Annotated in this window: 48 protein-coding genes, 1 pseudogene and 1 riboswitch (2 of these 50 cut by a window edge); of the genes and pseudogenes, 14 read left to right on the top strand and 35 right to left on the bottom strand. The window is 61.0% G+C overall.

The window, feature by feature from the left end:
* The 12 genes from P406_RS09810 to P406_RS09755 all read right to left on the bottom strand — a co-directional run.
* A protein-coding gene (locus P406_RS09810; RefSeq protein WP_046236075.1) for a methyl-accepting chemotaxis protein crosses the window boundary here: on the bottom strand, positions 1 to 1,300 show its 5' portion. The gene continues 635 nt to the left of window position 1, outside the view; the window shows 1,300 of its 1,935 coding nt (coding positions 1-1,300); its start codon is at positions 1,298 to 1,300; its stop codon lies beyond the left edge, outside the window.
* A gap of 169 nt (positions 1,301 to 1,469) precedes the next feature.
* Positions 1,470 to 2,762 carry an adenylosuccinate synthase gene (locus P406_RS09805; RefSeq protein ID WP_003366319.1) on the bottom strand — a complete coding sequence of 431 codons (1,293 nt, stop codon included), beginning with the start codon at positions 2,760 to 2,762 and terminating at the stop codon, positions 1,470 to 1,472.
* A 54-nt stretch (positions 2,763 to 2,816) separates the two neighbouring features.
* The gene (locus P406_RS09800) at positions 2,817 to 4,004 is read right to left on the bottom strand and encodes an ATP phosphoribosyltransferase regulatory subunit (RefSeq protein ID WP_003402926.1); all 1,188 of its coding nucleotides are present in this window, start codon (positions 4,002 to 4,004) and stop codon (positions 2,817 to 2,819) included.
* A 270-nt stretch (positions 4,005 to 4,274) separates the two neighbouring features.
* Positions 4,275 to 5,144 carry a protease modulator HflC gene (gene hflC / locus P406_RS09795; RefSeq protein WP_003393535.1) on the bottom strand — a complete coding sequence of 290 codons (870 nt, stop codon included), beginning with the start codon at positions 5,142 to 5,144 and terminating at the stop codon, positions 4,275 to 4,277.
* Positions 5,144 to 6,349 (bottom strand): FtsH protease activity modulator HflK, encoded by a 1,206-nt coding sequence (gene hflK / locus P406_RS09790; RefSeq protein ID WP_004409489.1) that lies wholly within the window; start codon positions 6,347 to 6,349, stop codon positions 5,144 to 5,146. Before hflK ends, hflC begins: the two co-directional genes overlap by 1 nt.
* Before the next feature lie 96 nt (positions 6,350 to 6,445).
* On the bottom strand, positions 6,446 to 7,747 hold the full coding sequence (hflX, locus tag P406_RS09785) for a ribosome rescue GTPase HflX (protein WP_046236074.1): 1,302 nt from the start codon (positions 7,745 to 7,747) through the stop codon (positions 6,446 to 6,448).
* A 12-nt stretch (positions 7,748 to 7,759) separates the two neighbouring features.
* Complete coding sequence (hfq, locus tag P406_RS09780; RefSeq protein ID WP_002551819.1) at positions 7,760 to 8,020, bottom strand: RNA chaperone Hfq; 261 nt, start codon at positions 8,018 to 8,020, stop codon at positions 7,760 to 7,762.
* Between the two features lie 93 nt (positions 8,021 to 8,113).
* Positions 8,114 to 9,085, bottom strand: a complete 972-nt coding sequence (miaA, locus tag P406_RS09775) for a tRNA (adenosine(37)-N6)-dimethylallyltransferase MiaA (RefSeq protein ID WP_003414475.1) — start codon at positions 9,083 to 9,085, stop codon at positions 8,114 to 8,116.
* A complete protein-coding gene (mutL, locus tag P406_RS09770) occupies positions 9,086 to 11,032 on the bottom strand; it encodes a DNA mismatch repair endonuclease MutL (RefSeq protein ID WP_046236073.1) in 1,947 nt (648 codons plus the stop codon).
* Positions 11,032 to 12,459 carry an N-acetylmuramoyl-L-alanine amidase gene (locus P406_RS09765; RefSeq protein ID WP_198702760.1) on the bottom strand — a complete coding sequence of 476 codons (1,428 nt, stop codon included), beginning with the start codon at positions 12,457 to 12,459 and terminating at the stop codon, positions 11,032 to 11,034. Before P406_RS09765 ends, mutL begins: the two co-directional genes overlap by 1 nt.
* 2 nt (positions 12,460 to 12,461) lie before the next feature.
* Positions 12,462 to 12,932 (bottom strand): tRNA (adenosine(37)-N6)-threonylcarbamoyltransferase complex ATPase subunit type 1 TsaE, encoded by a 471-nt coding sequence (gene tsaE / locus P406_RS09760; RefSeq protein ID WP_003317192.1) that lies wholly within the window; start codon positions 12,930 to 12,932, stop codon positions 12,462 to 12,464.
* Complete coding sequence (locus P406_RS09755) at positions 12,920 to 14,410, bottom strand: bifunctional ADP-dependent NAD(P)H-hydrate dehydratase/NAD(P)H-hydrate epimerase (protein WP_046236072.1); 1,491 nt, start codon at positions 14,408 to 14,410, stop codon at positions 12,920 to 12,922. Before P406_RS09755 ends, tsaE begins: the two co-directional genes overlap by 13 nt.
* Before the next feature lie 63 nt (positions 14,411 to 14,473).
* Between P406_RS09755 and queG the strand changes: the two genes are divergently transcribed.
* Positions 14,474 to 15,562, top strand: a complete 1,089-nt coding sequence (gene queG / locus P406_RS09750; protein WP_046236101.1) for a tRNA epoxyqueuosine(34) reductase QueG — start codon at positions 14,474 to 14,476, stop codon at positions 15,560 to 15,562.
* A gap of 199 nt (positions 15,563 to 15,761) precedes the next feature.
* On the opposite strand, the gene P406_RS09745 is transcribed toward queG, so the two are convergent.
* Positions 15,762 to 16,373 (bottom strand): trimeric intracellular cation channel family protein, encoded by a 612-nt coding sequence (locus P406_RS09745; RefSeq protein WP_003343002.1) that lies wholly within the window; start codon positions 16,371 to 16,373, stop codon positions 15,762 to 15,764.
* A gap of 96 nt (positions 16,374 to 16,469) precedes the next feature.
* Positions 16,470 to 17,006 (bottom strand): oligoribonuclease, encoded by a 537-nt coding sequence (gene orn / locus P406_RS09740; protein ID WP_003342999.1) that lies wholly within the window; start codon positions 17,004 to 17,006, stop codon positions 16,470 to 16,472.
* A gap of 108 nt (positions 17,007 to 17,114) precedes the next feature.
* Between orn and rsgA the strand changes: the two genes are divergently transcribed.
* The gene (gene rsgA / locus P406_RS09735; protein ID WP_003317188.1) at positions 17,115 to 18,146 is read left to right on the top strand and encodes a small ribosomal subunit biogenesis GTPase RsgA; all 1,032 of its coding nucleotides are present in this window, start codon (positions 17,115 to 17,117) and stop codon (positions 18,144 to 18,146) included.
* 61 nt (positions 18,147 to 18,207) lie between these two features.
* Here the strand turns inward: rsgA and motB are convergent, their stop codons facing one another.
* Both motB and motA read right to left on the bottom strand, forming a co-directional pair.
* Positions 18,208 to 19,257: a flagellar motor protein MotB gene (motB, locus tag P406_RS09730; RefSeq protein ID WP_046236071.1), complete on the bottom strand. Its 1,050-nt coding sequence runs from the start codon at positions 19,255 to 19,257 to the stop codon at positions 18,208 to 18,210.
* A gap of 3 nt (positions 19,258 to 19,260) precedes the next feature.
* Positions 19,261 to 20,112 (bottom strand): flagellar motor stator protein MotA, encoded by an 852-nt coding sequence (gene motA, locus P406_RS09725; RefSeq protein ID WP_032697730.1) that lies wholly within the window; start codon positions 20,110 to 20,112, stop codon positions 19,261 to 19,263.
* Positions 20,113 to 20,319: 207 nt separating this feature from the next.
* On the opposite strand from motA, the gene P406_RS09720 reads away from it, so the two are divergent.
* From P406_RS09720 to P406_RS09710, 4 genes and pseudogenes are all read left to right on the top strand, one after another.
* Positions 20,320 to 21,855, top strand: a complete 1,536-nt coding sequence (locus P406_RS09720) for an HDOD domain-containing protein (protein ID WP_003414465.1) — start codon at positions 20,320 to 20,322, stop codon at positions 21,853 to 21,855.
* A gap of 45 nt (positions 21,856 to 21,900) precedes the next feature.
* Positions 21,901 to 22,716, top strand: a pseudogene (locus tag P406_RS29775) (rhodanese-like domain-containing protein); the annotation flags it as partial.
* Positions 22,717 to 22,884: 168 nt separating this feature from the next.
* The gene (asd, locus tag P406_RS29770; protein WP_024640312.1) at positions 22,885 to 23,748 is read left to right on the top strand and encodes an archaetidylserine decarboxylase; all 864 of its coding nucleotides are present in this window, start codon (positions 22,885 to 22,887) and stop codon (positions 23,746 to 23,748) included.
* 255 nt (positions 23,749 to 24,003) lie between these two features.
* Positions 24,004 to 25,788 carry a cyclic-di-GMP receptor FimW-related protein gene (locus tag P406_RS09710; protein ID WP_046236070.1) on the top strand — a complete coding sequence of 595 codons (1,785 nt, stop codon included), beginning with the start codon at positions 24,004 to 24,006 and terminating at the stop codon, positions 25,786 to 25,788.
* 66 nt (positions 25,789 to 25,854) lie between these two features.
* Here the strand turns inward: P406_RS09710 and serB are convergent, their stop codons facing one another.
* Positions 25,855 to 27,069, bottom strand: a complete 1,215-nt coding sequence (gene serB, locus P406_RS09705; RefSeq protein ID WP_024649469.1) for a phosphoserine phosphatase SerB — start codon at positions 27,067 to 27,069, stop codon at positions 25,855 to 25,857.
* 130 nt (positions 27,070 to 27,199) lie between these two features.
* Here serB and P406_RS09700 point away from each other — a divergent pair, with 130 nt between their 5' ends.
* Entirely contained in the window at positions 27,200 to 28,741 is a 1,542-nt protein-coding gene (locus tag P406_RS09700) for a HAMP domain-containing protein (protein WP_004409466.1), read from the top strand.
* 316 nt (positions 28,742 to 29,057) lie between these two features.
* Here P406_RS09700 and P406_RS09695 read toward each other — a convergent pair whose 3' ends face one another.
* The 9 genes from P406_RS09695 to P406_RS09655 all read right to left on the bottom strand — a co-directional run bounded on the left by P406_RS09695 (position 29,058) and on the right by P406_RS09655 (position 38,394).
* On the bottom strand, positions 29,058 to 29,753 hold the full coding sequence (locus P406_RS09695; protein ID WP_003414458.1) for a PqiC family protein: 696 nt from the start codon (positions 29,751 to 29,753) through the stop codon (positions 29,058 to 29,060).
* Positions 29,754 to 29,936: 183 nt separating this feature from the next.
* Entirely contained in the window at positions 29,937 to 32,192 is a 2,256-nt protein-coding gene (gene parC / locus P406_RS09690; protein WP_046236069.1) for a DNA topoisomerase IV subunit A, read from the bottom strand.
* Between the two features lie 10 nt (positions 32,193 to 32,202).
* Positions 32,203 to 32,682 carry a retropepsin-like aspartic protease family protein gene (locus P406_RS09685; protein ID WP_153222477.1) on the bottom strand — a complete coding sequence of 160 codons (480 nt, stop codon included), beginning with the start codon at positions 32,680 to 32,682 and terminating at the stop codon, positions 32,203 to 32,205.
* A 38-nt stretch (positions 32,683 to 32,720) separates the two neighbouring features.
* Entirely contained in the window at positions 32,721 to 33,698 is a 978-nt protein-coding gene (locus P406_RS09680) for an esterase-like activity of phytase family protein (RefSeq protein WP_046236068.1), read from the bottom strand.
* The gene (gene parE, locus P406_RS09675) at positions 33,695 to 35,599 is read right to left on the bottom strand and encodes a DNA topoisomerase IV subunit B (protein ID WP_046236067.1); all 1,905 of its coding nucleotides are present in this window, start codon (positions 35,597 to 35,599) and stop codon (positions 33,695 to 33,697) included. Before parE ends, P406_RS09680 begins: the two co-directional genes overlap by 4 nt.
* A gap of 76 nt (positions 35,600 to 35,675) precedes the next feature.
* Positions 35,676 to 36,293 (bottom strand): YqiA/YcfP family alpha/beta fold hydrolase, encoded by a 618-nt coding sequence (locus tag P406_RS09670; protein ID WP_046236066.1) that lies wholly within the window; start codon positions 36,291 to 36,293, stop codon positions 35,676 to 35,678.
* Between the two features lie 88 nt (positions 36,294 to 36,381).
* Positions 36,382 to 37,188: a 3',5'-cyclic-AMP phosphodiesterase gene (gene cpdA / locus P406_RS09665; protein ID WP_082100756.1), complete on the bottom strand. Its 807-nt coding sequence runs from the start codon at positions 37,186 to 37,188 to the stop codon at positions 36,382 to 36,384.
* A 145-nt stretch (positions 37,189 to 37,333) separates the two neighbouring features.
* Positions 37,334 to 37,786: a DUF1249 domain-containing protein gene (locus tag P406_RS09660; RefSeq protein ID WP_003431956.1), complete on the bottom strand. Its 453-nt coding sequence runs from the start codon at positions 37,784 to 37,786 to the stop codon at positions 37,334 to 37,336.
* Positions 37,777 to 38,394 (bottom strand): NUDIX domain-containing protein, encoded by a 618-nt coding sequence (locus P406_RS09655; RefSeq protein WP_003342963.1) that lies wholly within the window; start codon positions 38,392 to 38,394, stop codon positions 37,777 to 37,779. The genes P406_RS09660 and P406_RS09655 overlap by 10 nt, the downstream gene beginning before the upstream one ends.
* A gap of 207 nt (positions 38,395 to 38,601) precedes the next feature.
* On the opposite strand from P406_RS09655, the gene P406_RS09650 reads away from it, so the two are divergent.
* Complete coding sequence (locus tag P406_RS09650) at positions 38,602 to 39,348, top strand: RsiV family protein (RefSeq protein ID WP_003402864.1); 747 nt, start codon at positions 38,602 to 38,604, stop codon at positions 39,346 to 39,348.
* On the opposite strand, the gene cytX is transcribed toward P406_RS09650, so the two are convergent.
* Both cytX and thiC read right to left on the bottom strand, forming a co-directional pair.
* Positions 39,317 to 40,606, bottom strand: coding sequence for a putative hydroxymethylpyrimidine transporter CytX (gene cytX, locus P406_RS09645; protein WP_046236064.1), 1,290 nt, complete (start codon positions 40,604 to 40,606; stop codon positions 39,317 to 39,319). The two genes, P406_RS09650 and cytX, sit on opposite strands and share 32 nt — an antisense overlap.
* A gap of 476 nt (positions 40,607 to 41,082) precedes the next feature.
* The gene (thiC, locus tag P406_RS09640; RefSeq protein WP_003414443.1) at positions 41,083 to 42,972 is read right to left on the bottom strand and encodes a phosphomethylpyrimidine synthase ThiC; all 1,890 of its coding nucleotides are present in this window, start codon (positions 42,970 to 42,972) and stop codon (positions 41,083 to 41,085) included.
* Between the two features lie 154 nt (positions 42,973 to 43,126).
* A riboswitch (TPP riboswitch) is annotated at positions 43,127 to 43,231 on the bottom strand.
* A 167-nt stretch (positions 43,232 to 43,398) separates the two neighbouring features.
* On the opposite strand from thiC, the gene P406_RS09635 reads away from it, so the two are divergent.
* The gene (locus P406_RS09635) at positions 43,399 to 44,838 is read left to right on the top strand and encodes a TolC family outer membrane protein (protein ID WP_046236063.1); all 1,440 of its coding nucleotides are present in this window, start codon (positions 43,399 to 43,401) and stop codon (positions 44,836 to 44,838) included.
* Positions 44,839 to 44,968: 130 nt separating this feature from the next.
* Here P406_RS09635 and waaA read toward each other — a convergent pair whose 3' ends face one another.
* A complete protein-coding gene (gene waaA, locus P406_RS09630; protein ID WP_046236062.1) occupies positions 44,969 to 46,285 on the bottom strand; it encodes a lipid IV(A) 3-deoxy-D-manno-octulosonic acid transferase in 1,317 nt (438 codons plus the stop codon).
* Between the two features lie 69 nt (positions 46,286 to 46,354).
* Here waaA and P406_RS09625 point away from each other — a divergent pair, with 69 nt between their 5' ends.
* The 4 genes from P406_RS09625 to P406_RS09610 are packed head-to-tail and all read left to right on the top strand — an operon-like array spanning position 46,355 to position 49,722.
* Complete coding sequence (locus P406_RS09625) at positions 46,355 to 46,687, top strand: SMR family transporter (RefSeq protein ID WP_003346798.1); 333 nt, start codon at positions 46,355 to 46,357, stop codon at positions 46,685 to 46,687.
* A gap of 48 nt (positions 46,688 to 46,735) precedes the next feature.
* Positions 46,736 to 47,911, top strand: a complete 1,176-nt coding sequence (locus P406_RS09620) for an NAD(P)/FAD-dependent oxidoreductase (protein WP_003414437.1) — start codon at positions 46,736 to 46,738, stop codon at positions 47,909 to 47,911.
* On the top strand, positions 47,908 to 48,723 hold the full coding sequence (locus P406_RS09615) for an aldo/keto reductase (protein ID WP_046236061.1): 816 nt from the start codon (positions 47,908 to 47,910) through the stop codon (positions 48,721 to 48,723). The genes P406_RS09620 and P406_RS09615 overlap by 4 nt, the downstream gene beginning before the upstream one ends.
* Positions 48,724 to 48,759: 36 nt before the next feature.
* Positions 48,760 to 49,722: a hypothetical protein gene (locus P406_RS09610; RefSeq protein WP_004409438.1), complete on the top strand. Its 963-nt coding sequence runs from the start codon at positions 48,760 to 48,762 to the stop codon at positions 49,720 to 49,722.
* Between the two features lie 65 nt (positions 49,723 to 49,787).
* On the opposite strand, the gene hldE is transcribed toward P406_RS09610, so the two are convergent.
* Entirely contained in the window at positions 49,788 to 51,209 is a 1,422-nt protein-coding gene (gene hldE, locus P406_RS09605) for a bifunctional D-glycero-beta-D-manno-heptose-7-phosphate kinase/D-glycero-beta-D-manno-heptose 1-phosphate adenylyltransferase HldE (protein ID WP_032697722.1), read from the bottom strand.
* A gap of 128 nt (positions 51,210 to 51,337) precedes the next feature.
* Positions 51,338 to 53,140 carry a lipid A export permease/ATP-binding protein MsbA gene (msbA, locus tag P406_RS09600; protein WP_046236060.1) on the bottom strand — a complete coding sequence of 601 codons (1,803 nt, stop codon included), beginning with the start codon at positions 53,138 to 53,140 and terminating at the stop codon, positions 51,338 to 51,340.
* A gap of 115 nt (positions 53,141 to 53,255) precedes the next feature.
* On the opposite strand from msbA, the gene P406_RS09595 reads away from it, so the two are divergent.
* The gene (locus P406_RS09595) at positions 53,256 to 53,894 is read left to right on the top strand and encodes a BUD32 family EKC/KEOPS complex subunit (RefSeq protein WP_046236059.1); all 639 of its coding nucleotides are present in this window, start codon (positions 53,256 to 53,258) and stop codon (positions 53,892 to 53,894) included.
* Between the two features lie 43 nt (positions 53,895 to 53,937).
* Here P406_RS09595 and P406_RS09590 read toward each other — a convergent pair whose 3' ends face one another.
* The 4 genes in view from P406_RS09590 to P406_RS09575 are tightly spaced (at most 31 nt apart) and all read right to left on the bottom strand, a layout consistent with a single transcriptional unit that may run on beyond the window.
* Positions 53,938 to 55,113, bottom strand: a complete 1,176-nt coding sequence (locus tag P406_RS09590; protein WP_046236058.1) for an O-antigen ligase family protein — start codon at positions 55,111 to 55,113, stop codon at positions 53,938 to 53,940.
* On the bottom strand, positions 55,103 to 55,876 hold the full coding sequence (locus tag P406_RS09585) for a glycosyltransferase family 2 protein (RefSeq protein ID WP_082100754.1): 774 nt from the start codon (positions 55,874 to 55,876) through the stop codon (positions 55,103 to 55,105). The genes P406_RS09590 and P406_RS09585 overlap by 11 nt, the downstream gene beginning before the upstream one ends.
* A 31-nt stretch (positions 55,877 to 55,907) precedes the next feature.
* Positions 55,908 to 56,864: a glycosyltransferase family protein gene (locus tag P406_RS09580; protein WP_003414423.1), complete on the bottom strand. Its 957-nt coding sequence runs from the start codon at positions 56,862 to 56,864 to the stop codon at positions 55,908 to 55,910.
* Positions 56,865 to 56,894: 30 nt separating this feature from the next.
* A protein-coding gene (locus tag P406_RS09575; RefSeq protein ID WP_046236057.1) for a PIG-L deacetylase family protein crosses the window boundary here: on the bottom strand, positions 56,895 to 57,671 show its 3' portion. 633 nt of this gene lie beyond the right edge of the window; only the last 777 of its 1,410 coding nucleotides appear in the window; the start codon falls outside the window, past its right edge; its stop codon occupies positions 56,895 to 56,897.

The raw sequence follows: 57,671 nt of genomic DNA, 5'->3' as shown, positions 1-57,671 counted from the left end.
GTTTGATATCGATCACCTGACGCAAGGCTGCCTGCATCGCATGGCTTTCCGACTGCGCCTCGTCGGCCATCTGCCCCAGCGCTTTCAGACTGGCTGCCACTTCGTCCCGCTGCAATTCGGCCGCCGCATCGGCACCGGCGTTACGCTCGCTCATGACACCGATTTCCTGCCCGGTGCGCTGCGCCACCTCACCCGCCTCGCGGACGATAGGTTGCAGCTTGTCGATGAAGCGGTTGACCGCGGCCGACATATCACCAATCTCGTCATTACTGTCCAGCTTGACGCGCTTGGTCAGATCGCCCTCGCCCGCCGCCAGGTCATTGAGTGCCGCGATCAGCAGATGCAGCTTGCTGACGACCCGGCGCCCGAGCACCACCGCCAGTAACAGCAATACACCCAGGCCGACCAGGGCCAGCCCCATGCCGATTCTCCAGCGCAGCGTTTCGGCCGCTTCCTGAACAGCGACACGCGTATTGCCGGTCATTGCAGTCGCTGCCGCCTGAGCCGACTGCAGACGCGTGCGCAAGGCAGTCGAGCTGTCTTTCGAGGCACTGGCAAGGCTGTCGGACACCAACTGTTCACCACTGGTGATCAGGGTCGCGAAACGCTTGTCCAGCGCGGCAAGGTTCTCTTCGACCGTTGCCGTGGACACACCCATGCGCACCTTGCCGATCTCCACACCGTTAGGGCTGATGGATGCTTCGACGTAATACACGGAAGGATCGTTTTTCGCCGCATTGAGGACCTTGTCCATCGCCCGCTCGCCTTCGCCCTTGGCCAAAAGAGCCTTGACCAGCGGATTGTCGCGGTTCATGTAACGCGTAAGGTGTTCACCTGCGGCGTCGTCATAAACGACGAACAGCACGTTGGGATTGCGCTGAGCACGGCGTGCGAATTCGGAAAGCGTCGGCGTGTCGTTGTCCCACATGGCGCGCGGAGCGACGGCAGCCAGCAGTTCGGCCATGTCGGTCGCGGACTCGCGAAGGTCTTTCTCCAGCGTGGCACGCAGCTGAGCCTGCTCGTCCTTCAGGCGGGTAGAAAGCCCGACACTCAGGCGCTGTCGGGTGCTTGATGACAAGGCATCAAGACTCGATGTCACTTCGCTACTCGCCGACTCCAGCTCCGCGGAAAGATGTTGCGAATCTACCCCGAGACGGCTGGCAAGATCAGCCTCAAGCGCGGTGACCGTGCTCCGGGTAAGCGCAACCGCCACCACCACCTGCACCAAAAGGGCGATACCCAGCGCGACGAAGACTGGGCGCAACAAACGACTTTGCAAAAGAGATAAGACAGCAGACACAGGAGAATCCCTCCACCCTCAGCGCCATTAAAATGATGGCACTTTTCTGTCATCTTTGTAGCAAGCGCCGTGCCGTGACACAAGTCTCACTTTTGTGCGCCTCCCTGCCCGGCGCGAAAATAAAAAAGGGCCGCACATGCGACCCTTTTTGGCACAGCCCGGTGACGTATCAGCCGAACGGATGACGCAGCACGATGGTTTCGTTGCGGTCAGGACCGGTCGAAATGATGTCGATAGGCGCACCCACCAGTTCTTCGACACGCTTGATGTAAGCGCGAGCGGCAGCAGGCAGCTCTTCGAGGGTCTTGGCACCCAGCGTGGATTCGCTCCAGCCTGGCATCTGCTCGTAGACCGGACGCAGACCCAGATAGCTGTCAGCGTCGGTAGGCGCGTCGATGACGGCACCCTCTTCGTTCTCGTAGCCCACGCAGATGTTGATGGTTTCCAGACCGTCGAGCACGTCCAGCTTGGTCAGGCACAGGCCCGAGATGCTGTTGATTTCGATGGCGCGACGCAGGATGACGGCGTCGAACCAGCCGCAACGGCGTGCGCGACCGGTGGTGGCACCGAACTCATGACCACGCTTGGCCAGGAAGGCACCGACGTCATCGAACAGCTCGGTCGGGAACGGACCCGAACCCACGCGCGTGGTGTAGGCCTTGGTGATGCCCAGGATGTAATCCAGGTACATCGGACCAAAACCGGAGCCAGTGGCAATGCCGCCCGCAGTGGTGTTGGAGCTGGTGACGTACGGGTAGGTACCGTGGTCGATGTCCAGCAGCGAACCCTGGGCACCTTCGAACATGATGTCCTTGCCGTCGCGACGCATCTCATGCAGCGCAGCGGTGACGTCGAGCATCAGCGGCTTGAGCATGTCAGCGTATTCCATGCACTCGTCGAGCGTCTTCTGGAAGTCGATGGCAGGCTCTTTGTAGTAATTGACCAGCACGAAGTTGTGGTAGTCGAGCAGTTCGCCCAGCTTGGCGGCGAAACGCTCGCGATGGAACAGGTCACCGATGCGCAGACCGCGACGTGCGACCTTGTCTTCGTAGGCCGGGCCGATACCACGACCGGTGGTGCCGATCTTGAACTCGCCGCGGGCTTTTTCACGCGCCTGGTCGAGTGCCACGTGGTACGACAGGATCAGCGGGCAGGACGGGCTGATGCGCAGACGCTCGCGCACCGGAATACCTTTCTCTTCCAGCTTGACGATTTCGCGCAGGAGCGCGTCGGGAGCAACCACCACACCGTTACCGATCAGGCACTGCACGCCTTCGCGCAGCACACCGGACGGAATCAGGTGCAATACGGTTTTCTCACCGTCGATCACCAGTGTGTGGCCGGCGTTGTGGCCACCCTGATAGCGAACTACGGCGGTAGCATGTTCGGTCAGCAGATCAACGATCTTGCCTTTGCCCTCATCACCCCATTGAGTGCCCAGGACTACGACATTCTTACCCATAACACTTGTCCTCATTCACGCAAACTTGGTGCCGGCGGCGGCCGGCAGGAATACTCAAGAAGCCAGCGGCATTACCTGCCAGTGCTCGCCATGCTGAATCAATTGCCGGTCACAGTCGGCTTCACGCGCGGCGCTCGCCTGCTGCCCAGGCAACGCCTGAACCACACGCTGACCTTCACTGCGCAACTGGCAAACCATCTGCCAGAGTGCCGCATCCGTACTGTCCGGCACCCAGATGCCACCAGACGGTAAGACGATTTCTGCCTGGCCCAGGGTAACCAGGGTTTTCAGGTCGGTGGAAAAGCCGGTCGCCGGACGGGCACGACCGAAGTCGGCACCGATGTCATCGTAACGACCGCCCTGAGCGATCGACTGGCCCACGCCCGGTACGAATACTGCGAACACCACACCGGTGTGGTAGTGGTAGCCGCGCAGTTCGCCCAGGTCAAAGTACAGCGGCAGTTGCGGGAAACGCGCAGCCAGACGCTCGGCGATCGACAGAAGGTCATCCAGCGCGGCCAGCACCGGCGCCGGTGCGCCGGCCAGACGATCACGTGCGGCGTCCAGCACCTCACGACCACCGCACAGATCAACCAGTGCGCGCAGCATTGTTGCCAGTTCTTGCGGCAGATCGGCGGTGAGGGCAATCACCTCATCGATGGCCTTGCGCTGCAGTGCATCGAACAGCTGCTGCTCGACTTCACCCGACAGGCCGGCGGCACGCGCCAGACCGCGATAGATACCGACATGCCCGAGGTCCATGTGCACATCCGGCACATCGGCCAGTTGCAGCATGGCCAGCATCAGACTGATGACTTCGACGTCGCTGCTCGGGCTGGCATCGCCGTACAACTCGGCACCCAGTTGTATCGGGCTGCGCGAGGACGACAGCGCGCGTGGCTGGGCGTGCAGAACGCTGCCCGCGTAGCACAGACGGCTCGGGCCTTCACGTTTCAGGGTGTGAGCATCGATGCGTGCAACCTGCGGCGTGATGTCGGCGCGAAAGCCCATCTGCCGACCCGATTGCGGGTCGATAACCTTGAAGGTGCGCAGATCCAGATCCGAACCCGCGCCAGTCAGCAGGGACTCGAGATACTCGATATGCGGGGTGACGACAAACTCATAGCCCCAGCTCTGAAACAGATCCAACACCTGACGGCGCGCTACTTCAATGCGCGCCGCTTCCGGTGGCAGTACTTCTTCGATGCCATCTGGTAGCAGCCAGCGGTCGACCGTTGCCATTACGCCATTCCCCTGTGATCCAGGCGGCCAGCCTACGGGCCGACCTTGAGTGAAGCAGAAAGTGGTGCGCCGTATGACGGGCACGACAAATGCCCGAGACAGGCCTTGCAGACCACTTTCCTCGAAAAATCTTGCCGCGCTCTGATTCAGATACGGCCAATCAATCGTGCAGACGCAAAAAAGCCGGGAATTTCCCGGCTGCCGCATGATACACACGTTTCACCGTACGTTCACCCCACCGGGCGGTTTTGCCGCCCGGCGGGTGATTAATTACGGCTTGGCTTTTTCCATGTAGCGAAAGAATTCGCTGTTCGGATCAAGCACCATCACGTCGCTCTTGTTCGCAAAGCTTTCGCGGTAGGCACGCAGGCTGCGATAGAACGCGTAGAACTCCTGGTCCTGACCATACGCCTTGGAGTAGATCGCGGCAGCCTGGGCATCACCATCGCCACGCGCTTCTTCCGACTCGCGATAGGCTTCGGCCAGCAGCACACGACGCTGACGATCGGCGTCGGCACGGATGCCTTCAGCCAGCTCGTTACCCTTGGCACGGTGCTCGCGCGCTTCACGCTCACGCTCGGTGCTCATACGTTCGAAAACGCTGCGATTCACTTCCTTCGGCAGATCGATGGCCTTGACCCGGACATCGACAACTTCGATCCCCAGTTCTTTCTCGGCCATGCGGTTCAGCGAACCGGTGATATCCGCCATCAGCGCGTCTCGCTCACCCGACACGACTTCGTGCAGGGTGCGCTTGCCGAACTGGTCACGCAGGCCGGATTCCAGACGACGCGAAAGACGCTCGTCGGCAATCTGCTTGAGGCCGGAAGTCGCGGTGTAGAAACGCTCCGCATCCTTCACACGCCACTTGGCGTAGGCATCAACCATGACCGCTTTCTTTTCCAGTGTCAGGAAGCGCTGGGTCGGTGCATCGAGGGTCAGCAAACGACCGTCGAACTTGCGCACCTGGTTCACGTAAGGAACCTTCACATGCAGACCCGGCTGAACGTCAGCCTGGACCACACGACCGAATTGCAGCAGGACCGCACGCTCTGTCTGGGACACGATGTAGAAGCTGTTCCAGGCAATGACGGCCAGTATCACGCCAACAATGAGGGCGATCAGCGATTTGTTACTCATCAGCGAGTCTCCCTGGTACGTACTTCACCACGCTGCTGAGCCTCATTCGCCCGGGCAGCGGCGGCAGCAGCGGCAGCATCATTGGCCGACTGCGATGGCGTACCTGAATTGGAGCCATTGCCGTTACTGCTGCGGCTGCTCTCGATCATCTTGTCGAGCGGCAGATAAAGCAGATTGTTCTGCCCCTTGTCGCCGGTCACGAGCACCTTGCTGGTGTTGCTGAAGACTTCCTGCATGGTGTCCAGATACAGACGCTGACGGGTGACTTCAGGAGCCTTGCGGTACTCGGCAACCAGTTTGGTAAAGCGATCCGCCTCACCCTTGGCACGCGAAACCACTTCATCGCGGTAACCGTTGGCATCTTCGAGAATACGCTGAGCCTGACCACGGGCTTCCGGGATCACACCATTGGCGTAGCTTTCAGCCTGGTTACGTGCACGCTGCTCGTCTTCACGGGCGCGGATCACGTCATCGAAAGCTTCCTGCACTTCACGCGGCGCAGCGGCGCTCTGTACGTTCACCTGGGTCACGGTGATGCCGGTGCGGTAGGTATCGAGGAAACGTTGCAGACGCTCCTTGATTTCGCTGGCCATCAGTTCGCGGCCTTCAGTCAGCACCTGATCCATCGCCGTGGAACCCACGACATGGCGCAACGCACTTTCAGTCGCGTGCTGCAGGCTGATTTCAGGCTGATCGACGTTCAGCACGAACGCCTGAAGATCGCTGATCTTGTATTGCACGGTGAGCGGCACTTCGACGATGTTCTCGTCTTCGGTGAGCATCTGGCCCTGCTTGCTGTAGGCGCGCTCGCGAGTCACGTTTTCCATGTACTTGCGATCGAACGGCGGGAAGTAGATGTTAAGGCCCGGGCCCACGGTCTCGTGGTACTGACCGAAACGCAGCACGACAGCCTGCTCTTGCTCGTCAACCACATAGATAGCGCTGTACAGCCAGAAAGCGACGAGCACGACCAGGCCAATGCCGAGCAGGCCGAGGCCACCGCCCTTGCCTGAACCGCCGCCATTGCCACTGCCGCCGCCATCGCTGCCGCGTTTGTTACCGCCGCCGAACAACCCCTTCAGGCTTTCCTGCAGCTTACGGAAGGCCTCGTCGAGATCAGGTGGTCCCTTGCGGTCGCCGCCACGGCGTTTGCCACCCCAGGGATCTTGATTATTCGAGTTGCCACCCGGCTCATTCCAAGCCATAGCGCTCTCCATCTGATAAAGCAAAGACGCGCCCGCGGCGCGCCGACCAATGCTACAGAATGCTCGGGAAAGCCGTACAACGGCTTTCTCGTGCTTTTATTGCAAAGTGTGTTGCTCGATGAACTCCAGCGGCTGCAATCCTTCGCGACTCACCAGTCGATTGAGTTCAACGCGCGGCAGTCGTACGGCCAACACGCTGGCACCATCCTCGTCGTGCGTTTCGCTCTGCACCGCACCCAGTTCAAAGAACTGGGCACGCAGCCGGGCAAGACTTTGAGGCAGAAGCAGCGTGCCGACGAACAGGTCGTCGCCAAGCAATTCGGCGATAGCCTGTTTGAGCAGATCAAGCCCTCGACCATCACGGGCAGAAACCCAGACACGCTGCGGCTTGCCGTCGGCATCGCGCTGTATCTGAGGCTCTACGCCTTCAAGCAGATCGAGTTTGTTATAGACCTCGAGGATCGGCAAGCCCTCGGCTCCGATCTCGCCAAGCACGGCCATGACCTGCTCGATCTGCGACATGCGATCCGGCTCGTGGGAGTCGATCACATGCAGCAGTAAATCGGAGTTGCTCGATTCTTCAAGCGTCGCCCGAAAGGCCTCGACCAGCTTGTGCGGCAGGTGGCGAATAAAGCCCACGGTATCGGCCAGCACGATAGGCCCCAGGTCATCGAGTTGCAGACGACGCAGGGTCGGATCGAGCGTGGCGAACAGTTGGTCTGCCGCAAACACATCCGAATCGGTTACCGAGTTGAACAGGGTCGATTTGCCGGCGTTGGTATACCCCACCAGTGAAACCGATGGAATATCCGCGCGACGACGCCCGCGACGGGCCTGATCACGCTGGCTGCGAACCTTCTCCAGCCGTCCCTTGATCTGCCGCAGGCGAACCCGCAACAGACGTCGGTCGGTTTCGAGCTGGGTCTCACCCGGACCGCGCAGGCCGATACCACCTTTCTGTCGCTCAAGGTGGGTCCAGCCACGAACCAGGCGGGTACTCATGTGCTCAAGCTGGGCCAGTTCGACCTGAAGCTTGCCTTCGTGAGTACGCGCCCGTTGCGCGAAGATATCCAGAATCAGACCGGTGCGGTCAAGCACACGACACTCGAAAACGCGTTCGAGGTTGCGTTCCTGACTGGGCGTGAGGGTGTGATTGAAGATGACCAGATCGGCCTGTTCGGCCTTGACCTGATCGCGAAGCTCTTCGACCTTGCCAGAGCCGATCAGATACTTGGCCGAAGGCCGATGACGCGGCACGTTGATAAACGCAACGGTATCGGCACCGGCTGAGATGGCCAATTCCTGAAACTCCTGCGGATCTTCGCGCGCCTCAGGGTCCTGACCATCCAGATGAACGAGAATTGCACGTTCACCACCACTGTGGCGCTCAAAGAACAAGGCAGACTCCTATCAGGCGTTACCTGGCTCGGCGTCCGCGCCGTCAGCGTCTGTAGCGCTTGGCAGGCGAATCGGGCGAACAGGTACGACGGTGGAAATAGCGTGTTTGTAAACCATCTGGCTGACCGTGTTCTTCAGCAAAATGACGAACTGGTCGAAAGACTCGATCGTACCCTGCAGCTTGATACCGTTGACCAGATAGATCGATACCCCGACCTTCTCTTTACGCAAGGTATTCAGGTAAGGGTCTTGTAGCGAATGCCCTTTTGACATGTGCCGCACTCCTTTAAGGATCAATAAAATAATAAATCGAATTCGATTAGCTTGACCGACCACCCCCCAAGGATAGACGGCTATTGCAGGGACTCAGCTCAATATGGAGACCGATCCCAGGTATTTCAAGGCGCGCGACAGATTGTCGCTGGCCAGGCTGTCCAGCCAGTGCAAGTCCTCCCAGCTGCGTAGCCAGGTGAACTGCCTTTTGGCCAGCTGGCGCGTTGCAATGATGCCGCGCTCCTGCATTTCATCCCGCGTCAGCTTCCCATCCAGGTGATCCCAGACCTGGCGATAACCGACAGCTCTTATCGATGGCAACCCCGAATGCAGGTCACCTCTTGAGCGCAATGCCAGTACTTCGTCCAGAAACCCCTGATCCAGCATTTGCTCGAAACGTAGCGCGATGCGTTGGTGCAGCACCTTGCGATCAGCCGGAGCGATGGCAAGGTTCGCGACAGTATAGGGCAATTGCTGGCGCCCTGATGCGGCTGCTTCGGTACTTTGCGCAGTTTGTTGCTCGCGATGTGCCGTCATGCTCATTCCGCTGACGCGATACACCTCGAGCGCCCTGATCAGCCGTTGCGGATCGTTGGGGTGAATACGTGCCGCCGAAACGGGATCGACCACCGCCAGTTGATCGTGCAATGCCTGCCAGCCGAAGGCCTGTGCATCGGCCTCAAGCTGCGCCCTGACCTGTGCATCGGCCGCCGGCATGTCCGCCAGCCCGTCCAATAGAGCCTTGAAATACAACATAGTGCCGCCGACCAGCAAAGGAATATTTCCGCGTGCGGTAATTTCCGCCATGGCCGCCAGGGCGTCACTGCGAAAATCGGCTGCGGAGTAGCTTTGCGCCGGGTCGAGAATGTCGATCAGACGGTGAGGATGTTCAGCCAGTTGCGCCTTCGACGGCTTGGCGGTGCCGATGTCCATGCCGCGATAGACCAGCGCAGAATCGACGCTGATCAACTCGCAGGGCAGCACTTTGGTCAGTTCTATCGCAAGGTCGGTCTTGCCTGCAGCGGTAGGCCCCATGAGAAAGATGGCCGGAGGTAAAGCGTTCATTCATTGACCGCGCAGGAATAATTTATCCAGGTCATTGAGACCCATCTGGGTCCAGGTAGGACGACCGTGGTTGCATTGCCCGCTGCGCTCGGTGTTTTCCATGTCACGCAGCAGGCCGTTCATTTCCGGGATGGCCAGACGCCGATTGGCGCGAATCGCGCCGTGGCAGGCCATGGTGCCGAGCAGCTCGTTCATGTGCGCCTGCACCCGGTCACTGGTGCCGTATTCCATGAGGTCGGCCAGTACGTCGCTGACCAGCCGATTGGCTTCGGCCTGTTTGAGCAACGCAGGGATCTGGCGGATCGCCAGGGTTTCCGGGCCGAGCCGCTGCAGTTCGAAGCCCAGGCGCTGGAAAGTCGCAAGGTGCTCTTCGGCACAATCCGCTTCACGCTGGCTGACCGCGATGGATTCGGGCACCAGCAATGGCTGGCCGCTCAGGCCTTCGTTGGCCATGGCTATTTTAAGGCGCTCGTACATGATCCGCTCGTGAGCGGCATGCATGTCCACCAGCACCAGGCCGTGAGCGTTTTCAGCAAGAATGTAGATACCCTTGAGCTGCGCCAGCGCATAACCCAGCGGCGGAATGTCACCGGGCGATTCAGGCAGCGACGCGGGCGCGGCACTGGGCAGCGGCGCGAAGAATTCACGGTAAGCGCTTTGCGCTTCGGCCACCGGCACGCCAGCGGTGGGCCGAGGCGTGTATTGATACTGATAACCGCTGCCAGCGCCGCCACCGGCAGCAGGCCGGGAAAACGGCTCGCCCTGGGGCTGCTCCAGCACATTGTTGGCCAGACGCATTTCACCCTGCGGCCCGAATTCGCCCGCATCAGGTCCGCTCGGGCGCGTTTCGGCGACAACCGGCGCGCTGCCACCCAGCTGATTTTCAGGACGCACATCGCCCAGCGCACGGTAGAGAGTGCCATACAGGAAGTCATGCACCATGCGCCCGTCGCGGAAGCGCACTTCATGCTTGGTCGGGTGAACGTTGACGTCCACAGCGGCCGGATCGACCTCGAAAAACAGCACGAAGGTCGGATGACGGCCATTGAACAGCACGTCGCGATACGCCTGACGCACCGCGTGGGCGACCAGCTTGTCGCGCACTGCCCGGCCATTCACGAAGAAATATTGCAGGTCGGCCTGGCTGCGCGAGAAGGTCGGCAGCCCGACCCAGCCCCACAGATGCAGGCCATTGCGCTCGATCTCGATGGGCAGCGCCTGCTCCAGAAAGCCCGGCCCGCAGATTGCCGAGACACGTCGCGCTCTGGCGGTATCGTCATGCGCTTCATGCAGGCTCAGCACGGTCTTGCCGTTGTGACGCAGGTGGAAGGCCACGTCGAAACGCGCCAGCGCCATGCGCTTGATGACTTCCTGCAAATGATCGAATTCGGTTTTTTCGGCTTTCAGAAACTTGCGTCGGGCCGGCGTATTGAAGAACAGATCCCGCACTTCAACGGAGGTGCCTACCGGATGCGCGGCCGGTTGCACGCGTGGCGCCATGTCACGACCTTCGGTTTCGACCTGCCAAGCCTGATCGGCGTCGCGGGTGCGCGAGGTCAGGGTCAGGCGCGCCACGGAGCTGATCGAAGCCAGCGCTTCGCCGCGAAACCCCAGGCTCATGACCCGCTCGAGGTCTTCCAGGTCGCGAATCTTGCTGGTCGCGTGGCGTGCCAGCGCCAATGGCAGATCGTCCGAAGAGATACCGCTGCCATCGTCACGCACTTTCAACAGTTTGATACCGGCCTGCTCGACGTCGACATCGATGCGCCGCGCGCCGGAATCGAGGCTGTTTTCCAGCAGCTCCTTGATCACCGAAGCCGGACGCTCGACGACTTCGCCCGCCGCAATCTGGTTGGCCAGACGCGGACTGAGCAGTTCGATGCGTGCTGCGTTCAGGGCAGTCTGAGCGTTATCGGCTTCGGCGCCGTCGAGCAGGAGATCGGTCATTACTGAGTCGCCACCTCGGAACTTGGAATACGCAGATCCTGGCCGATCTTCAATTCATCGGACTTCAGATTGTTGGCGCTGCGCAAGGTGGCGATGTTCATGTCATAGCGCGCAGCGAGCATGGCCAGGGTTTCGCCGGAACGAACGACGTGATTGCGCGGCCCCTGGGCCAGCTTGCCGTTATCACGCAGCCAGGCAATGTAGGTGCCCTGCGGCGGATTCTGCTGGAAGAACTGTTTGACGCCCGACGTGATCGAACGCGCCAGCGCCTGCTGATGCGACGCAGAACCAAGCTTGTTGGCCTCGTTGGCGTTTGAGATAAAGCCGGTTTCCACAAGAATCGACGGGATATCCGGCGACTTGAGCACCATGAAGCCGGCCTGCTCGACACGTGACTTGTGCAGCGACGTCACGCGGCCAATGTTGCTCAATACCTTCTGGCCAACGTTCAGGCTCGAAGACAGCGACGCGGTCATGGACAAGTCCAGCAACACGCCTGCGAGCATGCGGTCCTTGTCATCGAGGCTGACCGCGCCGGCACCACCAATCAGGTCGGAACGGTTTTCACTGTCCGCCAGCCAGCGTGCGGTTTCGGAAGTGGCACCCCGATCGGACAGGGCGAACACCGATGCGCCGAACGCAGCGGAAGACGGCGCGGCGTCGGCGTGGATCGACACGAACAGGTCGGCGCCCTTGGAGCGGGCGATCTCGGTACGTTTGCGCAACGGAATAAAGTAGTCGCCGGTGCGCGTCAGTTCGGCGCGATAGCCTTTCTCGGCATTCACCTGGCGCTGCAGCTCCTTGGCAATCGACAGCACCACGTTTTTCTCTTTCTGACCGGCACCGCCCGAGGCACCGGGGTCTTCCCCGCCGTGCCCGGCATCGATCACCACAACGATGTCGCGCTTGCCGTTCGGCACCGGGGTCAGCTTGATTTCAGGCTTGGCCGGGCTGACCGGAACCGCGGGCGCAGTGTTGGCAGCGGTATCCGGAATGACTGGTGTCGGATTGGCATCGGCGGCGTTGTCGTACAGGTCGACCACCAGACGGTTGCCGTATTGCTGATTCGGCGCCAGCGTGAAGCTCTTCGGGGTCACACCTTTTTTCAGGTCGATGACCACGCGCAGGTCGGTAGGCGTGCGCTGCGCAGAACGCATGCTGCTGATCGGCGTATTGGCCGTCGGTACGTTCAAGGGGCCGCCAAGCGTCGCACCATTGATATCGATCACCAGACGGTCAGGCGAAGTCAGGGTAAACAGGCTGTGCTGAACCGGCCCCGTCAGGTCGAAGACCAGACGCGTGTTATCCGGCGCACGCCATAAGCGGACACTTCGTACTTGCGTAGCGGCAACCGCCTCGACAGCCAGGGCCATCAACAGCAGACCAACTACAGTAACCAGCGCGCGCATGCGCATACCTAACCCCATATCTATTTGAATTCCAAAGCCAAAGTGGCACACCAACGTTCGCCACGCGAGCCCAGCGGGCTCAATATCACGGACCGACCTTCTCCGTGCGGCCCAATGGTAATGGTCAGGTCAGGCTTTGGCAAAAAGCCTGCACCACGCTGGGGCCATTCAATCAGACAAAGTGCGTCGCCGTCGAAGTAATCACGCACGCCCATGTACTCGAGTTCTTCCGGATCGACCAGCCGGTAAAGGTCAAAGTGAAACACCTTTATCGCGCCGATTTCGTAAGGTTCGACCAGCGTGAAAGTAGGACTCTTGACGGCCCCGACATGCCCGAAGCCGCGAATCAATCCCCGCGAAAGCGTGGTTTTTCCAGCGCCCAGATCGCCATCCAGAAAGATGACGCCAAGGCCTTCAGTGACCTTGGCCAGACGTGCACCAAAATCCATCATTGCCTCTTCGCCAACCACATGCAGCGTTAAATCAGACACGGTTGCAGCTCCTCCAATAACTGACGAATGGCAGGAATAATATCGCTGGCAGCCAGCCCCCGACCGCACTCACCGACTTTCTGACCGGCGCTTGCGTGCAGCCACACGGCCAGACAGGCCGCGTCGAAGGGCTTGAGATGCTGCGCCATCAGCGCGCCGGTCAATCCGGCCAGTACGTCACCCAGCCCCGCGGTGGCCATGGCCGGATGACCGCGGTCGCACAGCGCCAGTTGCCCGCTGGCATCGGCAATCAGGCTGCCGGAGCCCTTGAGTACGCAAACCGTATCGAATTTACGCGCCAGCGCCCGCACTGCAGCAGCCCGGTCAGCCTGAACGTCCTTGATGCCCACGCCCAGCAACCGCGCCGCCTCGCCCGGATGCGGAGTGATGACACTGCCTTTGGGCAGGCTGACCAGCCCGGCGGCCAGCATGTTCAGCGCATCGGCGTCCCACACCTGCGGACCATCCGCATTGGCGGCTGCCGACAGCAGACTGCGCCCCCAGGCCGCCTGGCCCAGTCCGGGGCCGACCACCAACACGCTGGCCGGCTCAATCAAGCCCATCAGCTGGTTGGCCGAATGAATCGCCGCGCTCATGATTTCCGGCATGCGCGTCAGGGCGGCCGCAACATGCTCGGGCCTTGTCGCCAGCGTCAGCATGCCTGCACCGCTGCGCAGGGCGCTTTCGGCGCTGAGCAACGCTGCGCCGCCAAAACCGTGATCGCCACCGATGACCAGCACCCGGCCAAACAGGCCTTTATGGGCGGTTCGCGGGCGTGCTGCGAGTGGCGGCAGGTTGTGTTTATCGAGGCGCTTCGCACTGAACGGCGCTTGCGCCACCAGCGCCGGGTCCGCACGCAGGTCGTCGAAAATCAGCTCACCCACCAGGTCCGCCGCATCGCCCGTCAACAGCCCCAGTTTGAGGCCGATGAACGTAACGGTCACATCGGCACGCACCGCGACACCCAGTGTCTGCCCGGTATCTGCACTCAAGCCCGATGGAATATCCACGGCCACGACGGGCAGACCGCTGTTGTTGATCGCGTTGATGGCCGAGACATAGGGCTCGCGCACCTCGCCGTCGAGCCCGGTGCCGAGCAACGCATCCAGCACGACACCGGCCAGCGGCTGCCCGGCCCATGCCTGAATATCAATACCGAAAGCCGCAGCATGCGCCGCCGCCGCATCACCGGTCAGTGCGGCCGGGTCGCCCACGGCCAGCACCCGGACCTGCCAGCCGGCCTTGTGCGCCATGGCAGCCACCAGATACCCGTCACCGGCGTTGTTGCCACGCCCGGTCAATACGGTCAGTTCGTTGGCCTCCGGCCAGCGCCGAAGCAGGGTGTGCCACAACGCCTGCGCCGCGCGCAGCATCAATTCCAGGCCGGGTGTACCGGCCGCAATCAGCCGTGCGTCGAGGTCGCGGACCTGCGCAGCGCTGTACAGCGCGTCGGGTAAATGAGGTTTAGTGTCGAACATGCGTCTATGGGCTCCGATGTCTGGCAGAATTATACGCACCTTGGCCCCGGTTTCTCTCTGCGCATGTCCGCTATTACTGCTGTACTTCCTACTTCCGATGATCTTGCCGCCCTTGCCGTCTCAATCAAGGCGTGGGGGCGTGAGCTGGGTTTTCAGGAAGTCGGGATCAGCGGCCTGGACCTGGCAGAGCACGAGCAGCATCTGCAACGCTGGCTCGATGCAGGCTATCACGGGGAAATGGACTATATGGCAGCCCATGGCAGCAAACGTTCCCACCCCGCTGAGCTGGTGCCGGGAACGCTGCGCGTGGTGTCGCTGCGCATGGATTATCTGCCGGGCGACACCGAGATGGCGCAGCGCCTGACCGAGCCGGAAAAAGCCTACGTCTCACGCTACGCGCTGGGCCGTGATTATCACAAACTCATCCGCAAGCGCCTGCAGCAACTGGCCGAGCGTATTCAGCAGGCCATCGGGCCGTTTGGCTTTAGAGCCTTCGTGGACAGCGCGCCGGTGCTGGAAAAAGCCATCGCCGAACAGGCCGGGCTGGGCTGGATCGGCAAGAACACGCTGGTGCTCAACCGCAAGGCGGGCAGCTTCTTCTTTCTCGGCGAGCTGTTTGTCGATATCCCGTTGCCGGTGGATGCGCCCCATGCGACCGAACACTGCGGGCGCTGTACAGCCTGCCTGGACATCTGCCCGACCGCGGCGTTTATCGGCCCTTACGTGCTGGATGCGCGGCGCTGTATTTCCTACCTGACCATCGAGCTGAAGACGGCGATCCCCGAAGAGCTGCGGCCATTGATCGGCAACCGGGTGTTCGGTTGCGACGATTGCCAGATCGTCTGCCCGTGGAACCGCTTCGCCCGTCCAACCGAGCAGAGCGACTTTCAGCCGCGCCACAACCTGGACAACGCCGGGCTGGCCGAGCTGTTCCTCTGGGATGAAGAGAAATTCCTCGGCAGCACCGAAGGCTCGCCATTGCGCCGGGCAGGTTATGAGCGCTGGCTACGCAATCTGGCCGTGGGGCTGGGCAATGCGCCCTCCACCATCCCGGTGATCGAGGCCCTGCAAGCACGGCGCGACTATCCTTCGGAACTGGTCAGGGAGCATGTGGAATGGGCGCTGCAGAGGCACGGCGTGGCGCCGCTTTAAAGGTACCCCCTGGATATTCCTATGGGAGCGAGCTTGCTCGCGAAGAGGCAGGGACAATCGCCGGAGATTTATGCCTCTGTCAGTCAGCCTTCGCGAGCAAGCGAAGCGTGGCCCGGCTCGCTCATACATGGTTATGACTGAACAAAATTGCCTCCCACAAGACGAGCTTGGGCATGCCGCTCGTGGCCTTCCCCCCTCTTCAAGGCTCGTCTTTATAGACAAACTTGGGCATTTCCCAGCGGAAACGAATCGCCAGCAGGCGCAGCAGCAGGCCGCCGAACAGGGTGATCAGTACCGCTTGTTCGTTGGGCAGTTGCAGGTACTGACACAGCAGAAAACACCACGCGGCCAGAAAAGACACGCTGGCGTACAGCTCGCGGCGGAAGATCAGCGGGATGTCGTTGCAGAAGATGTCGCGCAGGATGCCGCCGAAAACCCCGGTGATCACGCCGCAGACTGACGCGATCAGCAGACCGTGCCCGGCCTCCAGCGCGGTCATGCAGCCGATCAGGGTAAAGGCCACCAGCCCCAGTGCATCGAGCACCAGAAACAGTGAGCGCAGGTGACGCATCAATGGCGCGATGAAGATCGTCACCAGCGCCGCCACACTGGTCAGAACCAGATACTCCGGGTGCTTGACCCAAGTCAGCGGGTAATGACCGATCAGCACGTCGCGCACCGACCCGCCACCCAGCGCCGTGACGCAGGCAATCAGCACCACGCCGAACCAGTCCATCCCGCGCCGCCCTGCAGACAGGGCTCCCGTCATGGCTTCAGCAGTGATAGCGATCAGATAAAGCATCAGCAACATGGCGGGGACTCTGCGACAAAGGCGCGCAGTCTAACCAGCCGACCAACGCACTGAAAGAGTGCAGCGAAGATTATTCACTGCACCTGCGAGTCTCGATCAGGCCTTGATGAAGTGCTCACGATAAAAGCGCAGCTCGGCAATCGACTCGCGGATATCATCGAGCGCCAGGTGGGTGCTGCCTTTCTTGAATTTCAGCTCGGGGGACCAGCGCGCAGCCAGTTCCTTGAGGGTCGAGACATCCAGGTTTCGGTAGTGGAAGTAGTTTTCCAGCGTCGGCATGTGGCGGTACAGGAAGCGGCGATCCTGGCAGATGCTGTTGCCGCAGATCGGCGAACTGCGCTCTGGCACCCACAGTTTGATGAACTCAAGGGTCTGCGCCTCGGCTTCAGCCATGCTGACGGTACTTTCCCGCACGCGCTGGGTCAGGCCCGAACCGCCGTGCTGGCGAGTGTTCCACTCGTCCATTTTCGCCAGCGTTTCGTCGCTCTGATGCACAGCGATCACCGGACCTTCGGCCAGGGTGTTCAGCTCGCTATCGGTGATGATCGTGGCCATTTCGATAATGACATCGGTATCAGGGTCCAGACCGGTCATTTCCAGATCGATCCAGATCAGGTTCTGCTTGTTCTGCATGTGTCGACTCCTCAGCGTAGGCGCGCAGTTTAGCTCACCCTGCCGTGCTAGACTCCTGCCGATCCATCGTACTGCCTAATTCATCGGTTACATCACATCGGAACACCCATGGCCAAACGCCAACTCAATCGTCGTCAGAACTGGCGCATCGAAAAAATTCAGGGCGAGCGTGCTGCCCGCGCGGCAAAACGCGAGTCCGCTACGCTTGAAACACTTGAGGGTGGCGACCTCGGCCCCGAGCAGACGGGCCTGGTGATCGCTCACTTCGGCGTGCAAGTCGAAGTCGAGGCCCAGGAAGGCGAAGCGACCGGTCAGGTCTTTCGCTGCCACCTGCGCGCCAACCTGCCTGCGCTGGTGACCGGTGATCGCGTGGTATGGCGCGCCGGCAATCAGGGCATTGGCGTGATCGTCGCGCAACTGCCTCGCACCACCGAACTGCGCCGCCCGGATTCACGCGGCCAGCTCAAGCCTGTGGCTGCCAACGTCGACCTGATCGTGATCGTCTTCGCGCCGATGCCCGAGCCGCATGCCAACCTGATCGACCGCTATCTGGTGGCCGCCGAGCACGCCGGGATTCGTCCGTTGCTGCTGCTCAACAAGGCCGACCTGATCGACGAGCAGAATGCGCCCGCGCTCAATGCGCTGCTGGCGGTCTACCGCACGCTGGGTTATCCGGTGCTGGAAGTGTCCGCACACCACGGTGACGGCATGCAGAGCCTGCAAAGCCAGCTTGACGGGCACATCAGCGTGTTCGTCGGCCAGTCCGGCGTCGGCAAGTCCTCGCTGGTCAACAGCCTGTTGCCGGAAACGGACACTCGGGTCGGTCCGCTGTCCGAGGTTTCCGGTCAGGGCACACACACCACGACCACCGCGCGCCTGTTCCACTTCCCGCGCGGCGGCGATCTGATCGACTCGCCGGGCATCCGGGAATTCGGCCTGGGGCACGTCAGTCGTGCCGACGTAGAGGCAGGCTTCATCGAGTTCAACGACCTGATCGGCACCTGCCGCTTTCGTGACTGCAAGCATGACCGCGAACCGGGCTGCGCCCTGCTCAAGGGGCTTGAGGACGGCCGCGTGCAACAGCAGCGCATGAACAGCTACCGCTCGATCATTGCCAGCCTGCCGCAAGACAGTTACTGAGCACCGAACGCCGCACGCAAAAACGCCGCGATGATCGCGGCGTTTTTGTATCGGTTGCAGCTCAGTTCTGGGCCGGCTCGACCCGCAACTTGCCATCGTCAAAGATGTTCAGCTTCTGCCGGATCTCGCGCGGCTGGGCGTAGGCCTGCGGGTCGGGTGGCGCTGCTGTCGAAGCCCCCGGAGCAGCAGGTACCGCCGGAACCGCGGGTGTCGCTGGCGCCGGTGCTGCCGGCGCGGCGGGTGTGACTGGCGCACCACCGGAGTTCTGATCGCCCTCGATGCGGTGCTGGGCCTTTTTGGTCAGCACCACGATATCGATGCGGCGATTGATCGGGTTGGTCGGGTTCTGGCGGTCATAAAGAGCAGACGACGCGTACCCCACTACCCTGGCCACTTGTGAATCCGGATACGTCCCGGCTACCAGCGCACGGCGTGCAGCGTTGGCACGGTTGGCCGACAGCTCCCAGTTGCCGAACCCGCCACTGCCCACAAAAGGCGTTGCATCGGTGTGGCCGCTGATACTGACCTTGTTCGGCACACTTTTGATGGTGTCAGCCAGGGCCAGCAGAATGTCTTCGAAATAAGGCTTGAGGCGCGCGCTGCCCGAGTCGAACATCGGCCGGTTTTCCGCATCCATGATCTGGATACGCAAACCGTCCTGAGTGATCTCGAACAGAATCTGATCCTTGAATTTCTGCAGCTGCGGATTTTCCTCGACCTTGGTCTGCAACTCCTGGAGCAGCATCTCCAGACGCTCCTGCTCCACCGCTTCAGCCTTGGTCTCGGCATTTTCCGCTTCGATCGGCACCGTATCCGGCGACGGCGTGGTCTGAACCTCAGGGTTCAGCGTCTGGTTCGGCGACATCTCTGGCGAACCGCCCAGATCGATCACATACGGCGAACCGCTGTCCGAAAAGCCGACCGGGTCCTTGAAATAACCGGCGACCGCGAGCAATTGCTCGGGGGTGGCAGACGACATCAGCCACAGCACCAGAAAGAACGCCATCATCGCGGTCGCGAAGTCGGCAAACGCGATTTTCCAGGCACCGCCGTGATGTCCGCCACCAAAGCGCTTTACGCGCTTGATGATAATCGGCTGATTATTTTCCATGACTTAGCGACCGCGAACCGCTTGTTCCAGCTCGCTGAAGCTGGGGCGATGCAGCGGATAGAGAACCTTGCGGCCGAACTCGACAGCCAGCGAAGGCGGCATGCCGGAGGCCGAGGCCACCAGCGACGCCTTGATGGCCTCGTAGACGTTCATTTCTTCCTTGGCATCATGCGCAAGGCTGGTGGCCAGAGGACCGAAGAAACCGTAAGCCGCGAGAATACCGAAGAACGTACCGACCAGCGCCGCACCTACGTGCATACCGATCGCAGCCTTGTCGCCGGAACCCAGCGACGCCATGGTCACCACGATACCCAGTACCGCAGCCACGATACCGAAACCGGGCATACCGTCAGCGATACCGGTAATGGCGTGGGATGGATGCTCGAGGTCTTCTTTCATGCTCAGCAGTTCCATGTCGAACAGACCTTCCAGCTCATGGGGAGCCATGTTGCCGGACGACATGATGCGCAGGTAGTCGCAGATGTACGCAGTCATGCGCTCATCCTTGAGGACACCCGGGTATTTGGCGAAGATCGGGCTGGAAGCAGCGTCTTCGATATCCCCTTCAATCGCCATCATGCCTTCACGGCGGCTTTTGTTGAGGATTTCGTAAACCAGCCCCAGCACTTCGAGGTAATAGGCATGTGTGAAGCGCGTACCGAACATCTTCAGCGACTTCTTGAACACGTGCATGAACATGTAGCCAGGGTTGGCCTGGAGGAACGCGCCCAGCGCAGCACCGCCGATAATCAAGACCTCGTAGGGCTGGAACAGCGCCATGACCTTGCCATGGGACAGCACATATCCACCGAGGACACTTGCGATAACGACAATGATGCCGATGATTTTAGCCATAGGAAAAAATACTTTACTGAGTCGGGTTCAGGGACAGTCCGGAAGTTGTTGAATCTCTTCTTCTCCTTATCGGCCTAACTGGGCCAGACTATAGCCGGTTCTTTTGAAAAACCCATTTATGCGCCTCCATAAAAGGAGGAAAATGGCCTCAGGGCCCCGTACGCTGGCGGTTTCCCAGCTCAGATAATCAGCCGCACAGGCCCTCGAATGCCGACAGTACACGCAGCACATCACCTCGTTCCGAAGACGCTGGATGCCTGGGTCAAACTGCTTGACGGCATCGCGTTGCCGGTCCCTGCCGTCAATCATGGACACGTCCGCGCCGCACTGAACGACAGTCGTCGGTCGCTGCGTGAAATCGCCGAAATGATGCAGGAAAGTCCTGCGCTGGTGCTCAGCGTGATGCGCGAGGCCAACCATCACACCCACGGGTTGACCGAGCAGGCCGAGAGCCTCGAAATTGCGATCAACCGCCTGGGTCTGGCGCGTACCGAAGTCCTGCTGGGCCGTTTGCCGGCCAAGCCGCCCGAAGAAATTCCTGCAGCCTATCGCCAGCTGATTCTGGTCAGCCAGCACGCCACGCAACAGGCCAACGGCCTGTTTGCCAGCCGCCTTGCGCGACTCTGGCAGGACATTCACATGGGCAGCCTGCTGTTTCTGTCGCCGCTCTGGCCAATGGCGCTGGCCTATCCGAAGCTGCTCGAAGAACTGGAGCTGCGGGTTATCCACAAGGGCCATTCCAGCGTTGCAGTGGAAAAAGAGCTGTTCGGCGTCAACCTGCTGGAATTGTGCCTGGCACTCGCAGAGTTCTGGCGCCTGCCGATCTGGGTTACGCGCGGCTATAAGCTGTTGATCAACGAGCGACGCGATCTGGCCAAGGCGCTGCGCATCGCCCGCGAAGACAACAGCCCGCTGCAGCAGCAACAACTCATGGACGACGACCCCAACCTGCGCCGCTGGCTGAATCAGCCCGCCAATACCGTGTTGCTGGGCAACGGCCTGGCGCTGGCCGCACAACAGGCCTGGAACAGCCCGCATTGCCTGCGCTGGGAACGGCTGACCAGCCTGTACCTGCAACAGTCGATGAGCGAAGTACAGCAACAGGCGCACCAGAATGCCGCCAGCAGCGCACGCGTCCATGCGGAAAAAGACCTCTGGCACCCGGCCGAATCGCTGATCTGGCCGTGGGACGCACGGCGTGTAAGGCGTGACAATGAACCTGCACCGCCGCCATCGGCCGACGCCCTGCAACTGTGGCGCAAGCAATGCGCCGAGCTGCTGCAGGATCCCAGCCCGTTCATCAACGCCATGCACCTGACCACCTCGGCGCGCGATGCATTTATCTCGTGTGGCATGGAGCGGGTCATGCTGCTGATGCTGGACAAGACGTCAACGGTGCTGCGCGTCAACCAGACTGCCGGCCTGCCAAAGGACGCCGCTACCTTGCAGCTGTTCATCAAGGAAAGCACCGTGCTGCAACGCCTGCTGACCCAGCCGACGCAGTTACGCATGACACCCGCCAACAGTGCGCAATTTGCCGCGCTGCTGCCCCCGCAGCTGAAAACCCTGTTCAGCGGCCAGCACTGGCTGATTCGCTCGCTGAGCAACAACGGCAAAGTCATGCTGCTGGTGGTCGCCGACCAGGGCGGCGGGGCCTTGTCGGAAATTTCCGTACAGGCATTCGGAAAAACCGCGCAATGTATTGAACGGGCACTGGGCATCTTTAGTCATCGCAAAGCCTGAGGCCTGGCGTACAATTCGCCCCTTTCCTTTCATCGGAGGCTGCAAATGTCCGCATTCACTGGCTTGTCGCTGGTCATCGAACCCAACGATCTGCTTGAGCGTCTAGACGCCCCGGAACTGATCCTCGTGGATCTGACCAGCAGCGCTCGCTACGAAGCCGGGCACATTCGCGGTGCCCGCTTCGTCGATCCGAAACGTACACAGCTGGGCAAGCCTCCTGCCCCCGGCCTGCTGCCCGACACTGCCAGTCTTAAGCAACTGTTCGGCGAGCTGGGCCACAATCCCGACGCCGTGTATGTCGTCTACGATGACGAAGGCGGCGGCTGGGCTGGGCGTTTCATCTGGCTGCTGGATGTCATCGGCCACAGCCGTTATCACTATCTGGACGGTGGGCTGCTGGCCTGGGAAGCGCAATTGCTGCCGCTGAGCACCGACGTTCCGCCTGCTGCCGATGCCCCGGTCACGCTGACGACGCTGCACGACGAACCTACCGCCACGCGTGAGTACCTGCAGAGTCGTCTGGGCGCCGCCGACCTGGCGATCTGGGATGCCCGCGCGCCGACCGAGTATTCGGGCGAAAAAGTGGTCGCGGCCAAAGGCGGCCACATACCCGGCGCCGTCAATTTCGAGTGGACGGCGGGCATGGACAAGGCGCGCAACCTGCGTATTCGCCAGGACATGCCGGAGATCCTTCGCGAGCTGGGCATCACGCCCGACAAGGAAATCATCACGCACTGTCAGACCCATCACCGCTCGGGCTTCACCTATCTGGTGGCCAAGGCGCTGGGCTATCCAAGGGTCAAGGCCTATGCCGGCTCGTGGGGCGAATGGGGCAATCACCCGGAGACACCGGTAGAACTCCCGAATGTGGCCGCCGCGCCCGTCGAGGCAGTCGAGGTTGCACAACCCGTCACGTCTGCGCAGCCAGCACCAGCACCAGCACCAGCCGAAACTGTCGAACCTGTCCGCGCCACCGAACCGGGACGGACCTCACAGAAATATTCAGGACACTCATCCTCAGGACCTTCAATGAAAGACCGCTTGTTCATCATCAGCCAGTACCTGCTGCCGCACCACCTGCTGTCCCGACTGGCAGGCTGCGTTGCCGAATGCCGCGTGCGCTGGTTCAAAAACGCTTTCACCGCGTGGTTTGCCCGCCGTTATCAAGTGGACATGTCGCAGGCACTGGTCGAAGACCTGACGTCCTACGAGCACTTCAATGCGTTCTTCACCCGCGCATTGAAAGCCGACGCCCGCCCGCTCGATGCCACGCCGGGCGCGATTCTTTCGCCAGCCGACGGTGCCATCAGCCAGTTGGGCCCTATCGACCACGGCCGGATCTTCCAGGCCAAGGGCCACAGTTTCAGCGTGCTCGAACTGCTCGGCGGTGATCCCAAGCTGTCAGCGCCGTTCATGGGCGGCGAGTTCGCAACCGTCTACCTGTCGCCGAAGGACTATCACCGCGTACACATGCCACTGGCTGGCACGCTGCGCGAAATGGTCTACGTACCGGGCCGCATCTTCTCGGTCAACCAGACCACAGCCGAAAACGTACCCGAGCTGTTCGCCCGTAACGAGCGGGTGGTCTGCCTGTTCGACACCGAGCGCGGGCCAATGGCAGTGGTACTGGTGGGCGCGATGATTGTGGCGTCTGTCGAAACGGTATGGGCCGGGCTGGTCACACCGCCCAAGCGTGAACTGAAGACGTTCAGCTACGACGAAGCGGCGCGTGCACCGATCCACCTGGAGAAAGGTGCCGAGATGGGTCGGTTCAAGCTGGGCTCTACCGCCATCGTGCTGTTCGGTCCAGGTCAGGTGAAATGGGCCGAACAACTGACCGCTGGCTCCAAGGTTCAAATGGGCCAGGCACTGGCTGTTCCGGCCCAGGCATGATGGAGGCCTGAGCCTTGATGCATGAGTGTCCGATGATGGACAGTGGCGCTCATGCAACGTGCCGCCGGACGGTAGTAGCTTAGGGCCATAACTGCTGCGAAGCGATGTCGATACTGGTAAAGTCGTCCGATTGATGCTGTAGGATACTTCGCACTTTCATGGGCGTATGCTCGGCACATCGCGGGTGCGCGATAACCTCGGCCCCCATATGAAGCCATCGTCCGGGCCAGTGAGTTGTTGGAGTTTGCCTGTCACATGAGTAATTTTAGCCTCCCTCTGCTATTGCGTGCCCCCACGCCGACGCAGTCGAGCCTGACATTCAGTGAAGCCAATCCCCGCGACCTCAAACGCTGGATCTCCAGATTGCCCAAGGCAAACCTCGGAGAAATGGCACGCCAACTCTATCAAGGGCTGACCGAGCTGAACCAGTTGATCACCCCGAGCGAAAACCGCCTGCAATTGCTTGAACTGCTGCGGCCCGAGGTGTACTTCGTCTGCAAGCACCTTGAACGCCACTTTCTCAATCAGGCCATTGTGCTGGACGAGCGACCACGCAAGGTGGCCAACCTCTGCCAGGCGCTGCAAAACCATCTGGCGACCGGTTACAAGCAAATCATTCAGCAGGTCGCCCCGCGCTACACCCGAGACCAGGCCGGGCTGTTCAGCATCGCGTTGCAACGCGCACTGCACGGGCTCAACGGGCCGCTGATTCGCGCCAACCAGCTTTACTGTCCAGTTCAGGACGGCCTGTGGCTCGAACTGCATCAGATCTACCAGATTGCCCGTCAGTACCAGTTGCACAACACGCCGGTCGAAGAGCCTCTGGCCCATCACAGCAAAGTGCTGAGCGTGGAACAGACCTATGTGATCGCGCTGCTGATGGGCTGCTCGCGCTGCAATCAGATGCGCCAACTGAACATCGGCAAACTGGCCGATGCGCTGGAGGCCTGGAGCGCGCTGGTAAAGCTGCAGTCGCCTGTCGAGGAGAGCAGCCTGTTTGCCCTGGATCCGACTGCCGACAAACCACCGCTGTATCGCACGCTGTTCAATGACGAACAATCTCCACGGCTGCTGGGTATCAACACGTTCGCGCTGGCGGAAGCGATCAATCAGTACCTGGCCCTGCCCGACGACCAGCGCACGCCCTCGCCGCTGCTGATTCCAACCGGCATCAACACCGACCTGCTGCAGCATCTGGCGGTCGCCTGGGGCGATGTGGCCGAACGCACCTTTCAACGCACGCCTGGTAAGGGCACGCTGAAACTGTGCATTGGCATGAGCGCGCTGCATTTCTATGTCGCGGGCCAGAAGTCGTTCAGCGAGCTGTTGCAGTTGAACAGCGCCACCAGTGCAGCGAGTTTTTCGTTGAAGATGGCCAATGACGACGCGGACGATCCATGGGCCTCGGCCTTTGATACGCAGCGCGGCAAGAGCTCATCCGTTCTGCTGCCCTATGAAGAGATCGAATACCCGAAAAACGACGGCGACAGCGAATCGCTTTCCAACAACCAGCACACGTTTCCGACCTTCGACCTGAATATCGTCAACCACAGCCCCGGCGGTTACTGCCTGGCGTGGCAGAAGGAAGTGCCTCAGCAGTTGCAGGCTGGCGAACTGGTGGGTATTCAGGACGACGCAGGCCAGGGCTGGAGTATTGCCATCGTGCGCTGGATCCGTCAGGTACGCAGCGGCGGCACACAGATGGGGATCGAACTGATCGCCCCGTTTGCCCAGCCGTGCGGTATGCAACTGATTCGCGAACAGCAGAACAGCCAGTACCTGCGAACCTTGATGCTGCCTGAAGTACGAGCCATGGAAAAACCGCCCACCGTGCTTGCACCGCGTCTGCCGTTTCAGGAGGGCAACAAGGTGATGATCAACGTCGACGGTGAAGAACGCCGCGCGTCACTGAGCAACCGGCAGGTCAGCAGCGCCAGTTACAATCAGTTCGAGTATCAGATGTACGACGCCCCGAAAGCGGCCGAAACCGAAAAGGTCAGGCCGGATCAGGAATTCGATTCCTTGTGGGGCACGCTGTAGCGATCACTGCGGCAGCCGTCGCGATTGGCCCCTCGCCATCAGGGGCAGACCACGACGGCCCGAGCGTCAGTGCTGTCCTTCGCGGTCGCGGAAACCCAGCAGGTACAGTACGCCATCGAGTCCCAGCGTCGAAATGGCCTGTTTGGCCGATTGCTTGACCAGCGGCTTGGCACGGAACGCTACACCCAGCCCGGCAATCGCCAGCATCGGCAGGTCATTGGCACCGTCGCCGACCGCGATGGTCTGCTCCAGGCTCAACCCTTCCTTGTGGGCCAGTTCGCGCAACAGATCGGCCTTGCGCTGCGCATTGACGATCGGCTCGACGGCTACGCCAGTCACCTTGCCGTCAACCACTTCCAGTTCATTGGCAAAGACGTAATCGATGCCCAGCTTCGCTTGCAGCTGTTTGGCAAAATAGGTGAAGCCACCCGATAGAATCGCCGTTTTGTAACCCAGCCGCTTGAGCTCGGAGAACAGCGTTTCAGCGCCTTCGGTCAGACGCAGAGACGCGCCGATTTCATCCAGCACACTCACATCGAGCCCCTTGAGCAGGGCCAGACGCTCTTTGAAGCTTTCGCTGAAATCCAGTTCGCCGCGCATGGCACGCTCGGTAATCTCGGAAACCTGCTCGCCGACGCCCGCAGCCTTGGCCAGTTCATCGATGACTTCGGCCTCGATGAGGGTCGAATCCATGTCGAACACCGCCAGGCGCCGGTTACGACGGAACAGCGAATCCTGCTGGAACGCGATATCGACGTTGAGATCCTGGGCAACCGCGAGGAATTCGGCCTGCATGGCTTTCGGATCGGCAGGCTCGCCGCGCACGGTGAACTCGATGCAGCCCTTGCCCTTGTCGGCCGGGGTGTCGAGCGGCATGCGACCGGACAAACGATCGATCTGATCGATATTCAGCCCGTACTTGGCAGTGATGGCGCTGACGCACTGCAATTGCTCGGCCGTGACCTTGCGGGTCAGCAGCGTAACGATGTGACGCGCCTTGCCCTGGCCTTCGACCCAGTGTTGATAGTCGGTTTCGGACACCGCCGTGAAACGGACTTGCTGATCCAGTTCGTAGGCGGTGAACAGGATGTCCTTGAGCACCGAGGATCCCTGCACGGTATCCGGAATTTCAACCAGGATGCCGAACGACAGGGTGTCGTGGATCACCGCCTGACCAATATCGAGAATGTTCACGCCACCCTGGGCGAGGACGCCGGTGATGGCCGCAGTGAGACCGGGACGGTCGACACCAGTGATGTTAATCAGGACGATTTCGCGCAAGGCGCACCCCCGCAGTGGAAAAAAACCGCATTCTAACCACATTCAGTGACCACCGGGCACAGGCAGCGCTTTGCCGCCACTGGGTCGCTCGTTATACTGCGCGACAACTTCACCGAAAGAGCCGTGCTCTGTGAACCGGCCCACGCCCGTTAAAACCGATAATTTCTTCCTGCTCATCTTTCGTGCCCTGCGTCATCGCCGTGTACCGATCGCTTTGCGCATCGCCAGCCATAACGTGATCCTGGTCGCTTTGGCGCTGGTGATCTACGCCGGTGTCATGGGCCTGCAGTTCAAGCAGGCCATGCATGAACAGGCTGATGCGCTGGGGCAGGCCCTGACCACCCAGACCGCCACCTCGGCTACCGAGCTGTTGGTGTCCAACGACATCCTCAGTCTCAACGTGCTGCTGGGCAATCTGGTCAAGAATCCGCTGGTCGCGCATGCCGCTATCTACAGTGTGGATAACCGCATCCTCGCGGAGGCCGGCCAGCGCCCGAAAAACGGGCTGCTGGGGGAAGCTCAGGGCCTGTATGAAATCAAGATCACGTTCCAGGACGTGATGGCGGGCCATCTGCGCATCAGCCTCGACATGTCGCAGTTCCAGCAGCCACTGACCATCAGTCTGCAGAGCATGGGCATTCTGGCCGGTATCCTGCTGGCCCTGGCGCTGGCCCTGAGCCTGCGCCTTGGCCGCCACATCTCCACACCACTGATGCAGATGCGTATCTGGCTACGGAATATTGACCCGTACACACCGGCCACCGATCGCCAGGATGAAGTCGGCGATCTGGCGCGCCAGTTGCGCACCTCGTTCGCGCCGCCGGTGCCGGAGCCAGAACCGCTGCCCGAGCCTGAGTATGACGGCGAGGAAGACGACAGCGAAGATCCTTATCTGGAGCCGGAAGAGAAGCCCGCACCAAAGGTTTCGGCACGCAGCAGCGAAGCAAAACCGCGCTTGCCGGCACCACCGGTGCAGCGCCGCATCGTTGCCGAAGAAGATGAAGACGACGATGAGGATCCATTCGCCGATCTGCGCGACCACTCGGACAACTCGCCAGCCGTTCGCCCGGCGGCTGCCTCGGTAGCGCCGATCGAACCGCATAACAGCGCAGTGCTGGCCGTGCAGCTGGGTGCGCAGGATCAATTGCGCCGCCTGCCGCGCGCACGCCTGACCGAATTGCTGCAACGCTACCGCGACTGCCTCGATCAGGCCGCCTCGCTGTATGAAAGCGAGCTGCACACGCTGAATGACGGCAGCACGCTGATGCTGTTCCATAGCCACGAAAGCGGTGATGACTACCTGACCAACGCGATCTGCTGCGGTGAGCTGTTGCGCGCACTCAGCCATGCCTTGCAGATCGAGGTGGCCGACAGCGGCATCACCTTGCAACTGCAACTGGGCCTGACGCTGGGCGAGGGCTTGAGTGGGCTGAGCCAGATCGATCTGTTGCTGACCGAAACCGCGCAGGATGCACTGGCGCTGTCTCAGCACAGCCGCAACCTGCTGCTGGTCGAGCGCCGCATCAACGACGACCCGTTGATCCGCCAACGCGCCCGCATCCGCCCGATCGCCAGCCCGGAAGGTGCCTGCTGCGTAGAACGCCTGATGGAGCCCTACCCGTCGATGCTCGAACGCCAGCTGGCGCGCATGCACGAATCCAACAAGGCCTGATCTTCTCCTCCGCTCACTCCTCTCTCGTGCCCATGCTCTGCATGGGCACGCCGCTCTGGGCGCTCGGCGTCCTATCCTGACTGACCTGGTCCGGCGCAAACAGGTGACGCAGAGCGTCACGAACTGCATTCCCACGCGGAGCGTGAGGAACGATAGGTGTCCGCAAGACCACCGTCGTGCCCATGCTCCAGCGTGGGCATGCCGCTCTGCGTCCTATCCTGACTATGCAGCGCATCAGGAACGCCGAGGTGTGGGAACCAGAGATGAGCGCCCAACAAAAAGCCCGCAGCGATGCGGGCTTTTTGTTGGGCCGATCCTAGAAGCGGAACACTTCCAGATCGGTGCGTATAGGGGACGCCAGTGGAATTCTTGGCTTGTCAGGCTCTTTGGCCTTGGCGACAGGCGTTTTTTTCGGCTCGTCGAGCGCCTGCCAGGAAATCGGTTTGATCGCCGTGCTGACCTGATCAGCCAGGCGCTGCAACAGCATGCCTTGGGCTTTGACCTGATCGGCAGAGCTGCCGGCATGGACTTGTTCCAGGTGAACCAGTCGGCTGTCCCGGACGTGACCCTTGCGGTCCAGAAGTCGCCATTGCGCATCCAGTACTGCGGGCTGTTTGGCACCGGAGTCCAGGCGGGTGATGGACAGCACGACCTGAACATCAGGCGTGAAGCTGGCCGTTGCAGGCGCCATGACGACGCGCTGGCTGTCCAGCTTCCAGGCCAGCTGACGCAAGAGCAACTGGTCGATATCCGAAGACAGGTTGCCCGCCCAGCGCCCATCGGACGAAGCGGTCAAGGTACCGTCAGGCTGGCGTTGCAGCAGGGTTTCGCGTTGCAGATAGTCGGCCACCGAAACAGGACCCAGCAATACTGCCAGACCACTACTCTGTTTCGGCTGACCAGGCTCACCACTATCGAGCTGATAAAGCGCGGTCGGCTGGTGCACACTGCAACCAGCCAGACCCAGAACGCCAGTCATCAGCAGGATCAAGGGAAGGCGTAGAAAATTCATCATCCCATCCAGGTGGCCGTCCAGAGACAGGCCACAGTATTAGTACTTTCAAGACCCATGCAGGCACTGAGCCACGCATGCACCCCAAGACCCCATATCATCCGTGAATATGCACCATGACTCCAGCGATTATGCATCGTACTTCATGGCAAAACGAAGAACCTTGGTGCCAGATCAATGTTTTCAGCTATTTTCCACCAATAATGCATCGACCCTCTGGAAGCCCCTTGGCAGTTTATTGCCACGTCTGCCTCGCTCACCCTTGTAATGTTCGAGGTCTTCAGGTTTCAGCGACAGCGTTCTTTTGCCCGCCTGAAGTACCAGCGTAGCGCCTTGTCCGATCACCGCAAGATCAGTCACATACTCTTCACGGCTGGCTACCCGCTCACCCGGAATACCGATGATCTTGTTGCCCTTGCCTTTGCCCAGTTGCGGCAAATCGCTGATCTTGAACACCAGCAGGCGGCCTTCGGTGGTCACCGCCGCCAGCCAGTTCTGCTCACGATCGGGCACAGGGCGAGGCAGGATGACTTTCGCCCCGGTCGGCAGGCTCAGCAGCGCCTTGCCCGCCTTGTTCTTGGCTTGCAGGTCTTCGCCTTTGACGACAAAACCATAACCGGCATCCGACGCGATCACGTACAACGCATCATCTTCAGGCAACAATACGCATTCGAAGGTCGCACCCGGTGGCGGTTGCAGCTTGCCCGTCAGCGGCTCGCCCTGGCCCCGCGCGGATGGCAGGGTGTGGGCCGCAACCGAATAGCTGCGCCCGGTCGAGTCGATGAACACGGCGAACTGATTGGAGCGGCCGATGGACGAGGTCTTGAAACCGTCCCCGGCTTTATAGGAAAGCCCGGTCGCATCAATGTCGTGGCCCTTGGCACAGCGTACCCAGCCTTTTTCCGACAGGACGACAGTCACCGGCTCGGTGGGCATCAATTCGTTTTCAGACAGCGCCTTGGCTTCGGCACGGGCAACGATGGGCGAACGACGGTCGTCGCCATAGGTTTCCGCGTCGGCAATCAGCTCGGCACGCACCAGCTTGCGCAGCTTGGACTCGCTGCCCAGCAACGCCTGAAGCTTGGCCTGCTCTTTGCGCAAGGCATCCTGCTCGCTGCGCAGCTTCATCTCTTCCAGACGCGCCAACTGGCGCAGACGGGTGTCGAGGATGTAATCGGCCTGAATTTCCGACAGATCGAAACGCGCAATCAGCTCCGCCTTCGGATGCTCGGCGGTACGGATGATGTGGATCACTTCATCGAGGTTCAGGTAAGCCGTGAGCAAACCGTCCAACAGGTGCAGACGATGCTCGACCTTGTCCAGGCGGAATTGCAGGCGGCGACGCACCGTACCGATACGGAACGTCAGCCATTCGCCCAGCAGTGTCTTGAGGTTCTTGAGCTGCGGCTTGCCATCCAGACCGATGATGTTGATGTTCACCCGGTAACTGGATTCCAGCTCGGTGGTCGCGAACAGATGCTGCATCAGCTCGTCCAGCTCAACCCGGTTGGAGCGCGGGATGATCACGATACGGCAAGGGTTCTCGTGGTCCGACTCGTCGCGCAGGTCGGCAACCATCGGCAGTTTCTTGGCCTGCATCTGCGCGGCGATCTGTTCCAGCACCTTGGCACCGGATACCTGATGCGGCAGTGAGGTGACGATAATGTCGCCATCTTCGATGCGATAAACCGCACGCATGCGCACCGAGCCACGTCCGGTCTCGTAGATTTTCAGCAGGTCGGCACGCGGCGTGATGATTTCCGCTTCGGTCGGATAGTCCGGCCCCAGAATGTGCTCGCACAGCTCGGCAACCGTGGCCTTGGGGTCGTCCAGCAGACGAACGCAGGCACTGGCGACTTCGCGCAGGTTATGCGGCGGCACATCGGTCGCCATACCGACGGCGATACCGGTGGTGCCATTGAGCAGAATGTTCGGCAAACGTGCCGGCAACACCGCAGGTTCGTCCAGGGTGCCGTCAAAGTTCGGCACCCAGTCAGCGGTGCCCTGACCCAGCTCGCTGAGCAGGACTTCCGAGTAACGCGACAGACGCGCCTCGGTGTAGCGCATGGCCGCAAAGGATTTGGGATCATCCGGCGCACCCCAGTTGCCCTGCCCGTCCACCAGCGTGTAGCGGTAGCTGAACGGCTGAGCCATCAGCACCATCGCTTCGTAACAGGCCGAGTCGCCGTGCGGGTGGAACTTGCCGAGCACGTCGCCGACGGTACGCGCCGACTTCTTGTGCTTGGCGTCGGCACCCAGGCCCAGCTCGCTCATCGCGTAGATGATGCGTCGCTGAACAGGCTTCAGGCCGTCACCGATATGCGGCAAGGCACGGTCCATTATCACGTACATGGAGTAGTTGAGGTAGGCCTGTTCGGTGAAGTCCGCCAATGATCGGCGTTCTACACCATCCAGGCTGAGGTCAAGGGAGTCGCTCATGCGGGCCTCATTATTTCGTTGACTGGCGCAGCAGCAAATTGCCGCCACGCTGTGTGAATTCGAGTTGTTTCATTGCGCTCATACCCAGCAGCACCTGTTCACCGTCCAGACCGGGCGCCACCAGGGCACGCACATTGGTCAGGACGATATCGCCCAGTTGCAAGCGGTCAAGCGTGGTCCGAAAACCCTGACTGTTGCCGTTGGCCGTGCTGACTGTGACGGGGAAGCCACGCTTGAGCCCCAGACGGTCAGCCATATCACCGGGTACGGCCACATCGGTCGCCCCGGTGTCGATCATGAACTCCACTGTCCGGCCGTTGATCTGGCCGGTGGTGACGAAGTGCCCCTGACGATTGCCTGCCAGTTGCACCTCTATATAGCCGTCACCGTGTTGCGAGGTGACCACGGCGTTGGGGTTCTGCTGCCGGTCTTCCCAGTCGCCGAAAAAGCGCGTAGCGAGAAACAGACCGGCCGCCCAGGCCACGATCATCAGCACCTTGCCAGCGCGCTTGCCAGGCTGCACCTCGCTCACTGCCCGGCACCCCAGCCCGCCTCAGGTGCAGCGAAACGCCAGACGATCGGGCGCTTCTCACCGTCAGCACGCACACCGAAGTTATTGTCGATGCCGATCCATGCGCCCTTCTCGTCCACCACCAGTGCCTCGGTCAGGCCGTAGGGTTGATCGTAACGACGCGACGGCACCATGGCTTCCTTGGCAAACGACCAGCAACGCTCGACCTGCCCGGTTTCGAGATCACGCCGACAGATGCGATACACCGCACGCTCCAGCGTGAACAGCTTGCCGTTGTACAACGACACATCGGAAAAATCCGTCGACACCTTTTTGCTGCCCTGCTCCGGCGGCAACGCATCCAGACCGGACTCGGACAGCAGCACGCAGCTTTGCCCGCAGGTCCACTGCTCCTTGTCGCGTTGCACCACCAGCAGGCCGCGCTTCTCGCGTTCGGCTGCCAGCCAGAGACGGTCGCCCGCAGGACTCACGGCAATCCCTTCGAAAATCGCGTTGAAGCGCTGCAACATGCCCTGAGCGCGCGCCTGATCCACCAGCGCTTGCGGCAAATCCAGCCAGAACGGTTTACCGCTGACCGGAACCTTGAGCACTGCGCCGTAAGCCTCGCTGACCAGATAGCGATTGCCGGCGGCGTCGCAGCTGACACCCTCGAAATCCAGACTACCGCCACGTATCAGCGCGGAAAGACCCGCCATGAAACGCAGCTTAAGCGGCAGATAGCTTTGTGGTGCCGGTGCGTCAATGTGATGTGACTGAGCCTTCCAGGTGTCTTGCGACACATCCAGGCTGTACAGCACATCGTCGTCACGGTCGGACACGGTCCACAGTTGGCCGTTGCACATCGCCAGACCTGACAGATTGCCACCGGCCATGTCATCCACCGGGTGCTCGGATTGCAGCTTCAGGGCCTCGAGTGGCGCAGCGACAGCCGGCACGGCAATCAGGATCAGGGCGGCGAGCCAGGCTCGTATCAAGTCAGGACCTCGGCAAGGTTGCCCTTCGACTCGAGCCAGGACTTGCGATCACCTGCACGTTTCTTCGCCAGCAGCATGTCCATCATTTCCGAGGTAGCCGCGAAATCATCCAGCGTGAGCTGCACCAGGCGCCGGGTGTTCGGGTCCATGGTGGTTTCGCGCAACTGCGGCGGGTTCATCTCACCCAGACCCTTGAATCGGGTGACCTGCGGCTTGCCACGTTTCTTTTCAGCGACCAGACGGTCAAGGATCCCGTCACGCTCGGCTTCGTCCAGCGCGTAGTAGATTTCCTTGCCCAGGTCGATCCGGTACAGCGGCGGCATGGCGACGTACACATGCCCGGCGTCGACCAGCGGGCGGAAGTGCTGCACGAACAAGGCACACAGCAGCGTGGCAATGTGCAGACCGTCCGAGTCGGCGTCAGCCAGGATGCAGATCTTGCCGTAACGCAGCTGGCTGATATCGGCTGCGCCCGGGTCAACCCCGATGGCCACGGCAATGTTATGGACTTCCTGACTGGCGAGCACTTCGCCGCCGTCCACTTCCCAGGTGTTGAGGATTTTGCCGCGCAACGGCAGGATCGCCTGGAATTCCTTGTCGCGAGCCTGCTTGGCGGAACCGCCGGCAGAATCACCCTCGACCAGAAACAGTTCGGAGCGCGCCGGGTCCTGTCCGGCACAGTCAGCCAGTTTGCCCGGCAACGCCGGCCCTTGGGTGATGCGCTTGCGCTCGACCTTTTTGCTCGCCTTGAGGCGCCGACCGGCGTTGTTGATCGCCAGATCGGCCAGCTGCAGGCCCAGCTCGGAGTGCGTGTTGAGCCACAGGCTGAACGCATCCTTGACCACACCCGAGACGACGGCCGCCGCTTCACGGGACGACAGACGTTCTTTGGTCTGCCCGGAGAACTGCGGCTCCTGCATTTTCATCGACAGGACGAAGGCAATACGCTCCCAGACGTCTTCCGGGGCCAGCTTCACACCACGCGGCAACAGGTTGCGGAACTCGCAGAACTCGCGCATGGCATCCAGCAAGCCCTGGCGCAAACCGTTCACGTGGGTGCCGCCCTGCGCCGTCGGGATCAGGTTGACGTAGCTTTCCTGAACGCTGTCGCCCCCTTCGGGCAGCCAGAGCAACGCCCAGTCGACCGCTTCCTTGTTACCGGTGAAGCTGCCGCAGAACGGCTCGTCCGGCAGGCGCAGGAAGTCGGTGACAGAGTCCTGCAGGTAGGAACGCAGGCCGTCTTCGTAATGCCACTCGACTTTCTCGCCGCTGGATTTGTCTTCGAAGCTGACCAGCAGGCCCGGGCACAGAACTGCCTTGGCCTTGAGGACGTGTTTGAGACGGCTGACGGAAAACTTCGGTGTATCGAAATACTTCGGATCGGGGGCGAAATAGACGCTGGTCCCGGTATTGCGCTTGCCAACAGTGCCGACGACCGCCAGTTCGGTAGCCTTGTAGCCGTCAGCGAAGGTCATTTCATATTCGTTGCCATCACGCTTGACCCGCACCCGAACCTGAGTGGACAGCGCGTTGACCACGGAAATGCCCACGCCGTGCAGGCCGCCGGAGAACTGATAGTTCTTGTTGGAAAACTTGCCGCCTGCGTGAAGCTTGGTGAGGATCAGCTCGACGCCGGACACGCCTTCTTCCGGGTGGATGTCCACCGGCATGCCGCGGCCGTCGTCGGAGACTTCGAGCGAATTGTCGGCATGAAGGATGACCTGTACCGAACGCGCGTGCCCGGCCAAGGCTTCGTCGACGCTGTTGTCGATGACTTCCTGAGCCAGGTGGTTGGGCCGCGAGGTGTCGGTGTACATGCCCGGACGTTTGCGAACCGGATCGAGGCCCGAGAGGACTTCGATGGCGTCTGCGTTATAAGAGCTAGCGCTGGGATTGGCCATGGGTTCTCGTTATCAATCTTTCATGGAATTTCGGGGGTTCAATATTCTTGCATTCATGTGACCGGGCATCGATCACCTACAGCGCCGACAGATCGATCTTCTGCAACAGATCGGGGGCAAATCCGGCAAACGTCAGCAGTGCCGGCATGCGCTCGGCAAAACCCTGAAAGCTGTGGTCGCCGCCCGCCTGAATACGCAAGGCACAGGCCCGGTAAAACTTCTCGGCGCGACGATAATCGAGCGTCTCGTCACCGGTCTGCAGCCATACCTGAAACTGCTGCGGGTCCTGCGGCGCGGGTACTTCCAGCTCGGCCAGCGCCCGGATATGGTCTTCGGTCAACTGCCACTGCTCGCCGGTGTACAGATTCTGCTGCACGCCGAGAAACCCGTCGAACAGCTGATGCGGATTGACTGCCGGGTTGATCAGCACCGCCTTGAGGCCGTGCCGCTGCGCCAAATGAGTCGCATAGTAGCCGCCGAGGGAGCTGCCGACCAGCAATGGCCGTCCCAGCGCCGTGATAGCTGCTTCAAGCTGGAGCATGGCCTGACGCGGATGGTGATGCAGTTCAGGGACTTGCAGACGATCAGCCAGACCCAGGGATTTCATCAGCGCGCTCAACTGACAGGCCTTTCTCGACAGGTTCGAGCTGTTCAAGCCATGGATGTATAGCAGTGAAGATGTGTCGCTCGTCACGCTGTTGCTCCCGGGTGCCAGGCAAAGCCGTGTAGTTTACAGGGACTTGCGCTACAGCACCTCACCGGAAACGTATCCGCCTGCCCGATCAATAGCCGGTGCCGCCGTAATCGACCTCGAATTCCAGGCCGACCACTCGGGAAACAGCCGTTTCCAGCCGTCCATCGTCATGCAGTCGCAGCCAGCGATAGCCCGGCGCCGTGGTGTCCACCTTGAAATCCACACTGCCCGGGGCGAACTGAATGCAGGTCGAAGGCGACGCCAGCAGGCGCACGCCGTTACGCATCTGGTCAAACTCTTGATGCACATGCCCCCACAGTATGGCGCGAACCTGCGGAAAACGATCGAGCACAGCAAACAACGCATCGGCATTGCGCAAGCCGATCGGCGCCATCCACTCACAACCAATCGCCACCGGGTGATGGTGCAGGCAGACCAGATGATGCCGGTCAGGCGCTTCGCTCAGCGACTGCTCCAGCAACTGCAATTGCGCAGCCGCGAGAAAACCCGGCACCGAACCGGGCACCGCCGAATCCAGCAGCGTCACCCGCCACTGGCCGATATCCACCACAGGGTCCAGCAGCCCATTAGGCTGCGCAACCTGCTCCATCTGCGGCAGTTCGTCGTGATTACCGGCGAACCAGCGCGCTGGCGCATCGATCCGCCCGCTGATCCGACGAAACGCTTGGTAAGACTCGACACTGCCGTCCTGCGAGATATCGCCGCTGGCGACCACAAGATCGACGTGCGGCTGCTCGGCCAGCACCTGATCAACGACTTTTTCCAGACTGTCCCGCGTACTCATGCCCAACAACGCCTCGTCCGCCTCGGCGAACAAGTGGCTATCGGATATCTGCACCAGCAAAACTGACGATGAAAGGGCTGCGCTCGGCAAGACCGTCTCCCAGAGAGGATTCAGCGCGATTATGTGATGCGGCAACGGGCGGGTAAACCGGGAATGTGCGTGCGGACGAGCATTTGGTCACATTTGCTGATTCACGGTCTTGGGTGGCAAGAACCATCAGTGTGTCGAGAAGCGATCAGCGCACCGCCTCAAACTCATGCCCACACGCCAGGCAGTGACTCAGCCATTCGCCCAGAAACAGGTTGAGCTGGGCTTTTTCGTCTGGTTGGTGCATGTCGGCGTTGGGGTAGGGATAGATGCCCCGGAAGCGCCGTGCATGTTCGGCGCCGATGACTTCGGCCATGCGTGCGTCGTGGTAGACCTGTACTTCGAGCTTGGGCACCGGTAGCCAGGGCAGGCTGTGTTCCTGGCAGACCTGCAAGGTGGTGGTGTACGGGCAGTCGAGCAGCACTTCGACTGCCAGCACGCCCAGCATCTGATCACCCTGGGTAACGGCGACGCGGCGTGAGCGCTGTTCGTTGCGCATGTCGGGCAGCAGGCGCATCAGGCGCGCGTAGTTGGCCTCGCACGCGGCCTGCAGTCCGGCAAGATCGACACGGTAGCGTTCGCGCACTGGATTCACGACCATAAACCCCTTATCTCTGCACGATTCAGCGCCAGCCATTGCAAGGCGATGATCGTCGATGCGTTCTTGATTATTCCGTCTTTCATCGCCTGCATGGCGTCATCGAATGACCAGACCGTGACCCGGATGTCTTCGCCTTCGGATTCCAGCCCGTGCAAGCCGCCCGCGCCTTCGCTCGTACAGCGCCCCAGAAACAGGTGAACATACTCGTCGCTGCCACCCGGCGAAGGGAAGTATTTGGTGATCGGCCACAATGCTTCGAACTTCAGTCCAGCTTCCTCTTCCGCCTCGCGATGAGCAACTTCTTCCGGCTGCTCGTCCTTGTCGATCAGACCTGCGACCAGTTCGACCAGCCAGGGGTTGTTGGTCTTTTTCATGGCGCCTACGCGAAACTGCTCAATGAGCACGACTTCGTCACGTTTGGCGTCATAAGGCAGCACACAGACGGCGTCGTGGCGAACGAACAGTTCGCGGCTGATTTCCTTGCTCATCCCGCCCGCGAACAATTCGTGGCGTACATGCAGCTTGTCCAGCTTATAGAAGCCCTTGAAGCAGTTTTCACGCTTTATGGTTTCAAAAGCGCTTGGTGCAGATCGTGTGGTCTGGGTCATGGGTTTCTCGCTTGCCGCCGTGTTTGACATCGGGCCATCCTAACGCGCATCGGCAGTCAGATGCAGCCCCCTTGAAGATGCAGGGTAGACGGCCGGGACTTAAAACAATTCTAATCTGCCATGATCGAACCGAAGACGTTGTTTACAGTCCAACCAGCCTGCATACGTACAACGCAACCGCCTTTACTGACACTGCCAAGGATCAACATGTCGTTATTGAGGATCACTTCACTGGCTTGCCTGGCCCTGTTGCTCGGCGCCTGCCAAAGCCTCTTCACGCCCAACATGCGCACACCGCTGCAAGTCCAGCGCGATGCTTCCGAGCTGATCAAGCCGGGCTGCACCACGGCCGACTGCCCGTTGGTGAACATCGATACCGTGCACTTCCCCGATGAGCCGCGCCTGGACGCCATCGTTCAGAAGACGTTGCTGCAACTGACCGTTGCCGACAGCAGCGCATCGCCGCCTGCGTCGATCAAAGCCTATCAGGAACAGTTCCTGAGCCAGGCCCAGGGTCGCAACGCCAGCTATCTGCAGGCCAAGGTACGCGAGCAGCATGACGGTATCGTAGTGGTCGAACTGTCCAGCTATCTGGAGACCGGCGGTGCCCACGGCAACCCGGGTCGGGCGTTCATCAACTATTCGCGTCAGCAGCAGAAAGTCCTGACCCTGGCTGACATGATCATCCCGGGCAAGGAAAGCGAGTTCTGGCAGAAAGCCCAACTGGCCCACCAGGGCTGGCTGGTATCGACCAAGATGAATGAAGACAGCGAGTTCATGAAGACCTGGCCGTTCAAGCGCACGCCCCACATTGCGCTGACCTACGGTGCAGTGATCCTCAAGTACTCGGTCGATACCATCGCGCCGTATTCGATGGGTCACATCGAGCTGAAGATTCCTTACCCTCAGCTCAATGGCATTCTCAAGCCGGAACTGTTCCCCGGCCGCGGTTGATCGCACCGCCGATCAGCAGCTGCAACACGCCAGCGACAATGAGCGCTGGCAGTGTTGCGCCCACTTCAGGATAAAGATTGGCCAGCAGATGATAGGTGCTGAGCCCGCCGAGCCACGCCAGCAGGCTCATCCAGCGCAAACCGCCCTCCGCTACCTGACCACTGCGACCACGCAGGATGAAATGGTCAACCAGCACGACGCCGAACAGCGGCGCGAATACCGAGCCGATCAATAACAGAAAGTTCTGATACTGCGCCAACGGTGCCAGACAGGCAATCAGCGTACAGATCACGCCAATCACCAACGCCAGATGCTCGACCTTGATGCGTGACAGCAGAGCACTGGAGACCGCAGCCGAGTGAATATCGGCGAATGCATTTTCCGTCTCGTCCAGCAGAATCAGGAGCAGTGGGATACCCAGACCTGCGCCGGCCAGTGCCAGCAGCAAGGCATTGACCTCGCCGCTCGGGGCGAACGCCAGGGTGTAGGCGACGCCCAGGCTCATCAGCCAGAAGTTGCCAATGAAAAAGCCGGCAGCTGTGCCGCCGAAGACACTTTTCGCGCGCTGCCCGAAGCGTGAGTAGTCGGCAATCAGCGGCAGCCACGACAGCGGCATGGCGATGGCAATGTCGAACCCCGAGGCAAACGGCAGCGAACCATCGCCGGAGGTTGCCCACAGCGCGGGCAGATCAGCCTTGGCCAGCAGGTTCCAGGTCAGCCATGCACACGCCGTCAAGAGTATCCACAGGCCCCACTTGCGCAGAAACCGGCGCACGAAGGTCAAGGGTCCGCTGACGGCCAACAGCGTGGCCAGTGCGCCGAACACCAGTGTCCAGAGCAGCGGACTGCTCCACAGGCTGCCCTCTGCAAAGGCCCGAGCGCCGAGCAGACTGGCCGCGTCGCGCATGACGATGATCTCGAACGCCCCCCAACCGATCAGTTGCAGCAGGTTCAATACAGCGGGCAGCGACGCGCCCTTGCTGCCCAGGCTGAGCTTGAGCGCGGCCATGGACGACAGGCCGGTATCGCTGCCGATCACGCCGACGCTGGCGAGCAGCAAGACGCCCACCAGCGTGCCGAGGAAGATCGCCAGCATCGAGCCGGACATGCCCAGCCCCGGCGCCAGCAAGGCCCCGGTCTGCAACACCATCAGGCCAATGCCGAGGGAAAACCACAGGGAAAACAGATCCCGCCCGCCGAACACGCGCTGGCTGGCGGGGACGGGGGTGTCGGGAGAATAGGTGCCGGGTGTATTCACAGGGGTGTCTCGTGTGGGAAGTCAAGGAACCGGATGAAGCCGCACTGCACCCTCAGAATCGGACGTAGAGCGGGCTTCTGGCCGTAGGCCGGAGCGAACTTGTTCGCGAAAGGGTCGTTACATCCGCTGAAGATGTATCACCCGGAATAAAGCTTTCGCGAACAATGCGGATCGCCGCCCCGGTCGCTCCTACGCCCTTCGGGCAGAAGCGTGCTCTGCGTCCGATGCATCGCTATGCACAAGCCCGCTTCTGATTCTGGCCGAAGGCCGTGGGAGCGAACTTGTTCGCGAAAGGGTCGTTACATCCGCTGAAGATGTATCGCCCGGAATAAAGCTTTCGCGAACAAGTTCGCTCCTACGCCCTTCGGGCAGAAGCCAAGCCCTTTCGCGAACAATGCGGATCGCCGCCCCGGTCGCTCCTATGCCCTTCGGGCAGAATCAAAGCGGAACTGTGTATAACGACGGGCTATCGCCCTTTACACCTTCTTGTACAACTGGCTGCCTTCCTGCTTGAAGCGCTCGGCCTGTTCGGCCAGTCCCTTGGCGACGTCGACGTCTACCGCTTCAATCCGCTGATTGGCGGCGTACTCGCGGACTTCCTGAGTGATCTTCATCGAGCAGAATTTCGGCCCGCACATGGAGCAGAAATGCGCGACCTTGGCCGAATCCTTGGGCAGGGTTTCGTCGTGGTACGAACGCGCAGTGTCCGGGTCCAGGCCGAGGTTGAATTGATCTTCCCAGCGGAACTCGAAACGCGCCTTGCTCAACGCGTTGTCGCGGATCTGCGCACCCGGATGACCTTTGGCAAGGTCCGCCGCATGGGCCGCGATCTTGTAGGTGATGATCCCGGTTTTGACATCATCCTTGTTCGGCAGCCCCAGGTGCTCCTTGGGCGTGACGTAACACAGCATGGCGCAGCCGAACCAGCCGATCATGGCCGCCCCGATGCCCGAGGTGATGTGGTCGTAACCCGGCGCGATGTCGGTGGTCAGCGGGCCAAGGGTGTAGAACGGCGCTTCGTCGCAGCACTCCAGTTGCTTGTCCATGTTCTCCTTGATCAACTGCATCGGCACATGGCCGGGGCCTTCGATCATGGTCTGCACATCATGCTTCCAGGCAATCTTGGTCAGTTCGCCCAGCGTTTCCAGCTCACCGAACTGCGCCGCATCGTTGGCATCGGCAATCGAACCCGGTCGCAGACCATCGCCCAGCGAGAAGCTGACGTCGTAGGCCTTCATGATTTCGCAGATGTCTTCGAAATGCGTGTAAAGGAAGTTTTCCTTGTGGTGCGCCAGGCACCATTTGGCCATGATCGAACCGCCACGGCTGACAATACCGGTGACACGCTTGGCGGTCAGCGGCACGTAACGCAGCAACACCCCGGCGTGGATGGTGAAGTAATCGACGCCCTGCTCGGCCTGCTCAATCAGCGTGTCGCGGAACAGCTCCCAGGTCAGGTCCTCGGCTGCACCCCCCACTTTTTCCAGCGCCTGATAGATCGGCACCGTACCGATCGGCACCGGCGAATTGCGGATGATCCACTCACGGGTTTCGTGAATGTGCTTGCCGGTGGACAGGTCCATGACCGTGTCCGAGCCCCAGCGGATACCCCAGGTCAGCTTGGCGACTTCCTCTTCAATGGAAGAACCCAATGCGCTGTTGCCGATGTTGCCGTTGATCTTCACCAGGAAGTTGCGGCCGATGATCATCGGCTCAAGCTCGACGTGGTTGATGTTGGCCGGGATGATCGCGCGGCCCCGGGCAATCTCTTCACGCACGAACTCGGCAGTGATTTCCTTCGGGATGCTCGCGCCAAAGCTGTGCCCGGCATGTTGCTGGGTCAGCAGACCTGCGGCGCGGGCTTCCTGAAGCTTCATGTTCTCGCGGATGGCGACGTATTCCATCTCGGCGGTGATGATGCCCTGACGCGCATAGTGCATCTGGCTGACGTTGGCGCCGGCCTTGGCCCGGCGCGGGTTGCGCACATGGGCAAAGCGCAGCGCGGTGAGCTCGGCATCGCTCAGGCGTTGCTGGCCGAAGTTGGAGCTCAGGCCCGGCAGACGCTCGGTGTCATTGCGCGAGTCGATCCATGGCGAACGCACGTCAGCCAGGCCTTTGCGCACGTCGATGATCACATTGGGATCGGTGTAGGGGCCGGAGGTGTCATAGACCGTGACCGGGGCGTTGATCTCGCCGCCAAAGTCAGTCGGGGTGACATCCAGGGTGACTTCGCGCATCGGCACGCGGATGTCCGGGCGCGAGCCCTGAACGTAGATTTTCTGCGAACGGGTAAACGGCTGTACCGATCCGGAATCGACCTGCGCCGACTCGCTCAAATGGGCTGCGTTTTTTGCTTTTATACTCATCACGGCTCTCCAGACATCCAGTTGCGGATTTATTGTCGGAGTGACCTGACATGACGGACGGGTGCACCAGTGCTGGTGCTGAGTATCGAAAGGAGGCGAAACTGTTCATTATTTGAACAATCGACCCCGGACGGTACTCAAGAGGACTCGCCGGGAGACGAGAAATCTTGTTCCCTACGCAGGCGCTAACCTGATCAGGTTCAACGGGATCCGGTTTAACCGATCTCAGCCTCATAGCAAGGCACCCCGACAAGAACGCCGCCAGTCTATGACGGGGTGCCGTCGCAACGCCAGCCTATTTGCACGGGGCTCGATAAATGGCGCAAATCGACGATTGTTGCCAAAAGCGTCTGGCTCTACACTCCCTAGCCCGGTTTCTCTTCAACCCGAACTGTAATTATTTTCTTCATGAACAGGGAATGCCTCATGTTGCGCAAACTTTCGTTGGTCGTGGCTGTTTCGTTTGCGTCCAGCGGGTTGACCTGGGCAGCCGAATTGCCGATGCCAACGCAGACAGGGCTGTTGAGCGTTTATCAGCAGGCCGTGGACAACAACGCCGACCTCGCAGCCTCACGCGCCGATTACGATGCGCGCAAGGAAGCCGTGCCGCAGGCCCGCGCCGGTTTGCTGCCGAACATTTCCGGCAGCGCCCAGAACAGCAGCACCCGAACCAGCATCGATCAGCCCAGAGCCGTGGCCACCCGCAGCGGCAATCTCTACCAGGCCACGCTGAGCCAGCCGATCTTCCGCGCTGACCGCTGGTTCCAGTTGCAGGCTGCCGAAGCGAGCAACGAACAGGCGGCACTGGAGCTGTCGGCCACCGAGCAGAATCTGATCCTGCAATCGGCGCAAAGCTATTTCAGCGTACTGCGTGCGCAGGACAATCTGGCTTCGACCAAGGCCGAGGAAGCGGCCTTCAAGCGCCAACTGGATCAGGCCAACGAGCGCTTCGATGTCGGCCTGTCGGACAAGACCGATGTGCTGCAGGCGCAGGCCAGCTATGACACGTCACGTGCCAGCCGACTCATCGCCCAGCGTCAGGTGGAGGATGCCTTTCAGGCGCTGGTGACACTGACCAACCGCGAATACAACTCGATCGAAGGCATCGTGCATACCCTGCCGGTGCTGGCGCCGACGCCCAACGATGCCAAGGCCTGGGTCGATACCGCCGCGCAGCAGAACCTCAATCTGCTGGCCAGCAACTACGCGGTCAATGCCGCCGAAGAAACCCTGCGTCAGCGCAAGGCCGGACACGCACCGACGCTCGATGCCGTGGCGACCTATCAGCGTGGCGATAACGACGCACTGGGTTTCAGCAACCCCAACTACACCGGCCGCAATTACGGCGGCGACGTCGAGCAGCGCAGCATCGGCGTGCAGTTGAATATCCCGATCTACAGCGGCGGGCTGACCAGCTCACAGGTACGCGAAGCCTATGCGCGCCTGAGCCAGAGCGAGCAGCGCCGTGAAAGCCTGCGGCGTCAGGTGGTGGAAAACACCCGCAACCTGCATCGCGCGGTGAATACCGATGTGGAGCAGGTTCAGGCCCGCAAGCAGTCGATAATTTCCAACCAGAGCGCGCTGGAAGCCACGGAAATCGGTTATCAGGTCGGCACCCGCAACATCGTCGACGTGCTGGATGCGCAACGCCAGCTGTATGCCTCGGTGCGGGACTACAACAACACGCGTTACGACTACATCCTCGACAACCTGCGCCTCAAGCAGGCAGCAGGCACCCTGAACCCGGGCGACCTGCAGGACCTGTCGCGCTACCTGAAGGCCGACTACAACCCGGACAAGGACTTCCTGCCGCCGGACCTGGCGACTGCTGCGCAGAAGAACTTCGAGCGACCTGCAAAGCGCTGAGATTGCTGACCGCTCTGGATGCTCTGCGCCCGACTTCAAGTCATGCAGCGCGACGCAGATTTGTGACGCGGAGCGTCACCCAAGGCATTCCCACGCTGGAGCGTGAGGAACGATAGGCGTCTGGACGAGCTCAACTATCGTGCCGACGCTCTGCGTCCTCCCCGCCTAAGCGCCTGCTCATAAACCGCCCGATCCCGTCGAGCAGGCGTTGCAGCGCGCCCTGATTGGCCTTCATCACCGCAAGCCCGGCATCGGCCATGTTGCGCGCCTGCTGCGGCTGGTCGAAAAGACCCTGCACGGCGGCGGCCAGCGCTGCTGCATCGTTGACCTCTTGCAACGCACCGGCCTTGCGCAGCATGGCGGCGATCTCGAGGAAGTTGAACAGGTGCGGGCCGCTAAGTACCGGCATGGCCAGTGCTGCAGGCTCCAGCAGGTTGTGCCCGCCGTTGGGCACCAGGCTGCCGCCAACGAACGCGATGTCAGCCAGCGCATAGAGAAACAGCAATTCCCCCATGGTATCGCCCATCAGCACCGAGACGTCAGGCGTGACAGCCTGCGCGGAGGAGCGCCTTACCGTCGCAAACCCCTGTTGCTGACACAACGCATGCACGCTGTCGAAACGTTCGGGGTGGCGCGGCACCAGAATCAGTAGCGCATCGGGGTGACTGGTCAGTAACGTGCGATGAGCCGCCAGCACGCTTTCATCCTCGCCCGCATGTGTGCTGGCCGCGATCCAGACCGGACGCTGCGTGGTCTGCCATTGTTCACGCTGCTGGGCGGCACGCTGCAGAAGCTGCGGGTCGATGCTCAGGTCGAACTTGATCGAGCCGGTCACCGCCACGCACTCGGGACGTGCGCCCAGATCACGAAAGCGCTGCGCCTCAGTTTCAGTCTGCACTGCGAACCAGGCCATTTCCGTGAGCATCGGTCGCGTCAGCCCGGCAAAGCGTGCGTAACCCCGCGCCGAACGCTCCGACAGCCGGGCATTGGCGAGCACCACGGGAATCCCGCGCAAGGAACACTGATGGATGTGGTTGGGCCACAGCTCGGTTTCCATGATGATCCCCAGCCGTGGCTGCACCTGATCGAGAAAACCCGCGGCCGCCCACGGCAGGTCGTAGGGCAGGTAGCAATGCTGAATTCGCGGCTCGCTGGCAAACAGCGCCTTGATTCGCTCCGAACCTGTGGGCGTCATGCAAGTCACAGTGATCGGCAATTGCGGATATTGCACCAGCAGCGAGCGAATCATCGGCGCGGCGGCGATGCTTTCCCCCACTGACACCGCATGCACCCAGATGCCGCCCCGCTGCATGACCGGCAAGCCGCGGGCGAAGCGCTCGCCGATGCGCTGGCGATACCCCGGAGCCTTGCGCGCACGCAACCACAGGCGCAGGGCAACCAGCGGCAGGCCGAGATGAAACAGTACGGTATAAAGAGTTCTATTCATGGGCGCGGAGTTTATCAGCCCGCCATCACAAGTCGCTAGAATGCGCAGCCTGACGAAAAGGAATGCACCATGAACGCTTATTACCTGTTGGCTATCGCCGTTTGCGCGGAAGTCATCGCCACCACGTCCATGAAAGCGGTGAAGGGATTCAGCACCCCGCTGCCCCTGGTGCTATTGATTACCGGCTATGCGATCGCGTTCTGGATGCTGATTCTGGTGATGCGCACGATCCCGGTGGGCATCACTTACGCCATCTGGTCGGGCATGGGCATCGTCATGGTCAGCATCGCGGCGTTCTTCATTTACGGCCAGAAACTCGACCTGCCCGCGCTGCTGGGCATGGGCATGATCGTGGCGGGGGTGGCAGTCATTCAGCTGTTCTCGAAAACCGCCGGGCATTGAAAACCCGATCCTTTATAATGCTGGTACTTTTCGCTCACTGAGGTGCTCATGCCATCGGTTATTTCCACTGACGTGCTGATTGTCGGGGCTGGCGTCGCCGGTCTCTGGCTCAATGCCCGGTTGCGTCGTCAAGGGTTCTCGACAGTGCTGGTAGAAAGCGCCAGCCTGGGTGGCGGGCAAAGCCTCAAGTCTCAGGGGATCATCCACGGCGGCGCCAAGTACGCGCTGCACGGCGCGCTGTCGGGTGCCTCCGAAGCCATTGCCGACATGCCGCGCCGCTGGCGTGAGGCCCTCGATGGCAAGGGCGAGCTGGACCTGTCCGGTGTACGCCTGCTGTCCGAGGCCCATTACCTGTGGTCGCCAGGCACCATCGCCGGCAATCTCACCAGTTTCTTCGCCAGCAAGGCTGTGCGCGGCCGTGTGGATCAGGTCAAGGGCGAGCAACTGCCGCCAGCCCTGCAAAACCCCAAATTCAAAGGCAAGGTCTATCGGCTTGCGGAGCTGGTGGTCGATGTACCCAGCCTGATCGGGCGGCTTGCCGAGCTGGCCGGTGACAGCCTGCTGGCCGGTCAGCACATCGAGCCGCTCTTCGAGGGCGATGAGCTGATCGGTCTGCGCGTCGATGGTCGCGATATCCATGCGCAGCGCATCGTGCTCAGTGCCGGCGGCGGCAATGCCGACCTGCTGAACGCACTGGGCGTGTCGCAACCGCAGATGCAGCGCCGTCCGTTGCACATGGTGCTGGTCAAGGGGCCGACCTTGAAGCCGCTGTACGCTCATTGCCTGGGTGGCGGGCCCAAGCCACGCATCACCGTGACCACGCACCCGGCCGCAGATGGCCAGTGGGTGTGGTATCTGGGTGGTGATCTGGCCGAAGCCGATGGCGTGGCGCGCCAACCGGACGCGCAGATCGCCGTCGCGCGCAAAGAGCTTGAGGCGCTGCTGCCGTGGGTCGACCTGAGTCAGGCGCAGTGGGCGACCCTGCGTGTTGATCGTGCCGAGCCGGCTCAATCAGGGCTGGTGCGCCCGGACAATGCCTTCCTCGACAGCCAGCAACGCCTGATGATCGGCTGGCCGACCAAGCTGGCACTGGCACCGGACTTCGCCGACCGGGTCCTGTCGCAGCTGTCCAGAGACGGCATCCACCCGACCCCGCAAGCTGCGCTGAGCGATGTGCCACGGCCTCCGATGGCCATACCTGTCTGGGATGAACTGCTGCCATGAGCCTGAAAACCCTGCACGATCTGCATCGCCCGCTGGGCAGTACCGGCCTGAACGTATCGCCGCTGGGGCTGGGCACCGTCAAACTGGGGCGCGACCAGGGCGTCAAATACCCCAGCGGCTTCAAGATTCCCGATGACCAGCAGGCGCAGATGCTGCTGCGCATGGCCCGCGACATGGGCATCAACCTGATCGACACGGCCCCCGCCTACGGCACCAGCGAAGAGCGCCTGGGGCCGCTGCTGCGCGGTCAGCGCCAGGACTGGGTGATCGTCAGCAAGGTTGGCGAGGAATTCGTCAACGGCGAGTCGAGCCATGACTTCAGCGCCGCCCATACACGCACATCGGTCGAGCGCAGCCTGAAACGTCTTGAAACTGACTTTCTCGATCTGGTTCTGGTGCATTCGGACGGCAACGATCTGGCGATTCTCAACGACGCCGAGGTGTACCAGACGCTCGCCGACCTCAAGCGCGAAGGCAAGATTCGCGGCTTCGGCTTTTCCGGCAAGACCGTCGAAGGCGGCCTGCTGGCGCTGCGTGAGGGTGACTGCGCAATGGTCACTTACAACCTCAACGAACAGGATGAAAAACCGGTACTGGATTACGCGCAGGCTCATGGCAAAGGCATTCTGGTCAAGAAAGCACTGGCCAGTGGTCATGTCTGCCTGACACCCGGCATGGACCCGGTCCACGCCAGTTTCCAGCTACTGTTTGAACATCCGGCGGTTGCCAGTGCTATTGTCGGCACCATCAACCCGTTGCACCTGGCACACAACGTTGCAACTGCCGCTGCCGTGATTTGCCGTCAAGCCTGATTGAGGCGGCCGACCCCAACGCAAGAAGGAGCCGTTATGCCGCGAACACTGATCCGGAAGAATCCCAGCAACTTCAAGACCCTGCCGCTGTTTGTCGAGGCCACTGCGGAAAGCCTGAGCTACCAGAGCGTCGGCATGCCGATGAACTTCGCGCAGACCTTGCAGCGGCGGCGCAAGATCGACGTGCCGGACACCGAACGTTTCTCCACCGAACTGGCCAATCTGGGGGTCTCCGTTCGCCTGACCGTCAATTGGCAGAACCGCGATTACTGGGTGCTGGTTCGCCAGCGTCGTCAGGATCGCGGCGACGTCGTGCTCAAGCTGATCTCGGGTTATGTCCCGGCCCATGAGCTGACACTGCCGCTGCACACCGCGATTCAGGAAGTGGCCGAAGAGTGCCTGATCGAAACACCGCAGGGCTGGCTCAGCGGGCTGTTCAAGGAGACCTGGCTGCCTGCGCCCTACGCCGCCGCGCTGCATTATCGCGAGGCCATGCCCTTTCGCCTGAGCCCCCTCTCCGGCGCCGCGAGACCGGTGCGAACCGGCAGCCTGACCTTGCTGGAGCGCCCGCGGGCCTATGTGCATTTGCCCACGGCGTCCTTGCAACTGATTTACGACATGCGCCTGGAAATCCCCAAGGAGGCGCGCCCGGTCAGCCTTTTCCATGTCGACGAAGCTCTGGAAAACGATCAACTGGTCGCCCGCCTCAACCGCAGCAAACCTGACCTGTACCTGATGCCGCTGGAGAATGGCGCGCCCCTGCCCGAGCTGTACACGCTCAAGCGCGACAAGCTGATCCCGGCAGGTACAAGAGGGTTGTACCTGGCCGAGAGCTTCGCCGCGCAGGATGGCTGGGTGGTGCGTGAAGAGCGGATTCGCTGGAAAGACTGGCTGCGTCAGCAGGGCATGGCCCCACCGGCGAAGAAGTCAGGGCTGAAACGCCTGACCGGCAAGGCCCGAGAGCTGCTGCAGATAGCGCGCGGCAGCCTGAGCAAGTAAGTCGGCCGGCGGCGACAAGGCGCTGAAACCCTGAGCACGCCGGCATTCAAGCGGCAACGTTGCGGTTACTGGGCTCGAATCTTCTCGACAATGGCGGTGGTGGAGCTGTTTTCCACCAGCCCCAGCACACGCACTTCGCCGCCGTACGCCTGGACGATATCGGCACCGACCACCTGATCGACACCGTAATCACCGCCCTTGACCAGCACGTCGGGCTTGACGTGGGTCAGCAGGTTTTCCGGGGTTCCTTCCGGGAAGCTGATGACCCAGTCCACGGCCCCCAGACCTGCCAGCACCGCCATGCGCCGCTCAACGCTGTTGATCGGTCGACCGGGCCCTTTCAGGCGGCTGACGGACGCATCGTCGTTGACGGCAACGATCAGGCGATCACCCAGGGCGCGCGCCTGCTCCAGGTAGGTCACATGACCGGCGTGGAGAATGTCGAAGCAGCCGTTGGTGAAAACGATCTTTTCCTTGTGCGCGCGTGCATCATCGACCGCCAGCAGCAGTTGCTCCAGACCCAGCACGCCGCGCTCGGAGCCTTCTTCACGCTGAATGGCCCGGCGCAGCTCGGGGGCGCTGATGGCCGCGGTACCCAGCTTGCCGACCACGATGCCCGCGGCCAGATTGGCCAGCGCCACCGCATGCGGCAGCTCCTCGCCAGCAGCAATAGCCGCTGCCAAGGTAGAAATCACCGTATCACCAGCACCGGTCACATCGAACACTTCGCGGGCACGGGCCGGCAGGTGCAGTGCCTGCTGATCAGGACGCAGCAAGGTCATGCCATGCTCGCCACGGGTCACCAGCAGCGCGCCGAGATCGAGCTCCTGCATCAACTGCGCACCCTTGGTGACCAGTTGTGCCTCATCGACACAATGGCCGACGATGGCTTCGAATTCGCTGAGGTTCGGTGTGATCAGGCTGGCACCGCGATAGATCGCGAAATCCTTGCCCTTGGGGTCGGCCAGCACCGGAATGCCGCGCTTGCGGGCGGCCTGAATCAGCGCCTGATGGTTTTTCAGTGCGCCCTTGCCGTAATCCGACAGGACCAGCACCTTGATGCCATCCAGCAAGCTGTAGACCTCTGCGCTCAGGGCCAGCGGGTCGGTCCTGAACGGTTCTTCGAAATCGATGCGCAACAGTTGCTGGTGGCGACTCATGACACGCAGTTTGACGATGGTCGGCTGATCGGCGATGCGCTGAAAGCGCGCCAGCACACCAGCAGCCTTAAGGCTGTTGGTCAGACTCTCGGCAGCTTCGTCATCCCCCGTCACACCGACCAGCGAAGCCGGTGCGCCCAGCGCAGCGATGTTCAAGGCCACGTTGGCAGCGCCACCCGGGCGGTCCTCGATCTGATCGACCTTGACCACAGGCACTGGCGCTTCAGGGGAAATACGCGAGGTACCACCATGCCAGTATCTGTCGAGCATGACATCGCCCACCACCAGGACAGGGGCCTGATCAAAGCGCGGCATGGATAGCTTCATGGAACAACCCGTACTTGAAAAATGGACAGGGGCGGAATCTTAGCACAGGGGTTTGCAACCGACAGGCTGTTGAATCACACCGCTCAAAAGGCAGGCGGACCGCCTGGGTCCGCCCGGTGAAAGTCAGGTCAGACAGCGCCGACCGGAGCCGGCTCGTCCAGCCCCATGGCATGCAGGCGGGCGTAATAGCCGTTCTGCGCCAGCAGCTCCGAGTGCGTACCGCGTTCGACGATCTGCCCGGCGTCCATGACCAGAATCAGGTCGGCCTTCTCGATGGTCGAAAGACGGTGGGCGATGACCAGCGTGGTACGGCCCTTCATGACGTGGTCCAGCGCCGCCTGAATGTGCCGCTCGGACTCGGTGTCCAGCGCCGAGGTGGCTTCGTCAAGAATCAGCAACGGAGCGTTCTTGAGCAGCGCGCGGGCAATGGCCAGACGCTGGCGTTGACCGCCGGACAGCAGCACACCGTTTTCGCCCACCTGGGTATCGAAACCCTGCGGCAACTGGTCGATGAACTCCTTGGCGTACGCATCAGCGGCAGCCGCTTCGATGTCGGCACGCGGCGCGCCAGCCAGATCGCCGTAGGCAATATTGTTGGCAATCGTGTCATTGAACAGCGTGACGTTCTGATTGACCTGAGCGATGTGCCTGCGCAGGTTACGCAAGCGATAATCGTTGATCTCGACGCCATCGAGCAGGATGTTGCCCATGTCGTGCCCGTAGAAACGCGGGATCAGGTTGGCCAGGGTCGACTTGCCGCTGCCGGAGCGTCCTACCAGGGCAATCATCTGTCCCGGCGCGGCGGAGAAACTGATGTCGTTCAACACCTGACGCGCAGTCTGCGGGTAGAAGAAGCTGAGGTTCTTCACCTCGAGGTGGCCGGTCACGCGCTCACGCTCGATGGTGCCGGTGTCGACTTCCTCTTCCACATCCAGCTGTTCGAAGATGCTCTCGGCACCGGCGACGCCCTTCTGGATCGTGGAGCTGACTTCCGACAGCTGACGAATCGGCTTGGGCAGCAGGCCCGCAGCGGTGATGTAGGCAACCAGATCACCCGCAGTCGCTTCACCGCGCAGGAACAGCACCAGGAACATCAGCACCGCCATGGCGCTGTAGATCACCAGTTGCAGCATCGGCGTGTAGATGGCGCCGGTCTTGGTCATGCGCAGCTGCTTTTTGGTGTTGCTGTTGCTGGCCTGGGCAAAGCGCGCCTGCTCGTAGGACTCGCCACCGAAGCTGCGGACTACGCGATAGCCCTGAATGGTTTCCGAGGCAACATGCGTGACATCGCCCATCGCCACCTGGATCTTCTTGCTCTGCTTGCGAAATTTCTTGCTCGCGGTGCCGACCATCACGGCAATCAACGGCAGGATCGCGAGCATGACCAGCGTCAGCTTCCAGTTCATCATCAGCAGATAGATGAACAGGAACACCACGGTCAGGCCTTCGCGAATCACCACCTTGATGGCATCGGTGGCAGCGCCGGTCACCATCGTGACGTTGAAGGTGATACGTGAGATCAGATGACCGGAGTTGGTCGTATCGAAGTAACGATTGGGCAGCACCAGCAGCTTGTTGAACAGCTCTACGCGCAAATCATGCACCAGCCCGAGGGAAACCTTGGCCAGGAAATAGTTGCCCAGAAACGAACCCAGCCCCTGCCATGCGGCGATCAGCACGATCAGCAGCGGCACGGCCTGCAACAGCTGCAACTCGCGCAGATAAGGGACATTGGGGAACAGCACCGCTTCGGGATTGGTCAGGCCGTCGACGAAATATTTCAGGATGCCGGCGAGCATCGGCTGGGTCGAGGCGAAGATCACGAAACCAATGATGCTGAGCAGGAAAATGCCCACATACGGACGCACATAAGACAACAGGCGGAAATAGATTTTCACGCTGGAGGTTGTGGACGATTCGGAGGTTGTCATGAGAATCCGTCGTGTTAAAAAGAGGCCGAATTGTATCACAGCGGTTTTCGCGGCTGCCTGCTGCGGTAACATAGGCGGCTCGTCCATTACCAAGGGCGTAAAAACCGGAGTATCGATGCAAGCGCTTGACCACGCCCATTACCTTGAACAGGTTCAAGGTGCCGAAGTACTTGAAGCCGACGGCACGGGCGACAAGGTACTCCGCCTGCGTGACGGCTCCATGCTGAAACTGTTTCGGCGCAAACGTCTTGTCAGCTCAGCAGCCTGGTACCCCTACGCGCAGCGCTTCGCAGACAACTGTGAAACGCTGGCCAAACGCGGCATTCCCTGCCCGCGCATACGCTCGGTCAGCCGCATCGCCGAGATCGAGCGCGATGCCGTGCATTATGATCCGCTGGCCGGCTTCACCCTGCGCCAGCTGCTGGGCAGTGCGGTGGCCGACGACAAGCTGCGCAGGCAACTGGGAAGCTTCATTGCCGGGTTGCACGAAAAGGGCATCTACTTTCGCTCGGCCCATCTTGGCAACGTGATCCTCACGCCGGAAGGCAGCCTCGGCCTGATTGACATCGCCGACATGAAAACCTATCGCCGCGCTTTGCGCAAAAGCCTTCGCTTGCGCAACTTCAAACACATGCTGCGTTATCAGGAAGACCGCCAATGGCTGCTGGACAACGGCAACCCGGCCTTCCTCGATGGCTACATGAGCGCGCAGACCCTCTGCGACACCTCTGAACTGGCCCAGGCTGTTCAATAACCTGCCCCATGAAAAATGGCCGCTTTCGAAGCGGCCATTTTTTTTAATGCTCTTGCTGCTGCCTGAGTCGATGCGTCTGCACCACTCGCCCGAGCACCATGGTCGCCGGTAACAGCACCAGCACCCAGAGCTCGTCAGGATTGCCGACCAGCTGGCCGCCGTCGAAGTTAAGCATGACCAGCGCACACACCAGGTAAAGACCCCAGGCATCGCCGTTGCGCACCGCGTCCCACAGCGTCATCGCCATCACGACCAGAAACATCACCAGCGAAGCGGCACCGGTATACAGCCCCAGCGACACGAAAATATTGTGCGGGTGCTGGATCGGTATGCCGCCCGTCAGGGTCTGGGTCGTGTAGAAATCCACACCGCAGCCCAGCATCCAGCCACAGCGACGCCATTCACCGGTCATGATTTCAAACAGCTCGATGCGGTAGGAATCACCTCTGACCATCAGCAGGGCGACCCATTGTTCATCCTTGACGAACCAGAAGGCGGCTGCCGCCACGACGCCCAGTGCCAACAAGGCCACGATCGTGCGTAGCGGGAAACGGTAGAGCGAATAGGCGGTGCAGACGGCAAACAGAACGGCGCAACCCACCAGCGCAGTGCGTGTCTGTACGACAAAGGCGGTTATCACCAGCGTGACGAAGACGGCGCAGACGGCCTCGACCCAGCGACGCTCTTTTGCCCACAGCGGCATGGCCAACGCAAGGCTGCAGACCAGCCAGGCACTGGCGTAGATCACGTTCTCCATTCGCCCCGGCAGAATCGCCACACGCTGGCCGAACTCGAACTGCCCGGTCACCCAGCTGTGAATGCTACTGAGCAGGATGTACAGGCACAGCGCCCAGAACATACTGCGCACGAAGACTCCGCGCCTGAAGAAGCCGTTGTCGGTGATCCCCGCCACGACAAAGACAAACAGGCTGACATAGATGATGTGCTTGTAATACTGGAACTCCTGCGCCTGTAGCGCCGGGACCAGAAAGCAGGCCATGAACACCGCCCAGGCAATGCCCAGAGGCTTGGCAAACACGCCAGCGGCTCGGTACTTGATCAGAAAGAACAAGCCCGGCAGCGCCGTGAATGCATAAAACAGGTTATTGGTGATCTTGGCTGAGGGGTTGAGGATGAAGCTCAGCAGGAAGATGACGATGGCAGCCGTGAAGTACTGCTGTACTTTGCTGCCGGGCACTCTTATCGGGTCAACTGACATTATTAAGCAACCAACCTGCTACTAGGCCAGCGAGCACAGCGACGATCAGCTTGATGCGATCCCGACGTTTGCGACGCTGTTTATCAAGCCGCTCCTGCGGCACCTCCACGTGCTCACCAAACCCGGTGTGCAACACGGCATCATTTTCCAGAATCAGAGCGTAACGGTTTTGCGCGGCGAATAATTGTGAAAGTTTCTTCTCGCCACCGTGTTCGGCATAAGGCGCATGCTGCAGGTAATCAGCCAGGCGGCGCAGCCCCGGATTGAAGGAAAACCCCTGCCATTCCGGCTTGTGCGAGCCCAGTTTGTAAAACGCGATACCCTCGACCACTTCACGCTCGTTCAGGTAAACGTAAGGGCTGTGGATACGCAGATCATGATTGTAGCTGCGCAACCAGACTTGCAAGGCCTGAGGGTCGTGTTCCAGCAGCGTCATCGACTCTTCGATGAAGTGCGGACGGTAGAAATCCCAGTCGTCTTCGCAATGGAACACCCAGGACGTTTCGATCAGCGAATAGGCCGCATCGACAGAGCGCATCTGCCCCAGCTTGGGGTTGTTGATGATGAAGCGCGTATGCGGGTGCCAGTGCTCGGGAATGCAGGCCTGAACCCGGTCATCGCCGGAGTCTTCGGTAATCAGCACATGGCGTATGGGCGCAGTGTTGAAATGGTCGAACGTTTCCAGGGTGCGCTTCAACAGGTCAAATCGACCACAACTGGTGACGACCAGCGTAATGTCGCTGTTTTCGCTGAATACCATCATTCGTTCCCAATCATTGAATATTCATAATTCCCTACCATCCCAATCGTGACCGCAGGCGATCGATCCAGCTCGCCGCCGGCATGCTGCGCAGTGGCGCATGCATGGCGTCCACGATGGCTTTTCCAAGGGCATGGAATGTAAAGCGTTCCTCGACCAAAGTCTGCCCATTACGAGATATTTCACTGGCCAGTGTGACGTTATCGCGCAATTTCGCCAGCTTTTCGCGAAGTTCGGGAATGTCGCGATAGAGCACGATGTTGTGCATGTCGACGAAGCCCAGCGCGCGGTTTTCTTCAGCGCCCTGATCGAAGGCAAGCAGCACGCAGCCGCACGCCATGGCCTCGAAATTCTTGATCATGTACTCGCCCATGCCCACGTCGGCACTGACGAAAAAACGGATGCGGTTCAGGGTGTCGCAATACTCTTCGCCGGACTTGGTCCGCGTGACGAGCAGATTCTCGACCTGGCCCAACTCATCCAGTAACGCCTTGCGGCCGCTGTAGGCCACGCTGTTGGTGCTGCCCACGAAGGCCAGTTCGATGTCACGCTCGCGTGCCTGCAACTGCAGCAGGCTCTGGTCATAGCCCTTGGGCACGAACACCGCATCGAAGCCTTCCTGACGCAGACGCTCGCTGACCATGAACCCCGAACAGATCACCCGCGCCCAGGGCAGCTTGCGGTAGTGCGCGCTGAACTTGCCGGTGTATTTGCACGGAATGTAGTTCTGGTAGGCATCGTGTTCGAGGATGACCAGATTGGGAATCGTGCGGATGAAGCCGACCTGACGCACTTCCTGCTTGAAACGCAGGAAAAACACGATCCGGTCATAGCGGCTGACGTCCACCTCACGGCGGAAATAACCACGCAGGTTGCGTTGCTCCGCAGAGCTCAGCCAGCGCACTTCGCATTCACAATGTGCGGCGATGCCGTCGTAGAGACGGTCCAGAATCGCACGCTGCTCTTTCTGGACCAGCAGTAGAACTTTCATGGTTTTCCTTGCAGTACTGCGCCTGCTGAATCAGAGATCACGGCTGCACCAGAACAACTCGTGTCGTCGCACCGCCTTGCGGAAGAATTCGTTTTCGCCCTCGGCCGGCCAGTGGCGACCGGCCAGAACGCGCTGCAGCGCACGGCGCACACGGCGCTTGAACGGCATCGGCGGCAGCAGGTCATGCATCATCCCCAGCGCCATGGCCTTGTCGCGTTGCGCGGCGACCGACAATTGAAGGCTGTACGGCACCAGCGGCAGCGTGGCATCGAATACCGGCGGCAGGCTGATGCCGCTGTAGGCATCGCCCATCGGCCAGCGGTCGTTGTCGTGCAGGTGATTGGCATAACCGAGCACCACGTCCGGCTGCCATTCGAGCCCGAACAGGGCTTCACGCACCGCAGCCTGGGCGCAGATGTGATCGGGATGAGGGTCGATGGCAGGATGCGGCATCACCACAACCTGCGGCCGGGCCTTGAGAATCAGCGCGCGCAGGTCGGCGAGCAGGTTATTCCAGGTCGGCTGGCCGTTGTCGCCGGGCAATGGCAGGGTATTGAACTGACGGAACAGGCGGGTATCGGTCAGATCCGCCTCGCGCGAACCAATCGGCGTATCCGGCGCAGCCTGCATGGCGGGCAGTTGCAGGCAGAAATAGCCCAATTGCACACACTGCGACTCGGGCACCCCGCCCCAGCGCGCCACGGCGATACTGTCCCAGGCCCGCAAGCGGCCTTTCATGCGCGCAGCTTCGGCGCGCTCCATGCCCATCTGCCGATAATGCTCGGCCTCGATCTCACCGGCGGTCAG

Origin of the sequence: Pseudomonas syringae pv. coryli str. NCPPB 4273 (genome assembly GCF_000972175.1) — a bacterium.
Taxonomy (GTDB): domain Bacteria; phylum Pseudomonadota; class Gammaproteobacteria; order Pseudomonadales; family Pseudomonadaceae; genus Aquipseudomonas; species Aquipseudomonas syringae.
This window is presented reverse-complemented; position numbering and strand designations above follow the sequence as displayed.

Coding starts and splice junctions, on each gene's coding strand:
- thiC (WP_003414443.1), bottom strand. CDS start 42,972: ATGAGTATAAAAGCAAAAAACGCAGCCCATTTGAGCGAGTCGGCGCAG.
- motB (WP_046236071.1), bottom strand. CDS start 19,257: ATGGAAAATAATCAGCCGATTATCATCAAGCGCGTAAAGCGCTTTGGT.
- P406_RS09610 (WP_004409438.1), top strand. CDS start 48,760: ATGCCGCGAACACTGATCCGGAAGAATCCCAGCAACTTCAAGACCCTG.
- waaA (WP_046236062.1), bottom strand. CDS start 46,285: ATGAATAGAACTCTTTATACCGTACTGTTTCATCTCGGCCTGCCGCTG.
- hflK (WP_004409489.1), bottom strand. CDS start 6,349: ATGGCTTGGAATGAGCCGGGTGGCAACTCGAATAATCAAGATCCCTGG.
- P406_RS09585 (WP_082100754.1), bottom strand. CDS start 55,876: ATGATGGTATTCAGCGAAAACAGCGACATTACGCTGGTCGTCACCAGT.
- P406_RS09595 (WP_046236059.1), top strand. CDS start 53,256: ATGCAAGCGCTTGACCACGCCCATTACCTTGAACAGGTTCAAGGTGCC.
- P406_RS09650 (WP_003402864.1), top strand. CDS start 38,602: ATGTCGTTATTGAGGATCACTTCACTGGCTTGCCTGGCCCTGTTGCTC.
- hfq (WP_002551819.1), bottom strand. CDS start 8,020: ATGTCAAAAGGGCATTCGCTACAAGACCCTTACCTGAATACCTTGCGT.
- P406_RS09710 (WP_046236070.1), top strand. CDS start 24,004: ATGAGTAATTTTAGCCTCCCTCTGCTATTGCGTGCCCCCACGCCGACG.
- P406_RS09685 (WP_153222477.1), bottom strand. CDS start 32,682: ATGATCGTGGCCTGGGCGGCCGGTCTGTTTCTCGCTACGCGCTTTTTC.
- queG (WP_046236101.1), top strand. CDS start 14,474: ATGTCCGCTATTACTGCTGTACTTCCTACTTCCGATGATCTTGCCGCC.
- rsgA (WP_003317188.1), top strand. CDS start 17,115: ATGGCCAAACGCCAACTCAATCGTCGTCAGAACTGGCGCATCGAAAAA.
- P406_RS09580 (WP_003414423.1), bottom strand. CDS start 56,864: ATGAAAGTTCTACTGCTGGTCCAGAAAGAGCAGCGTGCGATTCTGGAC.
- motA (WP_032697730.1), bottom strand. CDS start 20,112: ATGGCTAAAATCATCGGCATCATTGTCGTTATCGCAAGTGTCCTCGGT.
- P406_RS09765 (WP_198702760.1), bottom strand. CDS start 12,459: ATGGGGTTAGGTATGCGCATGCGCGCGCTGGTTACTGTAGTTGGTCTG.
- P406_RS09660 (WP_003431956.1), bottom strand. CDS start 37,786: ATGGTCGTGAATCCAGTGCGCGAACGCTACCGTGTCGATCTTGCCGGA.
- P406_RS09620 (WP_003414437.1), top strand. CDS start 46,736: ATGCCATCGGTTATTTCCACTGACGTGCTGATTGTCGGGGCTGGCGTC.
- orn (WP_003342999.1), bottom strand. CDS start 17,006: ATGCAGAACAAGCAGAACCTGATCTGGATCGATCTGGAAATGACCGGT.
- parE (WP_046236067.1), bottom strand. CDS start 35,599: ATGGCCAATCCCAGCGCTAGCTCTTATAACGCAGACGCCATCGAAGTC.
- asd (WP_024640312.1), top strand. CDS start 22,885: ATGAAAGACCGCTTGTTCATCATCAGCCAGTACCTGCTGCCGCACCAC.
- P406_RS09805 (WP_003366319.1), bottom strand. CDS start 2,762: ATGGGTAAGAATGTCGTAGTCCTGGGCACTCAATGGGGTGATGAGGGC.
- P406_RS09695 (WP_003414458.1), bottom strand. CDS start 29,753: ATGAATTTTCTACGCCTTCCCTTGATCCTGCTGATGACTGGCGTTCTG.
- mutL (WP_046236073.1), bottom strand. CDS start 11,032: ATGACCGATCTCCTGCTCGACGGCGCCGAAGCCGATAACGCTCAGACT.
- miaA (WP_003414475.1), bottom strand. CDS start 9,085: ATGAACGCTTTACCTCCGGCCATCTTTCTCATGGGGCCTACCGCTGCA.
- hflC (WP_003393535.1), bottom strand. CDS start 5,144: ATGAGTAACAAATCGCTGATCGCCCTCATTGTTGGCGTGATACTGGCC.
- P406_RS09655 (WP_003342963.1), bottom strand. CDS start 38,394: ATGACCCAGACCACACGATCTGCACCAAGCGCTTTTGAAACCATAAAG.
- P406_RS09635 (WP_046236063.1), top strand. CDS start 43,399: ATGTTGCGCAAACTTTCGTTGGTCGTGGCTGTTTCGTTTGCGTCCAGC.
- P406_RS09590 (WP_046236058.1), bottom strand. CDS start 55,113: ATGTCAGTTGACCCGATAAGAGTGCCCGGCAGCAAAGTACAGCAGTAC.
- msbA (WP_046236060.1), bottom strand. CDS start 53,140: ATGACAACCTCCGAATCGTCCACAACCTCCAGCGTGAAAATCTATTTC.
- hldE (WP_032697722.1), bottom strand. CDS start 51,209: ATGAAGCTATCCATGCCGCGCTTTGATCAGGCCCCTGTCCTGGTGGTG.
- P406_RS09800 (WP_003402926.1), bottom strand. CDS start 4,004: ATGGCAACGGTCGACCGCTGGCTGCTACCAGATGGCATCGAAGAAGTA.
- P406_RS09615 (WP_046236061.1), top strand. CDS start 47,908: ATGAGCCTGAAAACCCTGCACGATCTGCATCGCCCGCTGGGCAGTACC.
- P406_RS09745 (WP_003343002.1), bottom strand. CDS start 16,373: ATGTTGCTGATGCTTTATCTGATCGCTATCACTGCTGAAGCCATGACG.
- P406_RS09625 (WP_003346798.1), top strand. CDS start 46,355: ATGAACGCTTATTACCTGTTGGCTATCGCCGTTTGCGCGGAAGTCATC.
- P406_RS09720 (WP_003414465.1), top strand. CDS start 20,320: ATGCCGACAGTACACGCAGCACATCACCTCGTTCCGAAGACGCTGGAT.
- P406_RS09755 (WP_046236072.1), bottom strand. CDS start 14,410: ATGTTCGACACTAAACCTCATTTACCCGACGCGCTGTACAGCGCTGCG.
- parC (WP_046236069.1), bottom strand. CDS start 32,192: ATGAGCGACTCCCTTGACCTCAGCCTGGATGGTGTAGAACGCCGATCA.